The following is a 47,817-nucleotide window of genomic DNA, read 5'->3' as shown; positions in this document are numbered from 1 at the left end:
AATGGACAATGCCGCTCCAGAACTGGAATTTGACTTTGTCGCAGTTAGCCATTTATTTTGAGGGACGGCTGAATAACGTGATTACGCTATAACGATTTTATCGTGACACGGAATTCTGAACGCTCTCTATTTGCCATTTTGATTATCCCTGATTGCCTTTATTTGGTTCCCGGCCTCAGATGTAGCGGCTTCAGAGCTAAAAGCACCGACTACTGTTCCTACAGACTCCGCAGCTCTATCCGAAACAATAGGATTTAACTTGTTACCGTAAGTGATTGCCTTACCACCACCGGCACCAACCGCCGTACCGACCCCCGCAGCTATAGAAGCCGTCAACGGATCTTTATTCTGCAATTTAGCGCCAGCATACGCACCGGCAACACTCGCCGCTTCCGTAAACCAGAAGCCGCGACCTTGCGTCATCGCCCCCAATCCTGTCGCTATCAGTGCATCCGTTGTACTAAATGGCCCGTCGCCCATTAATTGATTACTGACATTCGCCGCGCCGCTGATTGCACCGCCGCCAATAATCGTTCCTGCACTCAGCATACTGGGCAAAAATACCGGTGCGGCTACCACCGACATTCCCGCGCCCCACGCCGTTAGCAGCCCCCGTACCGGATCCTGCCCTTCCGGCATCGTTCCCGTCACCAGCTTATGCATCGCATACCGCCGTTCTTCTTCCGTTATAGGATTCAACACGTTGCCGTCTTCATCCGTCAGGTTGGTGTTGGTATACAACGATGTCATTGATAACCCTATCCTTCAACCCTTTTGGTATGTCATTCGGGCTGAAGAAGTTATTCTCCACGTAAAATCCCGCCAACAAGGACGAGATTTGTTAGCTAGTTATTCGGGGGCAGAAGGTGGCCTTTTTCGAGCTTTGTATTTATCTATCAGATTGAAAGCTATTGCCGCTAATGTAATAGCGCCCCCTGCAATCAGACTTTTAACCAAATTTCTCATAACTCCTTCATATGAAAGATAGAATTTGTTTAGATGGATAAAACCAAGAACGATTCGTACAAGTAACCCAAGTAAAAAAAAGGCTAATGAAAAATAAAAGAAAACGTATATGTACTTAAAAATATTTTTCATCATTTTTTGCTCTCTTTTATTTTAAGAGCATCTTTACTTACATCGCTCACTGTTTCTGAAACGAATGCCCCCCCAACATCATAGACAAATCCCGGTAAATCTTTGCCTGTTACCGAATTTATAATATCAGGTGCATATTGCCCAAATTTTGCACCAAACCAAGCACCAGTCGCAGCGCCACCCATTGCTCCAACATTCGGTCCATCCGTGAACACCGCTCCCCCCGCTGCGATCCCCACGTTCTGCCAGATATTACGCCCCGGAGCCAACCCGCCTGTAACTAATGCTGACGTGGAGCTCCAGTAATCATGGGTTTTGTTTTCATTACCCGGCTGGCTCAGGTCATACCATTGATATGCGGCATTCGCGCCGCCACCCACCGCAGAACCGACAGCCACTTTACCTATTGAGGCCGCCGGGCCAAGATACCATGCACCCGCGATCAGTACGCCATTCGTATACCCATCAACTATCGCTTTGGAGATATCTTGCCCTTCCGGCATCGTCCCCGTCACCAGCTTATGCATCGCATACTGCCGTTCTTCTTCCGTTATAGGATTCAACACGTTGCCGTCTTTATCCGTCAGGTTGGTGTTGGTATACAACGACATCACCGACTGACTATAATCCTGCAATCCTTTACCCAGGTTGAAGTAGTAGTTATTCTCAACCTCATTCTTCGCCGTATTCGCTCCGCTTCCGGCGCCTGTAAGATTACCACCGACAAGTCCGCCCGCGCCAGCGCCCGCTAGGGTGATCAGATTCGCTATCAGCTCTTTCTGCTCACCCGTCAGTTCTTCCGCTTTTACCCCCGGATAGAGGAGCGTTGTCAGCGCCTGCGCGCCGGCGGACGACACCAGCCCGCCCGCCGCGCCTCCCGCGGCGCTGCCGCCCTGCGCCTGGGCCAGAAATGCGCCCAGTACCGTATGCAACGCGATGCGGGCTGACTCATTGTCCTGCCCTACCTCCTTCACCAGCCCCGCCAGATACGGCGCCGCCGCTCCCGTCACCACGCCGGTTGCGTTGCCGCCAAGTCCTCCCGCCAGCACCGCCGTCAGGGCCGTTCCCGCCGTCCAGAATTCACTGCCTGCGCCATACTCACGCTCGACCGTCTGCACTTCTTCGCTGCTTTGTATCCGCGCCTCTATCTCGTCGGCGCTCACGCCTTCCTGCGTCAGGCGCGTCCTGGCCTGCTCCACGGCCTCGCTTTTCTTATACGTCTTGTAAGCGTCCAGCGCCTGTGCGCCCAGCGCCGTCGCTTCTTTCTGAATCGCCAGTTTGTCTTCAACCTTCTGCCGGTCAAAGCCGTCATTTACGCTGTCGTTCGCCCCGGCCGTATCGCGGCTAAGCTGCGCGATATCCTGCCGCTGTGCGCTGCCGTCGCGTATCTCAATCACCGCAGGCGCCACCGCCGATTGCGTGATGCCGCTCTGTCGGTCTTTATTCTGCGCCAGACTGCTGACCGGCATACTGTCGGTCGATACGCCGATACTGAAACCGCTACCCTGGTAGTCGGAGATATTGGCGATATCCCGCCAGCCCAGCGTTGCGGTGCTGAGGCGGTTTTTATCCGCGTCCGCCTCAGAGGCCAGTACCGCGCCGTCCAGCTGCGTATGGTTGCCGACCCGGATATCGAACCCGCCGTCGCCCGCCCGAATGCCGCTCTGTTCGCGCACCGACGCATAGTTATTATTCAGTATCTGCTGACTCAGATTGGCGTTCCCGGCCACCGTCTGACCGGCGCAAATCGGCGGCACGCAAATACTGACGTTCAGCCCCGCGCTGCTATTCTTGCTGTCGTAGGTCGCTTTATCCTGCGTGCTGCTGATAAGCAGATCCCCACCAACGTCCGCCGCTACGCGCTGACCGGAAACCACCGCGCCGTTAAGCAGCGTATCGGCGCCGCTGACCAGCTTCACCTGCTCCGTCGCATACACCTGGGTTAACTGATGCGTCAGATTATTACCGCTCTCTTTACCTTGTTGAGCGCTGGCGGATAATTCCACCGTAAAGCCGTTTTGTTGCCCCCCAAGGCCGAAACCGACCCCGACGCCCGCCCGGCTGCCGCCGCTGCTTCCCGTTATGGATTCTTCATTTTGCGCAGCAACCAGATTCAGACTGTCGCCGGCGTTCAATTCGATATTGCGGGCTCGAATATCCGCGCCGACGGCGGTGATATCCCGCTCCGCCGCCAGACGGATCTCTTCTCCGGCATACAGGGTGCTACCTTCCTGCGTCACCGCCTCTTTCCGCTGACTGCTGCGACTTGAGCCGCCGCCCACGCTCACGGTTACCTTGACGGCGGCGCTGTTCATATCGGTTACGGTGGTCTGCGTCGCCAGGGTGAGCGCCGACTGCGCGGCATAAATCGCGCTCAGCCGCGGATCGCGTTTATCTTCCACCGATTGCGATAACTTCTCCACCGCCTGTACGGCGCTTACCACGTAACCCGAAAGCGCGGTGGTAACGCCATACTGGCTGCTTTGCTGCTCGCGCAGGCGGAGTTCGGTATCCACCGCCGGATCCAGCGTGATATTGCGGCCGGTCAGAGATAGCGACCCACCGGCGCGCAGATCGGTTCCCGCTATGGTCACATCCTCTTTTGCGACCACGCTGACGTTGCCTTCATTGCTTTGTAGATGGCTGCGTACCGCACTTTGCTGATTCACTTCATCCAGCGCATGGTATTTGGTCGACTGCCAGCCCACCGTTCCGCTGTAGCCATCCCCGCCCAGGTCGCCAATGGTTTTGCTGCTGCCGGTGGTTTCGTTACGGGCGTTGTTTTGTCCGGCATTAACCACCACATTACCGTTGCCGGCCTGCAGCAGGACATCGTTGACGCCGTTTACGGCGCTCCCCGCCACAAGAATGTCCCCGTCCTGGCTGTTCAGCGTCACCGTCCGCCCGCTGACGGTGCTGACCGTCTGAGCCAGGGTGTCGGCCTGCTGCGTTTCCCGCGTTTGCTCGCTGGCAAGCGGGATCATCCCGGCACCGTGATTCGGCCCGCCGCCGATATGGCGGATAGACGTACCTATACCCGCAATGGCGTCGCTAAAGGACCAACCGCTGCTGGAGTTATGCTGAGTGGTATGCTCGGTGTTGCTGACGCTTTGCAGAGCGATGCCGCGCGTCGCATTGAGCAGAACGTCTTCACCGCCATCAACCGCGCTGCCGGCGACGAGAATGTCGCCGGAGCGGGCTTTCCCATGCTGATCGAGCTGACCGTCGCCGGTGGCCTGCAGCTGAATGTTTCCCGCCGCCGTCAAGGCGCTGCCGATTTGATAAACGCCCTGCGTGTGCTGCGAGCTTTTGCTGGACGAGCTGCCCACCGACACCGCAATTTGCGGCGCATCGAAGATCATCGCCGCCGTTTCGCCGATCAACAGTCGGACGCGCGACGTCGCCCCTTCCGTTTGGGCGATATCGCGCATATTCTGATAGCTGTCATACGGCGTGCCTTTCAGGGCGATACTGATACCGCTGCTTTTGCTTTCAAAACGGGTGGTGATATCGAGGGTATCCTGGCCTGAGGCAATAGCGATATTTTCGGCGAGAATAGCGATATTTCCGCGCTCGCTATCGTCGCTCTGGGTGGTGCGCGCGGCGATAACGTCGCTGCCGGTAACGGAGACGTTTTTCCCGGCCTGGATAACCACATTGCCATCCTCCGCGCCAATCAGGCTGCGGGCCTCGCTCTGGCGCGTTTCAACGCCGTTGTATTCCGCCGTGCTGGATTGCTTGCCGATAGTAAAACCCAGCCCGCCGCCGCTCATCAGGCCGGATTTTTTCCTGGTCTGTTTCTCATAGTCCCGCCGCTCTTCGATACTCGCCGTGGCGTCGATATCATTACCGGCCTTAAGCGCAACAAGTTCATTGCCGGCGATGGCGGAGCCTTTTACATTGATGTCATGATCGGCCTGCAACACCACGCTGCCGCCCAACAGCAGGCTGCCTTTTTCCTCGGTACTGAAATTATCCCGAATGGTATGCGTCACCGTTTTCGAAAAGGTTTTCTTCTTGATTTTGGTTTCTTCAAAGAAGGTGTGCTGCGTTTCCGCGGCGGACAGCAGATTGATATCGTTGCCCGCCTGCGCCGTCAGTGCGCCGTCGGCAATGCCCTGCGCCGCCTGCAGATTGATATCATTTCCGGCCTGCAGGGTCAGCCCCTCGCCGGCGGTGATTTCGCTGCTTTGCTGGGTGATGCTTTGCTGCCAGTCGGCATGACGCTTCCACCAGTTGCCGCTGTAGCTTTCCTCGGTCTCCGCCAACAGGTCGAGATCCCGGCCGGCGGTGAGCGCGGCATTACCTGTGGCGGTCAGGCTGGCGGCTTCGGAGAGGATATCCCGGCCGGCGCTCAGGCTGAGATCGCCGCCGCTGAGTAACTGAGTGGCGGCGATCTCCTGGGTACGGCGTTGGGCCGTGCCGCCGCCGTTGCTGCTCAGCGTCTCCTCAAGGGTTTGCTGTGCCGTCAGCTGAATATCATTACCCGCCGCCAGCGATAATCCCGTTTCCCCGCTGAGATCGCCGGCGTCAATGCGGATATCGTTGCCGGCGTTGGCCTGCAAGGCGCCACCCGCATTCACGCTGCCGCCCTGAACCGCCGTATTGAGCGACGACTGATTTATCCGGCCCTGATCCAGCCGGTTATTGGTTAACGTCAGCGCTTCAATAGCGATATTGTTGCCGGCATTCAGCGTCATATCCTGCCCGGCGCTCAGCGTGGCCGCCAGGTTGCGCACATTGTTGCCGGCGCTGATGGTCAGGCTATCGCCCGCGACGATCGCCGCCGTGACGCCCAGTTCGCTATAGGTAATGGATCCCGTACCGCCGTGGGACAAGCCATCCGAAGCGCTCTGCCACTGGCGCGATTCGGTTTTATTGATCACATCGCCGTTAATGCTGGCCAGCTGCAACGTGCCGCCTTCAATACGGCTGCCGCTGTTGGTGATATTGTTTAAGGCAATCAGATTCAGACTGCCGTCCGCCTTGAGCAGCCCTCCTTCCTGGTTATCGATGTTGTCGCCGCTGGCGATGGCCAGTAATTCCACCGCGTTAATCGTACCGCTATTGGTGACGCTGCCGCCCGCGCTCAACTGCACCTGATTGGCGACGATGGCGCTGCCCTGCAGGTTGTTCTGGTCGGCCTGCGCCAGATACAGCTTCGGCGCCAGCACGGTTTGCCCGTTAACCTCGATATTTTCCCACCAGACGATGCTCTGGCTGAGGTTGGCCACCTGATCCGCCGTCAGGCTGACGCCCAATTGCAGATCCAGCCCCTTTTGCGCCGCGGCGGCGTTATCCAGCAGCATCTGCATTTGCGACAAATCGGAGCCCGTGCCCTCAAGATAGCGCTTTCCACTCTGGCTCAATACCGCGTTGCTGATGTAGCGGGTATCGAATGCGGCGTCCCCCAGAAAACGATAATCGTGGTCGGCATCCAGATTCAGCTTGTCCAGCAGATAGGCGGAACCCAGCACCTGGTCCGCCTGCGTCCACTGGGCGCTGGTTTCAATCTGCGCCGCGGTGGACGGCCGTTGACCCAGCATGTTTTGCAGGTCGCTGAACAGCGCGTTATCCACCTGCCCCAGCTGTTCCAACTGCGGATTACTGTGAATCAGATAGCGGCTGTCGCTGGCCGGATCGACCACCAGCAGCCCGTTGTTGCCCGTAGGCAGCGGATAGTCCGCCAGCGGGTTGGAGCTTAACGCTTGCAGACCGTTACCGATCGAGCTTAACAGCTCCGCCGCCGAGAGCTGGCTAAACGGCGCCGACGACTCAACGCTGATGGGCGTCTCCGCGGCATCCGCGGCGAGCTGCGGTTTTTCCGGGGCTGCCACAGTACCGACGGCGGCATCCAGCGGATTTAACGCGACCGCCTGAGGCTGCTCGATATTTGTTGCCGGTCGATCAATCGACAGACCGGGCTGTTGCGGCGAAATCTGACCATTGTTGCTTAACGCGATTTCCGTGGCAGCGGGATTAGTCTGTCCCGGCTGTTGCAACACCAGGGCATCATTTTTGGTTAGCGCCTGCCGTTCGGCGTTTTCCAACGTTGTCGTTCCCGACGTCACCTGGCTTAAGGATACGTTTTTAGCCGTCTCGCCCACGGCGTTGTCCGCCGCCTCCAGGGCGTTACTTAGATCAACGAGCGACGCATCGTTACCCGCCAGCGCGGTTTGCTGCTGCAATGGCGATAGCGCCGATGTGGCAGCCAGTACCGGCGTTACCGTACCGGGAATAAACCCGCCGCTGCCCGGTTGCAGCGTGGTATTGCTGATATCTTCTTTAAAATCGGCAGTAATAGTGCCGCCCGCCTGAATCAGGGCGTTATAGCTTTCGCCGACGGTTTGTTCGTAGGTTGGGGTGCCTGATAGTTTATAAGTTAGATAGTTAATATTTTCATTCAAACGACTCGCTCTTTGGCTATCAGTAACATACTCATAGGTAAGATATTCATTTATTTTTCCCTCTTGATAGGTTTGATTCTTAAACCTATCACCGACTAATAAGATATTATCTTGCGCCAATACATTGGATGCATCGTTATTGAGTATTTGTGCCAATATTGCAATCGAACGCCCTGATATAATGCTTGCTGTATCACCTTGAGTTACGATCTTGATGTCTTTACTAGCGAGCATGACCTGATGCTCTTTCGGACCATAAACTTTGTAAGTCGTGTAACATGTTTCACCACGCCCATTCTCACCGCCGCCGCCACGGCATACAACATCGGAAATTACTCCATAACTACCTGTATCAAAATGATCAATCGGGATATTAGCCGTAGTCGCCCCAACCCAATCCGGCACAGACTCCGCCGCCAATGCCGTCTCCGTCACCACCAGCCCCTCACGCTGATTGGTCAGCGTTCCGGTAACAATATTAATATCCCCGGACTGCGTTTCGATGGTGCCGGAACTATTTAACACCGAGGCGCTGGCATTGCCCTGCGCGTCGCGCTGAATCCACAGGTTATTACCCGCCAGAATATTACCGAATATATTGCTTAGCGAATCAGAAAACAGCCGCATATTGCCGCCGGCATACAGCAGACTGGTATTATTCAATGCTGAACCCGCCTGCATCAATAAATCACCGGCGGCGCCAATCAACCCCTGATTATCAATATTTTTTTCACTTGCCAGGGATAAGTTGCCGACCGCCTGAATACTGCCCGCTTCCTGCTGAATAATATTTTTCGCGCTAATCGTGGAATCGCCGTCGCCGGCCAGAATAGCGCCCTGATTGGTCAGCGAACCGGTGCTGGTAAGCGCCACCGATTGCCCCTGAAGCGTACCGCGCTGATCGAGATCGCCGGCGACATTTAGCGTTAATTTTTTCCCGGCCGCCAATATCTGGGTAAACGCCAGCGGTCCGCTGATATCGGCGGTCAGATTGCCCAATGCCAGCAGTTGCCCGTCCTGTTGCAGTTCGGCGGTTTTAAGGCTTAAATCCTGCGCGCTGTAGATCTTGCCGCCAACCTGATTAATCAGCCGCTGGGTTTGCAGCGCTAGCTGGGTTAAACCGAGCAAGGTTCCCTGATTTTCCAGCACATCGGCGATAATTTCCGCCCGTTGCGCCTGAATCAGGCCGCGATTCACCCACTGCGGAATACGCAACGTCAGCTTATCCTGGGCAATCAGGCTGCCCTGCTGGCTGAACCGCTGCGCTTGCACGTCCAGATTCCGTCCCTGCAACCAGCCCGCATTATCCAGCGCGGCCGCTTGCAGCGTCGCCGTGCCGTCGGACAAAATCTGCCCGGCCTGTTGGTTGCTCAGTTGCCCGGCGCTCTCAAGCTTTAATGATGTCGATCCCTGCAGTACGCCGTTATTATTTAGTCCGTTAGCGCCGCGCAACGTCAGGTCGGCGGCATTGATGGCGCCCTGATTATCGATATCCTCCGCCTGAACGCTTAACGCGCCGCCGCTCAATAAACGGCCCGACGATAGGTTAAGCAGGGAATCGGTGAATTGCAGGTCAAGACCGCCGATACCGGTGACGGTTCCGCCGTTATCAAAGGCCGCGCCGCTTAAGACTGCCGTTCCCTGAGAGAAAATCTCGCCCTGATTTTCTACCCGTTCGGCGCTAAGCAGCAGATCGTCGGCCAGCAGCGCGCCGCCGTTGCTGAACCGGGCGCTGTTAATCACCGCGTCGCCATTGGTGAGTATTTCCCCGCCCTCCCGGTTGGTCAGCGTTTCCCGGCTGGTTATCTGCAGGTGATTCAACCCCACCAGCGTGCCGTGGTTAAGCAAGGCGTCGGCGGTCAACGCCAGCAGTTTTCCCTGCCAGAACCCCTGATTGCTGACGTTTGCCGCCTGGGCCAGCAATTCGCCGTTGGTCAGCAGTTGTCCATCGGCGCCGACGGTGAGATCCCCGCTTAGATCCAGCTCTAGGCTCTGTTCGCCGATAATCGTGCCCTGATTGTCCAACGACCCTGCGGTCAGTTGCAGGGCGCGGCTTTCCCAACGACCGGTGTTGGTCAACCGGTTGCCGCGCAGCGCCAACAGCCCCGTGGTATACAGCAGGCCGTCGCCCTGATATTCGCCGTTTAGCGACAGTCCGGCGCTGGCGATGATATTGCCGTTATTGGTGAGCAGAGCGGCAGCGGCATCGATGGTATCCGCCAGCCACACGCCAAGGTTCTCCACCCGCTCCGCCGTCAGGGTGCTGTCGCCCTGGCTTAGCCATTTCCCCTGATTGCGGGCGTTGCCGCTGATTGCCAGCGTCAGCGCATCCACGCCCAGCATTTTTCCCTGATTATCCAGCTCATCCGCCTGTATATGCAGCGTGCGGCCCTCCAGCGTGTCGCGCTGGTTAACTCGCCCGGCCGCGACGTTTAGCGTATTGTTGCCGCTAATCAAGCCGTTATTATCCAGATCGCCGCTAAACGAAAGCGATAAGCCGTTAACGCCGATGATTTGCCCGTCATTCGTCCCTTGCGCCGCTTCCGCCGTCAGAAGATTACTGTTCAACGACCCGATATTGTTCAGCGACTGCGCAAGATTCAGTTTCAGGCTGTCGATCCCGGTGATAGCGCCGCGGTTGACCAGATCGCGGGCGGCAATCGTCAACGACGCGCCATATAAGGCGCCCTGATTATCCAGACCGTCGTTGACGGCCAGCGTCAGCCCGTCGACGGCGTTTATCTCTCCTTTATTGCTTAATCGATTGGCGCTTACCTCCAGCAGCGTGCCGTTCAGCGCGCCCTGATTGCTTAACGAATTCTCAAGCGTGAATGTCAGTTTGTTGACTGCGGTAATCTCGCCGTCGTTGATGACATCCTTGGCGATAATGTCGGCAACAGTGCCGACGATGGTTCCCTGATTGGCGATGGTATCGCCGGCCAATGCCAACGCCCGGCTTTCCCAGTAACCGGCGTTACGCAGATAACCGCCGCGCAGCGTTAGCGCGCCGTCGGTATGCAACGACCCCTGGCCTTGATAGTCGCCGTATAGCGACAGGGATTGCGCCGCCAAAATATCGCCGTCGTTACGCGTTTCACCGCTGATCAGCACCGTCGCGCCATTGCCGGAAATGATGCCCTGATTGTCGATTTGCGAGGCGGAAAGCCGCGTGTCGCCGCCGGAAAGCAGCATGCCCTGATTCAGTAACCGCCCGCCATCGGCGGCATCCAGGGTCACCGTCAGCGCGTCCACGCCCAGCATCCTGCCTTGATTGTCCAGATTGGCCGCCCGCATAGTCAGGGTTCGGCCTTCCAGCGTCCCTCTTTGATCGATGTTTTTCGCCGTCAACTCCAGCGCCTGGCTGCCGCTAATCAGCCCGTCGTTGTGCAGATCGTTTTGTAACGCCAGCCGGAGGTCATTCACCCCTTGCATATTGCCCCGGTTGGTCAGATTGTCGGCCTCAACGGACAGCAATCGGCTGGCGATATCGCCCTGATTGACCAGATCCCCGGCAAGATTGACCGACAGCCCCTCAACGCCGGTCAGCGTGCCATCATTCGCAGCTTGAGCGGCGTTGATCGCCAGCAGATTGCCGTAGATATCACCGCCGTTCACCATCTTATTGGCGCTGACGTCGATGGTATTGCCGAGCAGCGTTCCCTGATTCTCCAGCGTCAGCCCCTGTAGCCGGAGGGTATCGCCTTGCCAATCCCCGCCGTTACGCAGGCTGTCGCCGCGCAGCGTTAGCGTGCCGTCGGTCTGTAATCGCCCCGCGCCCTGATAATTCCCGGCTACCGACAGCGAGTCCGCCGCCAGCAGATCGCCGTCATTACGAATATCCTCGCCCACCAGCAGCGTAGCGCCTCTGCCGGACAACACTCCCTGATTATTAATCTGGCGGGCGCTCAACTGGGTGTCGCCCGCGGAAATAATTGTGCCTTGGTTGGCGAAACCATCGGCCGCCAGCAGCAGACTCCCCGCCTGCCACTCTCCCTGATTAAGGGCATCCGCCGCCCGTAGCGTGGCGACGCCCTGCGTCAGCAATTTGCCGCTTTGCAGATTGCGCAGTGACCGGTTGGCCGTCAGCGTCAGCGCCGCAATACCGACAATTTGCCCGGCATTGCTGACCTCATCGGCGGTCAGGGCGATATTTCCGGCCTGCCACTGACCGTGGTTGTCGACGGTTTGCGCCGTTACCGTGCTGTCGCCCTGGCTTAGTAAGGCGCCGCTATTGTGCAGGGCGTCGCCGATCGCCAGCGTCAGGGCGTCCACGCCCAGCGTTTTGCCCTGATTGTCGAGCGTTTCGGCGTGCACATCCAGCCGTTGCCCTTCCAGAAGACCGTTCTGGCGGATGTTTTGCGCCGTCAGGTCCAACGCCTTGCCGCTTAGCGTACCGGCATTATCCAGATCGCCCCGCAGCCTCAGTTGCAGATCGCTGACGCCGAACAGCCCGCCCCGGTTGTTCACCCCGGCGGCGTCAATCCGCAGCCGATCGCTATGCAGATCCCCGCTGTTGTCCAGACTCTGCTCCAGCGCCAGCGTCAGACTATCCGCGCCGCTTATCTTGCCCGCGTTATTCAGGCTATCGACGGCAATGGTAATATTGTTACCCTGTAACGCTCCCTGATTGTCCATCTGACGCGCCGACAGCAGGCTATCGCCGCCCGAAATAAGCGCTCCGTCATTGCTCAGCCTCCCAGATCCATCGGCGCCATCAAGCGCCACCGTCAGCGCCTGAGCGCCCTGAATCCGGCCGCTATTGCTCAGATTTCCCGCCTCCAGCGTCAGGCTGGACGCCTGCCAGTCTCCCGCATTCACGGCATCCGCCGCGGTTAACGCCGCCACGCCCTGAGAAAGTAATTTACCGGACGGGTGATTAACCAGCGCGTCTTGTGCCGTCAGCGTTAGCGCCGCAATGCCGAGGATTTTACCGGCATTGGATACCCGGTCCGCATGCAGCGTTATCGTCTGCGCCTGCCACTCGCCCCGGTTATCAATCAGCCGCGCCGTGGACGTACTGTCGCCCTGACTAAGCAGTTCCCCCTGATTATGCAGCCTGTCGCCAATCGCCAATGTCAGCGCATCGACGCCCACTATCGTTCCCTGGTTATCCAGTTCGCCGGCGTCCACCCGCAATGAGCGTCCTTCCAGCGTGCCCTGCTGGTTTACCTCTCCCGCGCTGAGGGCCAACCGATCGGCGTACAGCGTTCCCTGATTGTTCAGGCGATCGGCAATCGTTAAATCGAGACGGTCGATGGCGCTGATCTGTCCGCTGTTGTTTACGCGATCGCTCTGCGCCCGTATGGTCAGCGCCCGCAGGCTGCCTGAGTTATCCATATCCGCGGATGTCAGCTGCAAGGCATCGCCGCTGAGCCACTCACCGCTATTGTTCAGGCTGCTATCCCCTTGCAACACGCTGGACCCGAGCGATTGCGCTCGGCCGCTATTGACGATGTTATTGGCGCGCAGCTCCAGCCGCTCGCCCTGCAATATCCCCTGATTGACCAGATCCTGGCCCGACAGCAGCCAGTTCCCTTGCGCCAGCAGGCTGCCGGTATTCTCCAGAGAGTATGCCGTCGCCTGCGCATCGCCGCTGATGCTGGTTTTGCCCTGGTTAAGCCAGCGCTGCGCATTGAGTAAAAACTGTTTCGCCTGCAGCTCGCCGTCCGTTTCCACATCGGCGGCGGTGAGCGTCAGCGCTTCCCCCGCCAGCAACTTGCCGTCCGCACGCTGTACCAGCCGTTGCCCGGCGTCTATGGTCAGCGAGTTATCGGCCTGAATTATCCCCGGGTTGTCGAGGGAAGCGCTTTGCAGCTGTAAATCCGGCGCGGTCAGCGTACCGCTATTGATGACGTCCGCGGCGCGGATATCCAGCGCCTTTCCGGCCAGCAGCATTCCGCTGTTATCAAGATGCGTATCCAGACTGGCGGCCAGCGTTCCTCCCGCGCTAAGCGTGCCGCCGTTAAGCGCGGCGCCGCCGTGCAGATCGATCCGCTGTCCGGCATTAATGGCGCCCTGGTTATCGATCGTCCCGCCGTACAGATCGATGCTCTGCTGCGCCGTGATAGTCCCCTGATTGGCGATATCGGCGCCGTGCAACGCCAGACTTTCCGCCTGCACGACGCCATGATTGCTCACGCCGTCGGCCAGCATAAACAGATGATTTTCGGTGAGGATTTTTCCCTGATTATTCAGCAAGGCTTGCAGTTCGAGACGCAACTCGCCGCGGGCGCTGAGCAACCCGGCGTTGTCAAGACGGTTCGCCTTGAGCGTCAGCTGCTGCGCCGCCGCCAGCGAACCGCCGTTAATAAGCTGGTCGCCGACAAATGACAGTCCCTGCAATGCGGCGATATCGCCCTGATTATCCAGCGAATCCAGCTTCAGATTCAGCGTCTTCCCGGCCAGGGTGCCACGCTGCACGATTTGCCCGCCCTCCAGCGTCAGGTCTTCTCCCGCGGTCAGATTGCCCTGCCAGTCGCCTTGCCCGGCGGCGCGGACCACGGCGCTATCTTTAGCCTGCAACCGGGCGCTGCCGGCGGCGGTCAGCGTTTGCGCCTCGAGCCGGATATGCCGCGCGTCCGCCGCGCCGGACAGCGCAATATCCTTGCCGTGCAGGGTTAATTCGTTATCGGCTTTGATGGCGCTTTGCTCATCCTGGCGTAATGCGTTGGCGGCCTTGACCGCCACCTTATCCGCGGCCAATTGGCTGTTATTTATCGTTACAATGTCACCTTTTAGCGACAGCTGGTAGCCGGAAGTCACCGCCCCTTGCGCATCGACGCCGGCGCTGATGCGCGAGCCGGTGGCGTTCAATTCGCCCTCGGCGGCCAGGGCGACGGATTGCCCCGCCCGTAACGCGGCGTCCGTTAGCTCAATCCCGCCGGTCGCGCCCAGCGCGATTTCACCGCCGGCCTGCTGCTTGCCCTGCAACGCCAGCGATTCCCCCTGGGCGCGGATATCGCCCGCGGCGATCGCGTCGCCGACGCTCAGTTTGCCGTTCGCCGACAGGGTGATATCGCCGCTGCGGGCGCTCAGATTACCGACGTTGACGCCGACCCCTTTGTCGCTGGATACCAGCCTGATGCGGTTGCTGTACATGCCGCCCAGCGCCCCGGTATCCAGCGCCACCCTGGTTGCGCCGGCGGCGTCTTCTCTGGCGGTAACGCCGCCCTCCTCGCTGACGTTATTCGCCCCCAGCACAATGCGGGTATCGTTGGCGTTTAATCCGGCGTTTATCTGCGCCGTGCGGGAAATCAGGCTTAAATAGTCGCTCTGGCTGGCGTCCAGACCTTTGCCGCTCAGGGTGATATCGCCGCCTTTAACCTCAAGCGCCTGCAAACGGCCCTGGGCGTCAAATTGGGGCGTACCCGTGGTCAGCGTCACCTGCGGCGTGTTGATAAATCCGCAGCCGTCACAGGTGATGCCGTAAGGATTGGCCACCATCACGCTGGCCTGTTTTCCCCCGACCTCAAGGTAACCGGCGAGCGTGCTGCGATTGGGGGACACCACTTCATTGATGATGGCGTCCGCCGCTTTTCCCGTCAGATTGGGGTTATTCTGGATCAACCCGCCCAACTGGGTGGGATTAAGCTGGGCGGTGCCGTTGTTGAGGATCAGCCCCTGTTTGTCGACGTTGAAATCGTGATATTGGTTATGGGAGATCCCGGCGCCGTTCGGCGTGGCGATATTCACCACCGGCACGCCGTTCCCGGCGTTATCCAGCGCGGTATTGCTCGCGGCGACCTTGACGCCGGCCGCCATCGCCGGCAGTACGGGCTGAAAGGCAATCAGGTTAATCAACGTATAGGCCATTAACCGCTGCGTTGTTTTAATCGGTTTCATCCCTAACCTCCGCTTTCCACGCTTAAAAAGACAGGCCGATGCGGTAATAGACCGACAGCGCATCGGGTTTCAGCCAGCGCGGATAGTCCAGCGGCCGACCGACCGTTACCTGCTGCGACAGATGCCGGTTGGCAATCGCCGCCCCGACCGCCGCGCCCCACAGCGTGCCGACCGATTTCGAGTCATGCCGATGAGCCGATAAACGGCCGCCGTCCAACGCCGCGGTGAAAGTCACATCGCCCAGCACCGGGAGCCGCAGCGCCTGCCAGTTGACTTCGTTGCGCCAGTAACCGCCCCGGTTGCCGGAAATATATTGCTCTTTGAAACCGCGCACCGAGCTTTCCCCGCCCAGCGTCAGCTGCTCGCTGCCGTATAACGCCTGCGGCGAATATTGCCCGTACAGGCTGGTGAGGTAGCCGACGCCGGCGGCGAGCGGGTAGTAATAGCTCGCCGACAGCGTCAATTTGTTAAATTCGGCCCGCGGCGCGTCGGCGGATTTGCCGCTATCGCTTTCCGCGCCGAACCAGCGCGTGCCCCGGCTGTAGGCCGGGTTAAAGGTGGCCAGCCCGCCCCACAATTTCTGACTGTGGCTGATGCCGATAATGGCGCTGCTGAGTTTTCGGCTGCTGGATTGCAGCAACACGTCATTCAGGTAGTTATGGCCGATGCGATGGGTCATGCCCGCCGACAGGCTGGTTTTCATCTCGCCGTTGCGAAAGATCACCCGGGACAGGGACAGGCGATGCGTCTGGCTGTCGCCGGTTGAGCGCCAGAGGAAATCCCGGTTGAGGAAATCGTTGCGGTAATCGCTTCTGGCGTAGTCGTAACTGAGATTCCAGTAGCCGTAGGGCAACGACACGCCCGTTTGCAAATTTTCCGCATTGCGGCCGGAAGAGAATTTGCTGCTGCGCCCGCCGCTGATAAACCATTGATCGGCGATACCCAACGGATTGTCGGCCCACAGGCTGCCGTTTAGCTGCCGCTCTCCGGTGCTTTTCTGTCCGCTGTTGTCAAAACCGAGGCTGACGCTTAGCGGCAGCCGTTTTTGGCGCGTCAGGTTGACGATGGAATACCCCGGCCGGCTTCCCGGCAGAATTTCAATGCTCACCTGCTGGGTGGGCATGCGGTTGATCTGCTCCATGCCCTGCTCGATGTCCCGCAGATTGAGAATCTCCCCTTCAAGGCCGGGAAATACCTGGTTTAGCATGCGGGCGGATTGATTATTTATGCGGATATATTCCAGCCGCCCCTCCATGATATCGATCCGCAGCACGCCGTCTGATAAATCCTGCTCGCTGATAAAAGCCCGGCTGGTAATATATCCCCGCGCTATATACCAATTACTGACGTCGTGAATAAGTTCATTTATTTTATTAACATTAATACAACGATTAATATAATTTTCATTTAATATTTTTTTATCTTTAGCCTGCAGCAGAGAGGTATGCCGATATTGAATCTCATTGATGGGAAAGCAGTTTACGCTGCCGACATCATCATAAGACGTTTTGCGCGCCGGCGTTTGATTTAACTGCAATAATGATTCCCGCTGCTGTTTCGCCCGCTCAATCACTTCCGCCTGCCGTTGCTGTATTTCATTTCTGTCCGCCGGGTTAAGCGGGGCCGAAAATACGCCGCAAGAAAATAACAACGGCGATATAAACAGCAGTCTGGAAAAATTACGCATGGCGTTCATCCCTGAGGAACAATATATTTTCTCAGGCATAGTAGAGGCGTTACTTACCAAGCTCAATATTTTAAATAATATATGATTCCACAATTATCAATTTTATTTAATTCAATATAAAATAGCGTAATAAATAATAATTTCAGTCTAACTATTTATGGAAAGCACCGGCATTAAGGCGGTACGGGCCTTGCGTCAATGAGAAAAAAGCAAACTACCTTCCTGTTTTCCAGCAACAGTCCGGTAATTTGCTTTTCATTGTGTGAGGGGGGATAAGCGATGCGGCGCCGGGTTAATGCCCGGCCCGCAGGCGCTCCGAGCGGCGGCGTAAAATTTCCATCACAATCAGCAGGATCAGCGCGGTTCCCACCATCATGGACGCCGCGGCGGCGATGGTCGGATCGAGGTTTTCGCGGATGCCGGCAAACATCTGCAACGGCAGCGTCCGTTGGCGCGGGCTGGCGAGAAACAGCGTGACGATCACCTCGTCAAAGGAGGTGGCGAAAGCAAACAGCGCCCCGGAAAAAACGCCGGGCGCAATCAGCGGAAAGGTCACCTTGCGAAACACCAGCAGCGGCGGCGCCCCCAGGCTGGCGGCGGCCCGCGACAGATTCTGATCGTAATTCTTCAGCACCGCGGTGACGGTAATCACCACGAACGGCACCCCCAGCATGGCGTGCGCCAGCACCAACCCGAGGTAACTGTTGAGCAAAGAGAGCTTGGCGAAGAAGAAAAACATTCCGACGGCCACAATCACCACCGGCGCGATCATCGGCGAAATCAGCACCGCCATCACCAGCGATTTACCGCGAAACTCGCCGCGCACCAGCCCGACCGACGCCAGCACGCCCAGCACCGTCGCCAGCAGGGTGGCCAGCGGGGCTATCAGCAGGCTGTTGCCCAGCGCCCCCAGCCAGGCGTTGGAGTTGAAGAACTCATGATACCAGCGCAGCGAAAAGCCGCTCAGCGGATAGCTCAAAAAGGAGCCGGCGTTGAATGAAAGCGGCACGATCACCAGCACCGGCACGATCAGAAACAGCAGCATGGCCGCGCCGTAAAAATTAAACAGCATATTCCACAAGCGGATAGTTAATTCACCCTGTTGTCTCATCTTTGTTTCCCCCGGAGATTAATGCGCCGCGATTTCAGCGTTGGTTTTTGTCACGCGGATATAGACCACATACAGCAGCGTGACGATGACCAGCAGCTGCGTCCCTAATGCCGCCGCCATACCCCAGTTCATGGTGGTATTGGTGAAGAAGGCGACGAAGTAGCTCAGCATCTGGTCGCTTGGCCCGCCCAGCAGCGCCGGCGTAATGTAGTAGCCAATCGCCATCATAAAGACCAGCAGCGCCCCCGCGGTGACGCCGGCGTACGTCTGCGGCACATATACCCGCCAGAAGGCGATAAACGGATGCGCCCCCAGCGATATCGCCGCCCGCACGTAATTGGGCGAAATGCCTTTCATCACCGCGTACAGCGGCAGGATAAAAAACGGCAGCAGGATATGCGTCATGGAGATGTAAACCCCGATGCGGTTGAACACCAGCACCAAAGGCTGATCGATGATGCCGAAATTAATCAGCGTGCGGTTAATCAACCCGCCGGACTGCAACAGCACAATCCAGCTGGCGGTGCGCACGATCAGCGACGTCCAGAAAGGCAGCAGCACCAGGATCAGCAGCAGGTTGGCGCGGTTGGACGGCTGTTTCGCCAGCCAGTACGCCAGGGGATATCCCAGACCGACGCACAGCAGCGTCACCACCGCGGCCATCAGCAGCGTTCTGAGCAGCACGCCGACGTACAGCGCCTGATCGGCGGGCTGCGCGACGATTTCCTGCGTTTTGGTATCCACTTTGTGGTCGAAAACCGCCAGCAGGTAATAGCTGGTAAACGGCCGCGACGCGCGCTCCAGCGTCTGCCAGGTGGACACCTCGCCCCACAACGGCTGTTCTCCGATCAGCTGACCGCGGATATCGGCGCTGCCCTCGGCCGGCATTTTTCGCAGCGTGCGGGTAATCAGCGTGCGGTATTCCGCGCCTTCATATCCCAGCCGTTTGGTTATCGCCGCGAGCTTCCCGCCGCCGCGAGCGGCGCGCAGGTCGCTGACCACCGCCTGAAATACCGCCTCATCCGGCACCACGTCGCCGGACCATGACCGCATCGCGGCGATGGTGGCCGGCATATTTTCCCGCAGTTCCGGATTGGCGACGCTTTTACCCAGAATCGACGCGATGGGGAAGAGAAAACTCACCACGATAAACAGAAACAGCGGCGCAATCAGCAACAGGGAGCGCTTTTTATACACCGCCTGCGCCTGTCGCAGCTGTTGTTTCAGTTCGGCATGCCCTTCTTTCTCGCCGGATGCCGGCCCGCCGGCCGCCAATTCGCTCTGGGTCATAGGCTTTATCTCCATTTTATGACTATTTGTTGTTATTGCGCGGCCCATGAGTTAAAGCGCTGCTCCAGCTCTTCGCCGTGATCGATCCAGAATTCGGTATCAACCTGCAGCGACTGCGCCAGGTTTTTCGGGTCGGTGGGCAGATTGCTGGCAAGCTCAGGGGCGATCAGATCGGTGGCTTTGATATTGGTCGGGCCGTAGGGAATATTTTCAGCGAAGACTTTCTGGTTTTCCGGCTGGTTGGCAAAGGCGATAAACTCCTCGGCCAGCGCTTTGTTTTTAGTGCCTTTGACGATCGCCCAGCTATCCAGATCGTAAATGCTGTCGGCCCAGATAATGCGGAAGTCATGGCCCTCTTTTTGCGCCGAGGCGACCCGGCCGTTATAGGCGGAGCTCATCACCACGTCGCCGGAAACCAGCCATTGCAAAGGTTGCGCGCCGGATTCCCACCACTGGATATTGGATTTAAGCTGATCCAGCTTCTTGAAGGCGCGGTCTACGCCGGCCGGCGTCGCCAGCTCTTTATACAGATCTTCGCGTTTCACCCCATCCGCCAGCAGGGCGATTTCCAGCGTAAATTTGGCGCTTTTGCGCAGCGCGCGTTTCCCAGGGTAGTTTTTCACGTCCCAGAAATCCGCCCAGTTCTTTGGCGCCTGCTGCAGTTTTTGCGCGTTATAGGTCAGCACGGTCGACCACAGGAAAATCCCGGCGCCGCATTCAGATACCGAACCTTTGACGAACTGGGACTCATCCCCCAGCTTTTTCCAGTCCAGCGGTTCAAACAGCCCTTCGTTGCAGCCGCGCAGCAGTTCCGGCCCTTCCACTTCCACCACGTCCCAGCCAATCTGGCCGGTTTCCACCATGGCGCGGATGCGCGCCATTTCGCCGTTGTACTCGCCGGCCTGAACCGTACCTTTGCCCGCCGCGGCGAAGGGTTTGTAAAATGCTTTGTCCTGTGCGTCCTTATTGGTGCCGCCAAAGGAGATTACGGTGATGGATTCCGCCTGCGCCTGACAGGCCATTGCGACGAGAAACGCGGATACGGCAATTTTCTTCAACATAGCTTGGCTCCTGGAGTGTGTAGTCGTAGTCAACGTAAAAAAAACAGTCCGCATCAGGCAATGATGCATCATGTATCATAATTAAGCATAATTCATGCCAGTTCGAAGATTTTCATGAACGTTCGGCGCAGAAGCCGGCAAGAAGGGTCGAATGCGGACGGTAAGAAGCAACTCATCGGCGGCATACTTTTTTCTTTTGCCTGCGTTGCCTTTTGGTGGTGCGCGCCGGCAAATCGTCTGCACCATTCAGGCGCATGGGGCGGCGGCGAAACGGGTGCGGAAACCTCCATGGCGCACCCGTTTTCCCTCATGCTTTGTTGTCGAAAAAACTAGCGTGAAATATCGACGCAGAGGTATTTCATTTCCAGATACTCTTCGATACCGAAACGCGATCCCTCGCGTCCCAGCCCCGACTGCTTCACCCCGCCGAACGGCGCGACTTCATTGGAAATGAGCCCGGTATTAATCCCGACCATGCCGTAATCCAGCGCTTCGGGAACCGTCCATTGACGCACCGCGTCACGGGTGTAGACATAGGCCGCCAGACCGAACTCGGTATCGTTGGCCAGCTCAATGGCCTCCGCCTCGTCGCTGAACTGAAACAGCGGCGCCACCGGGCCGAACGTCTCCTCGCGGGCGAAACGCATCTCGCGGGTCACATTCCCGACAATCGTCGGAGTAAAGAAGGTTCCCCCCAGCTCATGGGGCTCTCCGCCCAGCAGCAGCGAGGCGCCGTGCGCCAGCGCATCGGCGATATGCTGCTGCACTTTGTCGACCGCATCCGCGTCAATCAGCGGACCTTGCGTTACGCCGGGTTGGCTGCCGTCTCCCACCTTGAGTTTTTTCACCTCGGCGACCAGCTTCTCCACCAGCAGCGGATAGATGCCTTTTTGCACGTAAATCCGGTTGGCGCAGACGCAGGTTTGCCCGCTGTTGCGGAATTTTGACGCCAGAATGCCTTTTACCGCCTGATCCGGGTCGGCGTCGTCAAACACGATAAAGGGCGCGTTGCCGCCCAGTTCCAGCGACAGTTTTTTCACCGTCGGCGCGCTCTGCGCCATCAAAATGCGCCCGACTTCCGTCGAACCGGTAAAGCTCAGTTTGCGCACCACCGGGCTGTCGCACAGAATTTTCCCCACCGACTGCGCATCGCCGGTGATCACCTGCAGCACGCCGCGCGGGATCCCGGCCTGCTGCGCCAGCTCCGCCAGCGCCAGCGCGGTGAACGGCGTATGCTCCGCCGGTTTGACAATCATGGTGCAGCCGGCAGCCAGCGCGGGCGCCGCTTTGCGGGTGATCATCGCCGCCGGGAAGTTCCACGGCGTGATGGCCGCGCAAACGCCGATCGGCTGCTTGATAACCAGCAGCCGCTGCTGGCCCTGGGGCGATTGCAGCACGCTGCCCTCAACCCGTTTGGCTTCCTCGGCGAACCAGTCGATAAACGACGCGGCATAGGCGATTTCACCGCTCGCTTCCGCCAGCGGTTTGCCCTGTTCGGCGGTGAGCAAGGCCGCCAGATCGTCCTGATTTTCCATAATCAGGCGCGACCAGCCCTGCAGCGCGGCCGCACGCTCTTTCCCGGTACGCCGGCGCCAGCCCGTCAGCGCCCGTTCGGCGGCGGCGATCGCCTGCGCCGTTTGTGACGCTGTCACCAGCGGCACCGTACCCAGCACCTCGCCGTTGGCCGGATTGGTGACGTTCAGTTTCTCGCCGTTCCGGCTGTCGTGCCATTCACCGTCAATCAGACAGCGTTGGCGAAATAATACTTTTTGTTTCAGTTGCATAGCATTCCTTTTACTTCGTAAGCACACGAGTGATAATAGTCAGCGCCTTGCTGAACTGATCGTCGGGAATGGTCAGCGGATGCAGGAAACGAATCACGTTGCCGTGCACGCCGCAGGTCAGCAGCAGCAGCCCCTGCTGCAACGCTTCCTGCTGGAAGCGCCGGGTGATGTCCGCCGAGTGTTTACCGGTCTGCGGATCGTTAAATTCCGCCGCCACCATTGAACCCTGAGCGCGAATGGCCGCCAGCGCCGGACAGCGCGGCTTCGCGTTTTCCAGCGTTTCCACCAGCGCCGCTCCCAGGCGCTGAGCCCGCTGACACAGTTTCTCTTCGTCGATCACATCCAGCACCGCCAGCGCGGACGCCACCGCCAGCGGATTGCCGGCATAGGTGCCCCCCAGACCGCCGGGCGCGGGCGCGTCCATCACCTCGGCGCGGCCGACCACGCCGGAGATGGGGAAGCCGCCGCCCAGGCTTTTCGCCATGGTGATCAGGTCGGCCTGTTCAGTATAGTATTCCATGGCAAACAGCTTGCCGGTGCGGGCGAAACCGGTTTGTACCTCATCGGCGATCAGCAGAATGCCGTGCTCGTCACACAGCTTGCGCAAGGCGCTGATAAATTCCGGCGGCGCGATGTTGAATCCGCCTTCTCCCTGAATCGGCTCCAGCAGAATGGCCGCCACCTGATCGGCGGCGATATCGGTATGCAGCAGACGATCGATGCTTTCCAGCGATTGTTCAACGCTGATGCCCTGCTGCGCGTTGGGATAGAGCGCGTGGAAAATGGAACCGGGGAACGGACCGAAACCGGTGGAATACGGCGCCACTTTCCCGGTCAGCGTCAGGGTTAACAGCGTGCGGCCGTGGAAGGCGGCGCCAAAGGCAATCACGCCGGGGCGTTTGGTGTAGGCGCGGGCGATTTTCACCGCGTTTTCCACCGCTTCGGCCCCGGTGGTGAAAAAGGTGGTTTTCGCCGGTCCGTCGATGGGCGCCAGCGCATTAATTCGCTCGGCCAGCGTAACGTAGCTGCCGTAAGGCACAATCTGATAAGCGGTGTGGGTAAAGCGCTCCAACTGCTCGCGCACCGCCGCCAGGATTTTCGGATGGCGGTGGCCGGTATTCAGCACGGCGATCCCGGCGGCGAAGTCGATAAACTCACGGTCTTCAACGTCCCACAGCGTGGCATTTTCCGCGCGGGCGGCATAGAAATCGCACATCACACCCACGCCACGAGGGGTGGCGGCCAGACGACGTTGATTTAATTCTTTATTACTCATTTTCTGCTCCGATTCTGAAAACACGCCCACATGCATTGATGACCGGGTTTCGGTCGTGATGTACGCCGCGGCCCACATCTTTTCTGTTGCTATTTATGCGCCGGATGGTTCTATAATCCAGAGCCAGTTTTTAATATTTAAGGGATCCACTTTTGCGCTCGCTATTAACCGACCTGCTGCTGCAGCGTTTGAACAATCATCGGGAAGGCACGCTGAACAAGCGTCTGTATGACACTATCCGGCTGGCCATCCTCGACGGCGCCCTGGCCGCCGGCTGCCGGCTGCCCTCTTCGCGCGATCTGGCCGGCGAGCTGTCGCTGTCGCGCAATACCGTGCTGGCGGCCTATGAACAGCTGCTGGCGGAAGGTTTTATTGAAGCGCGCACCGGCAGCGGTACTTTCGTCACGCAACAGCTGCCGGACGGCAATATGCCCCCGGTGCGCGATGAAAGCGAGAACCTGTCCCGGCTGCCGGCGCAGGAGCTCTCCCGCCGCGGAGGACAGCTGCTGGGCTATGCGGGCGCCTCCGCCCGCCAGTGGGGAGCCTTTATGCCCGGCATTCCCGATATCGCCGGTTTTCCCCACGATCTGTGGCGCAGAATACAAACCCGGCTAAGCCGCCGGGTCAAACCCGAACAGCTCTCTTATTCCCCCATCGGCGGCTGTGCGGAACTGCAACTGGCGCTGGTGGACTACCTGCGCGTGGCGCGCTCGGTGGAGTGCGCGCCGGAGCAGATCCTGATCACCGAAGGCACCCACCAGGCGATGGATTTGCTGGCGAAAATGATCTGTAATCCCGGTGACGTCGCCTGGATTGAAGATCCCTGCTATTGGGGAACGCGCAACCTGTTGACGATTAACGGGCTGCGCGTGGTTCCCATCGAGGTGGATGAACAGGGAATGGCGCCGCCGGACGCCGTTGCGGCGCAGGCGATACCGCGGCTTATCTGCGTGACGCCGTCGCATCAGTATCCGTTGGGCGCGGTGATGAGTCTGGCGCGGCGCCAGCGTCTGCTGGCGCTGGCGCAGGAACACGGCTGCTGGGTGGTTGAAGACGACTATGACAGCGAATTCCGCTTCTCCGGCAACCCGATCCCCGCGCTGCAAGGGCTGCAAACCCAGTCGCCGGTGATTTACATCGGCACCTTCAGCAAAACGCTCTATCCGGGGCTGCGCGTCAGCTATATGGTGCTGCCGCCGCAGCTGGCGCGGGAGCTGAAAATCGCCCATGCCGAGCTCTATCGCGGCGGCCACTGGCTGACCCAGGCGACGCTCGGCCAGTTTATCCGCGAAGGGCACTACGCCGCCCATATCCGCCGTATGCGGCTGCTCTATGCCAGACGGCGCGCCATGCTGACCGAACTGATCGAACGGCATCTGGGGGCGGAGTACATCGGCGACAACAGCAACGCCGGGCTGCATATGCTGCTCAAGCTCCCGGCCGACGTCGATGATGTGCTGCTGAGCGCCCGCATCCTGCGCCGCGGGGTGATGGTCAAACCGCTTTCCAGCTACTACCTGCGGTCGACCACGCAGCGCGGGTTGCTGCTGGGTTATGCCTGCGTGGAAGAGAGTAAAATGGCGCAGGCTTTCGCCGTTATCGCCGAGAGTATCCGGGAGCAAAAACCCGGTGATTTTCCCGTCTGACGCCGGCTATTTTTTCGCCCTATTATGGTGCCTGCCCGGCCGCGCCCTTCCCCATAATGGGGCAAGCCGCGCGGCCGCTTTTTAATGCGGCGGTTTCAACCGCCTTGCCACGCTCGGTTTTAGTTAAACAGGCATGATTTATGCATGAGAGGGAAATAAGACAGGTCACCGAGAGATAATGGAATTAATGATGAGAACCTATGTCAGCTTCAAAAACATCCAGAAAACCTACGATGGCGATCGCCTGGTGGTAAAAAACCTTAATCTGGATATCCAGGAGGGCGAGTTTCTTACCCTGCTCGGTCCTTCCGGCTCAGGAAAAACCACCAGCCTGATGATGCTGGCCGGGTTCGAGACCCCGACGCAGGGCGAGATCCTGCTGCGCGATACCCCGCTGCATCACCTGCCGCCGCACCAGCGCGGCATCGGGATGGTATTTCAGAACTATGCGCTGTTTCCACATATGACGGTGGCCGAAAACCTGGCGTTTCCGCTCTCCATCCGCCGCCTGAGCCGGGTGGACATCAAGGAAAAGGTCGACCGCGTGCTGGATCGCGTCAAGCTGACCAATCTGGCCGATCGCTATCCGGCCCAAATGTCCGGCGGGCAACAGCAGCGCGTGGCGCTGGCGCGGGCGCTGGTTTTTGAACCCAAGCTGGTGCTGATGGATGAACCGCTGGGGGCATTGGACAAACAGCTGCGCGAACATATGCAGTTGGAGATCAAAGAACTGCACGAGGCGCTGGAGCTGACCGTCGTCTATGTCACCCACGATCAGAGCGAGGCGATGACCATGTCCAATCGCGTAGCGGTATTCAACGACGGCATTATTCAGCAGATGGATAACCCCAACGATATTTATGAAAAACCGCAAAACACCTTTGTGGCGCAGTTTATCGGCGAAAACAATACCCTGATCGCCACTCAGGCCGGTACGGAAGGAAACTTTTACCGCGCCACGCTGGACGACGGTACGCAGTTGCAGGCGCTCAAGGTACGCCCCAGTTCGCCGGGCAGAAAAATCGCGCTCTGTATCCGGCCGGAACGCATCCGCATCAATGTGGAAAATCCCGCCGCCGGCGTGCAGCAGGTCAAAGCGCGGATCCAACAGTTTATTTATCTGGGCGATCACGTGCGCATGATGACGGAAGTGGCCGGTCAGCCGCAGTTTATGGTGAAGCTGCCCGCCAGCGAAGTTCAGCCGCAGTGGAAGCCGGGCTCGGAAGTGACCCTCTCCTGGCATCCGGAACACCTGCGCGCGCTGGATGTGGTCACCACGCATTAATGAATGCAAGACATAAAAAAGCCGCATGTTATCGGCGATAGCATGCGGCTTGAATTGCTATAAGCTGGCTTAGCTGCGAACCTTACGGTAAATCCACAGCACCACAATGGCGCCAATCACCGCGACGACGAAGCTGCCGAAGTTAAAACCGTCCACCCGGCCAAAGCCAAAGAAGGTACTGATATATCCCCCGACAACCGCACCGACAATCCCGAGGATTATCGTCAGGAAAAAACCACCTCCGTCTCTGCCTGGCATTAACCATTTAGCCAAAATACCGGCAATCAACCCAAAAATAACCCAAGACAAAATTCCCATAACAACCTCACTTTTCCTAATTCCATGATGGGTTTATCTACAGAATTACCCATGCAGACAAGACGCGATACTAAGTATAGACAAGGATTATCAATCAGGGAGTAATTTCCGATATTTAGCTAACTGTTTGATTATATAAACGCCATTAGCAGCGTCTGGCCGCTAAGGCAACTTGTTAAACCAATCCTAAACAAACCCTAAACGAAGCCGGTATTTATAGCCATTATCCTAATTAACGCCGTTTTGCTCTCGTCTAAACTTGATCATTACAGTATTTTCCTGCTGTTTACACGGCGGTTGACTGAGGAACAACATGAAGAAAGTCAGTAAAGAGCGATTTATCGGGCTGGAATGGCTGCGATTTTTGCTCGGTTGTTATGTGATGATTTATCATACGGCGCACGTTTACCCGCAGCGTGAATTTATCCCGTTCCTGAGCGAATTGACCAGTATGGGATTTTTCGCCACCAGTACGTTCTTTGTCCTATCCGGATTTCTGCTGGCCCATGTCTATATCAAAGACGGCCGCCTGCGTGAGCCCGCCCGCCATTTCTGGGCCAAACGGCTATTCAATATTTATCCCATCCATATTATCGCGCTGGCGTCGTCCATTGCCGTGGTGATGCTGATGCAGTGGCTGGCTGTGCCGCCGGAGGGCCAGGTCGCCAGCGCCCGTTTCGTGATTTACGATACCAACGATCCCGCCGCCGACCCGGCCACGCTGCGCCACTATATGACCAATGCGCAGCTGGCCTTTAACAGCCTGCTGCAGCTGTTGATGCTGCAGGCGTGGAACCCCTATTTCCTGACCTTCAATGCGCCGCTGTGGTCGCTTTCCACCCTGTTCTTTTTCTATCTGACCTTCCCGCTGCTGGGACCCCGTCTGCTTAACAGCCGCCACCCCTGGCTGTGGATGGGCATCATCTGCCTGCTCTACCTGCTGCCGCCGGTCTGGGTGATCTGGCAGCAACAGTACGGCATGCCCTACACCGGCCTGCTGCAGCGCGGACCCATCTTCCGCTTGCCGGAGTTTCTGGCCGGTATTCTGGGCTACGCCCTTTTCCGGCACTATCGCCAGAAAGGACGCGAACCCCTGACCAGGGGGCAGCGCTATGGCGTGGTGCTGTTTATCATCGCCAACTTTATTGTCGCCACCTGGCTTTTCACCAGGGGCGAAGCGTACTGGTACTTCCTGCTGCATAACGGATTGCTGTTGCCGGCGCAGGTGGCGTTGGTGTGCATCAGCGCTTTGGCGCGCGAGCCGAACAGCGAATGGCTGCGCCACTGGTCGCCGCGGCTGGGCGCCGCCTCGCTGTCGATATTCGCCCTGCACGTGCCGCTGTTTAATTTATTCCGTACCGTTGAACAGCTGGTGCGCGGCAATCCTCTGGCCTGCTTCAGCAACTGGGATCAGTGCATCGCCGCCGCCGGGCAGGTTCAGCTGTCCGTAACCGGCTATGTTTTTTTCCTGCTGTCCACCGTGGCGCTGTGCGTATTGTTCCAGGAACGGATTGTTTCCCGGGTGCGGAAATTCCTTACGGCGCGTTTTCTGGAGCGCAAGCCGTCATCCTGCTCGCAGGGCGCCGCCTAAGCCTGCAACAGCTATAGCTCGAAATGTGATCAACATCGCGTTATAGCTGTTAATCATCAATCGTATCTTTTATAACTATTTACATTCTAATCAATGATATTTTTTGTCTAGAGCATCCCCGCAAATCCTGTTAATGTTTGCCGTTCCGGGCTGAACCGGTTCGTTTTTTTTCATCGGCCGGACGCTGCTGTAAACGGCGTCTTTCGAAACTTGTCACTACTGTTTATCTGGCAAAATGACACTATCCAAATATGCAATATCTTCCCTGAGTCTGGTTATCGCCCTCGCTTCCGCCGGCATTACGCCAAGCCGCGCCGATACCGTTTGGCTAACCAACGGCGACCAGTTCACGGGAAAAATCACCCTGCTTGACAGCGGCAAATTATTTATCACCACCGATTACGCCGGGGAAATTTCCGTTTCCTGGGACAAGGTGAAAACCTTTGAAACCGACCATGGCCTGGTGATTCAGGGAGAGCGCTATCGCGAAGGCGAACTCTATCCGGTTATTAAAGCCGGGGAAAACCGCGCCATTGTCGCCACGCCGTCCATTTCCAGCGACGCGACCGGACCGCAGACGCTGCAGCTTTCAGAGATCACCTCAATCGTCGCCCAGAAGCCGCTGGTGAAAGACTTCGCCTGGAAAGGCAATATCGACGCCGGGATGTCGCACAAGAAAAGCTCCACCGAAACCGATAACTACGATGCGACCCTCAGCACCCAGGCGCGGCACGGAACCTGGCGTCATAACATTGACGGCAGCTACCACCTGGCAAAAGAAAATAATGTGGAAAGTACCAAGAATGCGTCCGGCGAATACGCGCTGGATAAATTTCTTGATGAGCACTGGTTCTGGCAGGGGCGCTATCAGTACAAACGCGACTGGATCGAAAGCATTAAAATCAACCGTTCATTCGGTCTCGGTCCCGGTTATCAGTTCTGGGATAACGACCTTGGCGCTTTCTCGCTGACCTCGCTGGTCAGCGCCCAGACCTATGTCTATCAGGATGAAGCGGAAGGTGAAGATAACTTCTACTCAGGCGGCATCAAATGGGACTATAACCGCTTTCTGTTCAGTAAATCGGTGGAAGCCTTCACCAGCGGCGAACTGGGACGCTCCTTCGACGCCACCGCGCCGTTTTATCTGAAAGCGGACGCCGGCCTGCGCTTCAAGCTGACCAACTGGTCGTCCATGAGCATGAAAGTGTCACGCACCCGCATCGAAAGCGATCAGGGTAATGTCGACGATACGCTGTATACCATGGGCGTGGGCGTCGGCTGGTAATTCCCGTTGTTTGCAGACGGTCGGCGAATACTGTCGCCGCCGTCTTTTCAGCCGCCATGCTCCTGGCTATCGGCCGCGGGCTGCTGCTGTAGCAGACGCACCAGACGGGCCAGCTCACTTAGCTCGTCATCCGCCATTCCGTGGTTTTGCAACTCTTGTTCCAGCGCAAACAGATACTGCGCGTTGGTTCCCAGCGGCCCGCTGGCCTGGGCGATAAGCGGCGCAATCCGCTGAATACAGGTATCCTCTTCAATCAGCGGATGTCCGGACTCGGAAACAAACACCAGGGCGGTGACAGTGTCACCATTTTGCCGCTGCAGTTCGCACCACTCCGGGCGATAACACCCGGTCAGCATTTCACGCTTCCACAACAGCTCTAAATCCTCACGCAGCGAAGCTTCCGCCAGACGAAAGGCCAGACCGGTGGTTTGCCCGCCAGGCTGCAGCGCCAGCATGCGCCCGGGGCAGCCAACCGTGCCCCGTCCGGCCGTCAGCCGCAGGCAAAAAGCCCGATGCCAGTCGTGAAGCGTCGCCAGACAGGCTTCTTCGGCGTCAAAAACCGGATTCCACATCAGTGAACCATAACCAAATACCCACACCGGGCTTTCATCCGGGCGCCGGTCCAGCGTCTGCGCCAATGAATCGGCTCGCTGCTGCGGCGTAAGTAATAAGGTTTCCTCAATACGGCCAAAAGACGTTCTACAATCTGCTTTCTGCAAAAAATCACGTGTTAGCACGACTTCCCCACTCCCGGACCACATACCGTTTTCTGCCAATCAAGGCCTGTTGTCGTTCCATCCTTAAGCCCAACACTGTCGCCTGGTTAATTTTACGGCAGTAATGCCTTGAGGTTATTCATTTTCCGCCCGGCAAGCAAGTCAGATAACGACGCACCGCGGATATTGTCGATTTTGTCCAAAGCGCGATAAATTAATCTACACTGGATGGTGGAAAGAACCGATATGGCGGAAGCGCCGGTTAATCGTTTCCGCGCGTTGCCTTTCCGGCAAACGCCGGTCGGGTTGGCAGGAAAAGATCCCAGGGCGTCGCCATCCATGATATGAGCGGAATAAGCTTTATGCCGTTTATTGATGGCGAGAAGGGTTAAATAAAGAGGATTATCACCGCAAACGCCGCGATATCGTCAATAACCCTGAAAATCAGTCATAAAAAATGTATTTAATATTATTATGATAGGGAGAAGATTATTATATTCTCCCCTTTGGGTTTACTTTCCGTTTCAAGCGTAAAAATCCGTAAAAAAGCCGCGAATCACCCTGAAATCTGGTAATCTACATCATCTTTTTACGCCATAAACACTTTTTGGTAACGTTTTTATCATAATTCCGCTGGATAAGGAGAACCACCGTAATGAAGTCTTACTCTGAGGTTGTCAAAACCCGTCACCAGGAATATTCACTTATCCTGCCGATAGTCTCTCTGATCGTTCTGTTCCTCTGGGGAGACACACAAGACTTCCTCTCCATTTTGGGTATTAATTTACTGGCCTTGGTCGGTATCCTTTTTAGCGCCTTCAGCGTTGTCCGTCACGCCGATGTGCTGGCCCACCGCTTAGGCGAACCCTATGGTTCGCTGATCCTCAGCCTGTCGGTGGTTATTCTCGAAGTCAGTCTGATTTCGGCCTTGATGGCCACCGGCGACGCCGGCCCGGATCTGATGCGCGACACACTCTATTCCATTATCGTGATCGTCACCGGCGGCTTGGTCGGTTTCGCGCTGTTGCTGGGCGGCCGCAAGTTTGCCACGCAGTACGTCAATCTGAGCGGCATCAAGCAATATTTAATGGCCATTTTCCCGCTGTCGGTGATTGTGCTGGTTTTCCCCAGCGCCCTGCCCGAAGGTAATTTCAGCGTGGGGCAATCCCTGCTTGTCGCGCTGATCTCCGCCGCGATGTACGGCGTATTCCTGCTGATCCAGACCCGCACCCATCAGAGCCTGTTTGTCTACGAACATGAAGACGAAGGCGACGATCCGCATCACGGCAAGCCCTCGGCCTACAGTTCGTTGTGGCACACGGTATGGCTGCTGATCCACCTGATTGCGGTTATCAGCGTCACTAAAATGGACTCGCAGCCGCTGGAGGCGCTGCTGACGGAAATGAATGCGCCAGCGCAGTTTACCGGCTTCCTGGTCGCCCTGCTGATCCTGTCGCCGGAAGGGCTGGGCGCCATTCGCGCGGTGCTGAGAAATCAGGTGCAGCGGGCGATGAATCTGTTTTTCGGCTCGGTGCTGGCCACCATTTCACTGACGGTGCCCGCCGTAACCATTATCGCCATGCTCACCGGCCAGACGCTGAACTTCGGCCTGGATATGCCGCATATCGTGGTGATGCTGGCCGTGCTGGTGTTGTGCCATATTACGTTTTCAACCGGCAGAACCAACGTGCTCAGCGGCAGCGCCCATCTGGCGCTGTTCGCCGCCTACCTGATGACCATCATGCTCTAACCCTTTCCTTTTTTCCGGCGACGCGCAGCGGCGTCGCCGGATTGCACAATCCGTATTTTCTCTTGATGTATATCTGGATCTTCTAAGAACAACCGGCGTATCGTATATAACGCATATCTACGACGGACCCAGCCGGCCCGCCATTTGTTTTTCTTTTTATTGGTTCTTTCTTAGATGAAAACGCATGGAATTAACGGCATCAAACCGTTTAGCGCGCTTATTGAAGCGTGCTGGCGAGAAAAATATACATTACAACGACTTATCCAGGATATTATAGCCGGCATCACGGTTGGTATTATCGCTATCCCTCTAGCCATGGCGCTGGCAATCGCCAGCGGGGTTCCTCCTCAATACGGGTTATATACGGCGGCCATCGCCGGGATCGTCATTGCGGTCAGCGGCGGCTCCCGCTATAGCGTTTCCGGTCCCACGGCGGCCTTTGTGGTGATTTTGTATCCGGTATCCCAACAGTACGGGCTGTCGGGCCTGCTGGTCGCCACCCTGCTCTCCGGCGTATTTCTGCTGCTGATGGGTATATGCCGTCTGGGACGGCTGATCGAATATATCCCGCTGTCGGTCACGCTGGGTTTTACCTCCGGGATCGCCATTACCATCGGCACCATGCAGATCAAGGATTTCTTTGGTCTGCAGATGGCCGTGGTGCCGGAACACTACGTTGAAAAAATCGGGGCGCTGGCGCAATCAATGCCCACCCTGCAACTGGGCGATACCCTGATTGGCGTCGCCTCGCTGGCGGTGTTGATCGGCTGGCCTAAATTGGGCATCCGTTTGCCGGGACATCTGCCCGCGTTATTGGCGGGCGTTGCGGTGATGGGGATCCTGTCGCTGTTTGGCGTCGAGGTGGCGACCATCGGCTCCCGCTTCAGCTATCTGCTGGCCGACGGCACTCAGGGCCAGGGCATTCCCCCTATTCTGCCGCAGCTGGTTCTGCCCTGGGACGTCACGACGCCGGGCGGCCCGGCCATGACGCTCGACTGGCAAAGTATCTCCGCCCTGCTGCCCGCCGCGTTTTCCATGGCCATGCTGGGGGCGATTGAGTCCCTGCTGTGCGCCGTGGTGCTGGACGGCATGACCGGCAGAAAACACAATTCCAACGCCGAACTGATGGGACAGGGCTTCGGCAATATTATCGCCCCGTTCTTCGGCGGCATTACCGCCACCGCCGCCATCGCCCGTTCGGCCGCCAACGTGCGCGCCGGCGCGACGTCGCCGGTGTCGGCCATCATCCATTCGCTATTGGTGCTGCTGGCGCTGCTGGTGCTGGCGCCGTGGCTCTCCTATCTGCCGCTGGCGGCGATGGCCTCGCTGCTGCTGCTCGTCGCCTGGAATATGAGCGAAGCCCACAAGGTTATCGATCTGCTGCGCCACGGACCGAAAGACGACATTATCGTTATGCTGCTGTGCATGTCGCTGACCGTGTTGTTTGATATGGTTATCGCCATTACGGTGGGGATTGTGCTGGCGTCGCTGCTGTTTATGCGGCGCATCGCCCGGATGACCAAACTGAGCGAACTGCCGGAAACCCGCGCGCCGCATCAGCTGGTGCTGCGCGTCAACGGTCCGCTGTTCTTTGCCGCCGCCGAACGCCTGTTCAGCGACCTGCTGGAGCGCAGCCAGGATTATCAAACCATTATCCTGCAGTGGGATGCCGTACCGGTGCTGGATGCGGGAGGGCTGAACGCCCTGTTGCGTTTCAGCGACACATTGCCGGCAGGCAAGCATCTGATTATTACCGATATTCCCTTCCAGCCGTTGAAAACGCTGGCGCGGGCCAACGTCCATCCGATAGCGGGACGCCTTAGTTTTTACGGTTCCCTGGCTCAGGCGCTTGAGGTTACCGCCGAAGAGAGCAAGGCGGCGGAATAAGCGGGCAGATAACTCCTCCCTTGAGGCGCGACAACGCTCTTTGTTGCGCCCCTCCCAGCCCCCCCTTGTCAGCTGTCTCTTAGTCACATATTTACTGTTAACGGTATATGTGAGTTCAGCGCTATTTCGTGCGCTAGAAGGCCGTCATTTCTCTGCTATGTCGCAGCACGCGCCCGACGCAGGGTGGTTCAAGCGCCACCACCCTCCGGACCCGGGCTTGTGGCTGAAATCACGTCGCTGGCGCGATGCCTTCGGCGGTCGCCCCCTTTCCCGAACCGCCAGTGACGCGTTCCCGACGCGGCACTGGCTTGCGCCGCTTCCCTGCGGCGCATTCGCGGGGTCGTCCACCTCAGCGTGATTTCTTACGCCGACGAAAACCAAAAAAACAAAGAACCAAGAACGAACCCAAGACCAGAATACACATGGCCTCTAGAGGTTCCTTGGATTTGTGTATAAGAGACAGCCTTGTCAGGGGGAGGTGCTCACGAGACTAACCGACAGACGCTCATCCCGTTGGGTTAACGCCAGCGGGGCGCTGCTCTCCTCGCCGATTACGCTCAGTTGCTCATTGGTCAGCGAATAAGGCAACTGAATATCCAAAGCCCTCAGCCCCAGCCGCCGGGCCAGGGCGATAAGTCTGACGATATTGGTTTCATCGCTTACCTGGGTGGAGAGCACCTGCATCGCCAGCGTTTTAAGCCGTTCTTTGGGGGCCGCTATCCGCCGGGATAGCGTGGTTTTGGTTACCATGCCGAAAATCGGCAGCACGCCGTACATGGCGTCGATGAAACGCCAGCGTTTATTACACAACGCCGCCAGATAATCGGCGTAATCGATACAGATTTTTTCACTGGAACATACCGATTCGGAGTGACATTTTTCCATCCCCCGCTCTCCTTTTCGCCAGTGGATTCAACGCACGTTTTTGCTGCAAAACCCTATCATGCAAGATAGGTTATTCAGGTATATTGTCACGGTTTACCGTGGATTTTCCAGCCTGTTCAGGAGCATTGATTGTGGCAACTTTTCCTTCCGCCCCCGTATTGATTACCGGCGGCGCCCGGCGCATCGGCCTGGCCTTGGCCCGTTCGTTTCTGGCGCAGGGTATTCCGGTTATCATCAGCAGACGTACGGCTTATCCCGAGCTTGAGACATTGACGCAGCAGGGCGCCATCTGCCTGCCCGCCGATTTCTCCACCACCGAGCAGATTTACGCCTTTGCCGCCCAGGTCAAGACGTTGACGCCGCGCCTGCGGGCGATTATCCACAACGCCAGCAGCTGGCAGGCGGAAAGCGCGGCTATTCCACCGGAAAAGACGCTGGCGGAAATGTTGCAAATCCACGTTTACACCCCCTATTTACTTAACCAGCTGCTGGAGCCCTGCCTGCGCGGTCAGGGCGTCGCCGGGGCCGATATCATTCATCTGACCGACTATGTGGTGGAAAAAGGCAGCGATAAGCATATCGCTTATGCCGCCAGTAAAGCCGCGCTGGATAATATGACCCGCTCGTTCGCCCGCCGGCTGGCGCCGGAAGTCAAAGTCAACGCCATCGCCCCCGCGCTGATCATGTTTCACCAGCATGACGACGAGCAGTATCGCCGGCAGGCGCTGGATAAATCCCTGATGAAAATAGCGCCGGGGGAAGAGGAGATCGTCCGGCTCGTCGACTATCTGCTCGCCAGCCGTTATATCACCGGAAAAACGCTGGGGCTTGACGGCGGCAGATCGCTGCGCTGAGAGCCGCGCTTTAACACTCGTTTACGCTTCATATATGGTAGCGGATTTGCCGACGGACTATGCTGGCGCAAGCAATTTTCGTCATGACGCGGCTACTATGCATAAGATTGTTTTTGTAGAAGACGATGCGGAAGTCGGCAAGCTGATCGCCGCTTATCTCGGCAAATATGATATTGACGTCCGGGTGGAGCCGCGGGGCGATCGCGCGCTGGCGTTTATCGAGCGGCAGCGCCCCGATCTGGTATTGCTGGATATTATGCTGCCGGGGAAAGACGGTATGACCCTCTGCCGCGAGCTGCGGCCGCAGTATAACGGGCCGCTGGTTCTGCTGACCTCCCTCGACAGCGATATGAATCATATTCTGGCCCTGGAAATGGGGGCCGACGACTATATTCTGAAAACCACGCCGCCCGCCGTTCTGCTCGCCCGCCTGCGCCTTCATTTGCGGCAATACGCGGCCGCGGCGCCCGACGCGGCGGAAAAATCCGCGCCTTCGTTGCAGATCCACCGGCCGCTGCATTTTGGCCTGCTGTGCATCGACCCGGTCAACCGCGACGTTACGCTGGGCGACGAGCATATCCTGTTATCCACCGCCGATTTCGATCTGCTCTGGCAACTGGCGACCCATGCCGGGCAGATTATGGACCGTGACGCGCTGCTGAAAAATCTGCGCGGCGTGAGTTACGACGGCATGGATCGCAGTATTGACGTCGCCATCTCCCGGCTGCGCAAAAAGCTCTACGATAACCCGCTGGCGCCGTTTCGCGTCAAAACGGTGCGCAACAAAGGCTATCTGTTCGCGCCCCACGCCTGGCAGTACGCCGCGCCATGAAAAAGCTGTTTATCCAGTTTTTTCTGTTACTGTTCGCCTGTTTTGTGGTGATGACGCTATTGGTCGGGCTGGTGTATAAAGTCACCGCCGAGCGCGCCGGACGGCAATCCATGGACGACCTGATGAAAAGCTCGCTCTATCTGATCCGCAACGAGCTGCGCGCCATTCCCCCGCGCGACTGGCATCGGACCATCAACCGGCTCGATTTAAATCTGTCGTTTAAGCTGCATATCGAGCCGCTGAGTAAATACCGGCTTAATCCCCATGCGCAGCGGCGTTTAACTCAGGGGGAGATTGTCGCCCTCGACGATGAATATACTTTTATCCAGCGCATTCCCCGCAGCCGTTATGTGCTGGCCGTCGGCCCTATCCCCTACCTTTTTTTTCTGCATGAAATCCGCTTGCTGGACCTGATGCTGGTGCTGCTTATCGGTCTGTCGCTGGCGCTGCCGGTATTTCTGTGGATGCGGCCGCACTGGCAGGCGATGTTGAAACTGGAAAGCGCCGCGCAGCGGCTGGGGGACGGGCACCTTGAAGCGCGTACCCACTTCGACAACGCCTCCAGCCTGTTTCGGCTCGGCATCGCCTTTAACCAGATGGCGGATAATCTGAATCAGCTTATCGCCAGTAAAAAACAGCTGATCGATAATATCGCCCATGAATTACGCACGCCGCTGGTGCGTCTGCGCTATCGACTGGCCATCAGCGAACAGTTGACCGACGGGGAACAGCAGGCATTAAATCGGGATATCGGCCAGCTTGAAGCGCTGATCGACGAACTGCTTGCCTATGCCCGGCTGGACCGGCCGCAGGTCGAGCTGCATCTCGCCGGCATCGATTTTCCCGCCTGGCTGCGCGCCAAAGTCGACGATCTCAGACTGCTGCACCCGGATAAGCTCATCACGCTGGATAACGCGCCGGCGGCGGATTTCGGCCTGCTCGATCGGCGCCTGATGGAGCGGGCGCTGGATAATCTGGTCAATAACGGGCTGCGTTTCTGCCGCACGCGCCTGCATATCAGCCTGCGGCGGGACGGCGACAATATGGCCTGTTTAGAGGTTGAGGACGACGGCCCCGGCATTGCGCCGGACGAGCGGGAACATATTTTCGCCCCCTTTATCCGTCTGGACGCGGGAATGGAAAACAGCGGCGGATGCGGGCTGGGACTGGCCATCGTCCAGGCCATCGCCCGCGCGCATGCGGGAACCATCGCCGCGCACGGCAGCACGCTTGGCGGCGCCCGTTTTCGCTTTTGCTGGCCGGTGAAAGTCGCCGCCCCGCCGGCGCGCTGAATTATCGCCGCGGCGGGCAGTCGGTCTCCCCGCGGCCGATCTCCGGCTGCCATAAAACCTGCAGGCGCTGAGGGTCGGCGCCCTGCAGTAGCTCATGGATCATGGCGGCAATCTGTTTACCGACGCTGGTGCGGGTATTCTGCACGATCGGCGTCACGGCGATATCGAGCAGCGTGTCATCCGGCAGGCCGTCATAGGAGATCAGCGATATTCCCCGTTGCCCCAGCAGGCCCGCCTGCTGCAGCGCGCTGGCCGCACCGTCGCCCAGCATATTGCAGTCGGTGATAATCGCCGTTGGCGGCTCCGCAAGCGCCAGCAGGCGACGAGTCGCCTGATAGCCGCCGGGACGGTCGGGTTCCACCTGCTGGATATAATCCGCCGGTTGCGGCAGCGAACGCCCGGCCAGCGCGTCGATATAGCCTTGCCGGCGCTGCTCCACATAAGAAAGCCGGGCGTCGGTGCCCAGAAAGGCGATGCGCCGATGCCCCAACGCCGCCAGTCGCGTTACCGCCATGGCGGAGCCCGCATGGTTATCAAAATCAAACCAGGCGTAGGGTTGGGATAAATTGCTGCGTCCCAGGGCCAGAAAAGGGAATTTCTGCTGCTGCAGATAGTTCAGACGGTGATCTTCCGGCTGGGTATGGGCGACGAGCAGCGCATCCACCCGGCGCGTTTCCACCAGGCGGGTAAGCGAATGGTGAGTATTGTCGGGCTCGTCCGGAATAAGCAGTAAATCGATGCAGAATTTCGCCAGTTCGATGCCGATCCAGCTAATCATCTCGAGAAATGTCGAATTGTTGAGTACCTGCGGCCGCGAAGGATACGCCAGCGCCACCGCGTCGGTTTTCCCCATTTTCAGGCGCCGGGCCAGCGAATTAGGCTGATAGCCCAGGCGCCTGGCGGCTTCCACAATCCGCTCGCGCGTCGCCGCTGCGACATCGTCATAGCCATTCAACGCGCGACTGACCGTGGTGGAGGAAAGCCCCAGTTCGTTAGCGATCTTTTTTAATGACATAGTCAACCCGGCAGCTGATGTGATAAGAACCTGTTCACGATTTTCGAAGCAACAGTTAAAGGAAAGCCAGATCGGCTACCGCTTATCGAGACAGGATTTCACCTTGCTTAAATAGCTTCTCCATGTTTCTCCCCAGGGTTCCGGGCGAAACTGGTTCTCAGCAAGCTCTGACATGATGGCTTCAAGATCTTTATCATCAGGGATACTCAGTAGAGCATCAACTTGTTCGCTAAGCATTTCACAGGAAATATCGTTCACCGTAGCGAAATAGCTTTCCATGATATCTTCGACGCTATCTCCAAAGATCTCAAAATCTTGCCCAAAGAAAACACTCATTAATGTTTTTACCGAAGAGTAATTTTCTTTGTCCTTTTTAGCCCATGAAGGGATAAGCCGTGAGAACATAATAAGGTTTCCCGTTATAAGTTTTTTTCAACAAGACCACTCGCACTCTGGTAATCATTTCTTTGGTTGTACTACCTTGACGAAATCCGTAACCGATAGCGGAACCGGCATTGTATGTCAGTTCCAGCGGATCGGCAGCTTTATTGAAATTCGCCCAGTGGATGATTTTCAGGCGATTGGCTTTTAGGGCCGAACTGAGCACTTTCTCAGCGTCTTGCATGCTATGAAAGGAGGATGAGGATTTAGGTCGCAGTCCGGGTATCCCTACCGGTTATCACCTGATCCGCCGCCGCGTTGATGCTATCTATGCTGTGCGCGCCCACAACAACACAACCGGCTTTTGTCAGCGTGGTGGGTTCTGGTGCCAGACAAAGCGCTCCGGCACCAATAAGCTCAACCGCGCCGAGTGCAACACCTAATCCGCCCAGTAGCCGATTACTAACGGTTTCCGCCTCGGTCACCGTTTTATCCGATAGTACCGCCGCCAGTTGCACTGGCGACATCACGATCTGCAAGCCCTCTTCCATCGCACTTCTCCTTATGCCGCTGAAAAATCATTCAGCCTGATGATAAAAAAATTGCGGCGTTTACGGTACATCATATGTCGTTTATCAAGGTTATTTACCGCCTGATTTTTTAACTCCATCACAGATCCGAAACGTTTAGATTTTAATCCGAAACGTTTCGGATGTATGTTGAGTGAAAGCGTTTCCACACGGCGAAAAGTCCTCCCCGGACCTTGGCGCCATCAGTTACAGTAGAGGTGTTTATGAGCGACGCAAGCGAAGAAAAATCCTATTGGGGAAACCGTAATTTCTGGTTGTTCGGGCTCTTTTTCTTCTTCTATTTTTTTATCATGGCTTCCTACTACCCATTCTTTCCCATCTGGCTGCATGACGTTAATAATTTAAGCAAAACCGACACCGGCATCGTCTTTGGCAGTATTTCGCTGTTTGCCCTGGCTTTCCAGCCGATCATGGGACCGCTATCCGACAAACTCGGCTTAAAAAAGAATCTGATGTGGATTATCGTCGGGCTATTGGTGCTGTTTGCCCCCTTCTTTATTTATATTTTCAGCCCGCTGTTAAAATACAATATTTTTATCGGCGCCCTGATCGGCGGCTGCTATCTGGGCTTTGTCTTTACCGGCGGCTCTCATGCGATTGAAGCCTATATTGAAAAGGTCAGCCGCCACAGTAATTTTGAATACGGCCGCACCCGCATGTTCGGCTGCATTGGCTGGGCGTTGTGCGCCAGCGTGGTGGGCCTGCTGTATAGCGTCAATAATGAATTAATATTCTGGATGGCCTCCGGCTGCGCGCTGGTGCTGGCCGTTTTGCTGTTTTTCGCCCGCCCGGATCAGGAATCCACCGCTTATGTCGTCGATAAACTGGGCGCCAACAAGCCGCCGTTCAATCTGAAAAATGCCGTTGAACTGCTAAAGAAACCGGCCTTGTGGTTCTTTATTCTGTATATCGTCGGCGTGGCCTGTATTTACGATGTGTTCGACCAGCAATTCGCCAATTTTTTCACCACCTTCTTCGCCACCAAACAACAGGGAACGGAGATATTTGGCTTTGTCACCACCGGCGGTGAATTACTCAACGCCACGGTGATGTTTTTCGCCCCGGTGATTATTTCCCGTATCGGCAGTAAGAACGCGTTACTGCTTGCCGGCGCCATTATGTCGGTGCGCATTCTCGGCTCCGCGTTTGCCACCACGGCGGTGGAAGTGGTGGTCCTGAAAATATTGCATATGTTTGAAGTGCCGTTCCTGCTGGTCGGTTCGTTTAAATATATTACCCAGGTATTTGAAGTGCGCTTTTCCGCCACCGTATATCTGATTGGTTTCTGTTTCAGTAAACAGCTGTCGATGATTTTTATGTCCGTCTTCGCCGGACGCATGTACGACAGCATGGGTTTTCAAAATACCTATCTGGTGCTGGGCAGCATCGTCCTGGCGTTCACCATCATTTCAGCCTTCACCCTTTCCGGCCGCGGTGTTGTCGAAAGTATTCGTTCTTATTTCAAAAGCGATAAGCAAATCGCCTAGTTTTCTTTGGAGTCGTTATGAATAATACCTTTGTCAGGTTAGTCAGCCGTCACTCGGATATTGTTTTACGTTGCTATCCCTATGCGGAAATCATTTATTGGGGCCAACACCTGCAAGCCTATCAGCCGGAGGAGATCGCGGCGTTAAACCGCCCGATCGCCAACAGCCGTCTGGATAACGATGCGCCATTGACCCTTTGCCCTGAAAACGGCCGCGGACTGTTCAGCGTGCCGGGCATGGAGGGTAACCGTAACGGTCGGGACTGGTCGCCGGTGTTTACCACCCGCAGCCACCAGCTTGACGACAACGCGCTGACGATTGTCGGCGAGGATGCCGCCGCCGGTCTGCGGCTGGTCAGCGAGCTGCGGCTTTGCCCGGACAGCGGCGTATTGCAAACCCGCAATACGCTGACCAATCTCCGTAGCGGCCTCTACCGGGTCGATCGGTTGGCGGTGACGCTCCCGCTGCCCGAGCGCGCCAATGAAATTATGGCGTTCAACGGCCGCTGGATCAAAGAGTTCCAGCGCCACTCGCTTAAGCTGGAGCACGGCGGCTATATTCAGGAAAACCGGCGCGGCAGAACCTCCCATGAGTATTTCCCCGCGCTGATTGCCGGCAAGGCGGGGTTCAGCGAACAGCAGGGAGAAGTCTGGGGATTGCATCTGGCATGGAGCGGCAATCATCGCCTGCGCGCCGATTGTAAAAGCGACGGCCGTCGCCAGCTGCAGGCCGAAGCGCTCTATTTTTCCGGTGAAATCGCGCTGGACGCCGATCAAAGCGTGACCACGCCCTGGGTGTACGCCAGCTATTCCGCCCGCGGTCTGAACGGCATGAGCGACAACTTTCACCGCTACGTGCGCCGGCACATTATTCCGGCGCTGGCGAACAAGCCGCGCCCCGTTCATCTCAATACCTGGGAGGGGATCTACTTTAACCACGATCCCGGCTACCTCATCCGCATGGTGGAAAACGCGGCTAAAATCGGCATCGAGCGTTTTATTATCGATGACGGCTGGTTTAAAGGGCGCAACAACGACCTCAGTTCGCTGGGGGACTGGTATATCGACGCCGAAAAATACCCTCAGGGGCTGCAGCCGGTGATTGACGCGGTTAGAGATCAGGGTATGGAGTTCGGCATCTGGGTCGAGCCGGAGATGGTCAATCCGGACTCCGATCTATACCGCAATCACCCGGACTGGGTGTTGAAGCTGGACGGCTACCCGCTGCTGGCGGGACGGAATCAGCTGTTGCTCGACCTGTCGAACCCGGCGGTCTATGACTATTTGCTGGAGCGTCTGAGCTGGCTGCTGGGGGAACATAACATCGACTACGTAAAATGGGACTTCAACCGCGAAATGGTACAGCCCGGTCACCAAGGGCATCCCTCGCAGACGCGGCAAACCGAGCGGTTGTATCATCTATTCGACCAGCTCAACGCGCGCTTTCCGGCGGTGGAGTTTGAATCCTGCGCGTCGGGAGGCGGGCGGGTGGATTATGAAATTCTGCAACGCTGCCATCGTTTCTGGCCGTCGGACAGCAATGATGCGCTCGACCGCCTGCAGATCCAGCGCGGAATGAGCTACTTTTTCCCGCCGGAGGTCATGGGCGCGCATATCGGCGGTAATCCCTGCCATACCACGTCCCGCACGCACAGCATCAATTTCCGCGGGCTTACCGCGCTGTTCGGCCATATGGGGGTTGAACTGGACCCGGTGACCGAACCCCAGTCGGCGCAGCAGGCGTTCGCCCGCTATATCGCCCTGTATAAGCAACTGCGCCCCCTGTTGCACAGCGGCACGCTGTTACGCCTCGACCATCCCGACAAGGCCATGCTGGTCAATGCGGTTATCTCCCAGGACCAACGGCAGGCGGTGGTGCTGCTCAGCCAACTGGCCCTGCCGGAATACGCCCTGTGCGGCAGCGTGCAAATTCCCGGCCTGCAGCCCCAGACGCAGTACAAGCTTGAGGTGCTGGACATGCCCGACAGCCTGCGCAAAGAGAGGAATCACACCATGAAGCAATACCCGGCGTGGCTTAAACGGCCGATGACGCTGAGCGGCGACTGGCTGGAGAAGGCCGGCATCGCTCTGCCGATCCTCGATCCCGAGTCGGCCCTGCTGCTGCGGCTTACCGCGCTGAGCTGACGGACGAAGGGGCGGCATCACTCAATCCGGCGCGATAAATTGCGCCGTTTGGGTGATACATAGCCCCGGTTGTACATTCGGTTACACGCCGATACCAATCACTTACGGAACGGCGCGCCCTTTTTCTCTATGCTCTTTTCACCGGCCCGACGCAGGGTCACGAAACCTGAACAAGCCATGAGGAAATGATGATGAATAAAGTATTAGTGATGATTGCGGGTGCGGCTCTGGGTCTCTCTTCCGTCGCCTTTGCCGCCGACACCGCCAGCGGCGCGCCGGCCCCGGCGGCGACATCGTCTGCCCCGGCGAAAACCATCCACCATAAAAAACAGGTGAAAAAAGCCAATACCGCGGAGCAAAAAGCGCAGGCGGCCAAAAAGCAGGTCAAGAAAGCCAAACCGGCGCAACCGTCCACCACCACGCCGGCGGCCTGATAAAGGTTGCATAGGTCCAGCGCCGGGCTATGGCGGTGAAAACCATCTCCGTCGTCCCCGCGGCCCTAGGCGGGGACCTGCAGGCAGATTACCCCCTCCCGGCCTCCCCCTTGTCAGGGGGAGGAGCCAAACTCCCTCCCCTGCTAAGGGGAGGGTTGGGGTGGGGTAAATCACCGCTCCGGCGACGCCTGCTGCTACCCTCCCAGCCTCCCCTTGTCAGGGAGACGCTAACAGATGGTCGGCAAACTCAAACACCCGCGCATCCGGGTGTTTATTTTATGGGATATCGGACGATGCCGCGACGTTACGCCTTTGAAATCATGCTGTCCCTGGTGCTGCTCTGCGGGGTCGTCGCCCTGCTCTTCTTTCTATAGATCATCAGGTTAATCAATCAAAAAAAGTCGTTCCCCCGCCAAATACATCTATAGTTATTTCACGGTTTGTGTGATTACTGACTTTTACTCCAAGGCACAATTTTACATGCGCATATCAGCCTGGTTGCTATGTTCATTATCTCTTGTCCCCCTCTTCAGTTGGGCCGAAGGCGGCGATGTCGACGCGGCGCAACAGCAGCGGATCTTATTTTTCAACCATGACGATCGGGATAGCGTGCCTGACGTCACCCAGTGGCCGTGGCAGGCTATCGGCCAGCTTGAAACCGCCAGTGGAAATCTGTGCACCGCTACGCTTATTTCGCCGCATCTGGCGCTTACCGCCGGACATTGCGTGCTGACCCCGCCCGACGGCAGGCCGGACCGGCCGGTCGCGCTGCGTTTCCTGGCGACGGATAGCGGCTGGCGCTATGAAACCACAGTTCTCGAAGCCCTGGTGAATAAAAAACTGAGTGACCTGCTGGAAGCGGATGGCGATGGCTGGGTGGTTACCCCCGCCGCGGCGCCGTGGGATTATGCTCTCATCCGGCTGGCGCAGACGCCCCCGGATATTACGCCGCTCCCCATGTGGCAAGGGAACCGTCGGGCGTTGATACAAGCCTTGGCGCAAAATAAACATCGCGTTACCCAGGCGGGCTATCCGGAAGATCATCAGAATACGCTGTATCGCCACCAGGACTGCCTTATTACCGGCTGGATTCAGTCTGCTGTGGTATCGCACCGCTGCGATACCCTGCCAGGCGACAGCGGTTCGCCGCTAATATTGCATACGGCCTCGGGATGGGTATTGATGGGGATTCAAAGTTCGGCGCCCGCCGCCGTCGATCGCGATAAGGCGGATAATCGCGCCGTCGCCGTTACGGCAATCCGCCAGGCGCTGGAAACGCTGGCCCAAAAATCGGGGCTCCCCTGAGTAAATATCCGGGGGCCGTTATAAATACCGCGCTGCGAATTAATCATCCGATTGATTAAAATATGGCGCGATGCTTTATTACACCCGGTGAATTAAATCCTATTATCGCGCTTTGATTTATCACTGTTTTCACATAATTTACAAATTCTAAAGATAATTACTCAAGGTGGCGAACGAAAAACTTGACTTGCGTTTTGGTCATGCCAACCATTTCCAGTAACGGCCATTGCTGATTAATTACTATATACATTAATCGGTTATCATCCTCAGAATAGACTATCCTCTTTTTAGCGCCCCATGTTAATGTGTTAATGCAAATTTTATTCTTTATATCGTTATTATTGCGCGGGGAAGGAGGAGCCAGCATGTTGAGCCATTTAAATAATGATGAAAAAAAACGCATGCAGACTCTGGATGCAGTACAGGATCTTGATGCCTCTCAGGATAACATTCTCAACAAGATCACGGCGATGGCCTGCCAGTTACTGCAAATGCCGACGTCATTAGTGACGCTCAGCGGCTCACAGAAGCAACACGTCAAGGCAAAAACCAATTTCGCCTTGAACGAAATGGAAAAAATAGGATCCTTTGATCAATTCGCCGTGCAGACCGGCTGTTTTCTTATCTGTCAGGATGCCTTGCACGATGACAGGTTTAAAAATAGCCCCTACGTTTCAGGGCCGCCCTATATTCGCTTTTATGCCGGAATACCGCTCTTTACCGAAGAAGGTTACGCCATCGGCACCCTGTGCGTTATTGATTATACGCCCCGCACTTTCAGCATGCACCAGCTGCATGCGCTGAAAGATTTAGCCACCATCGCCATGTCGCTGATTAAATACCGTAATGCAATCGGCCTGGTTGATGCGGTCACCATGCTGCCGAACCGCCAGCGGTTGATTGAGGATATTAATCACATAACCGATATCCATGAAAACTACCTGCTAATACTGATCGACAGCATTGATATTTCCTACGCTTACGAAATGGGGCGTGCGCTCGGTATGCCGACGGTGGAAAGCATACTGAAAGATATCGGCATGTTTCTGCGCCTGGCATTCCACTCGCGCGAAAATGTTTACTGCGTCGCCATCGGCCGCTTCGCCCTGTTGGTAAAATCCGACCGAAAAGATCAGGTGCTGGCCAAGCTCGCCACCTGCGCCGACCGCATCCAGGACAGCATTACCAGTCACGTACCCTTGAAACTGGAATTGTTCGTCGGCTATACCGAATTCCGCATCCCGGTCATCGACCCGCAGCGTATCCTGCGTGAGGCCATGAGCGCGCTGCATGACGCCATCGATAATAATATCCGCCAGTGCGCCTACCACGAAGGCAGCGATAAGGCTCAGCAAACCGCGTTTGCCCTGCTCAACGAACTTTCCGACGTATTGCAGCATAACAAGCCCGGTCTGTATCTGGTTTATCAGCCGAAACTGAATATCAAGACCGGCAAAGTCATCGGGGTTGAGGCGCTGATCCGCTGGCACCACCCCGATTTGGGTGAAATATATCCCGACAGTTTTATTCCCCTGGCCGAGGGAACGACGCTGATGCGCCCGCTGACGGAATGGGTGATGAAACAGGCCGCTCAGCAGGTGAATATCTGGCGTCAGGCCGGCGTATTATTTCCCATATCAATTAATGTCGCCGCCAGTAATTTCGCGGAAGACAATTTTATTTCGCGGCTAATTAATATCCTCAATAACCAACAGCTGACCACGGCGGATATTGAAATCGAGTGTGTGGAAACGCAAAAAATAGTGGAAAGCTCCGAGACGCTCGCCACTATTCGGGAGCTGAAACAGCGGGGCTTCACGATTTCACTGGATGACTTCGGCGCCGGTTACAGCAATTTGAGCTACCTGAAAAATATTCCGGCGACCATAATAAAGCTGGATAAATCGCTGATCCAGGATATTAAAACCGATCAGGATAGCCGGACCATCGTTGAGTCAATCATCAGCATGCTGCACAAGCTTAATTATGATGTTCTGGCCGAGGGCGTTGAAAATAAAGAAACGCTGGACTACCTCGCCGAGTTTGGTTGCGATGAGGTTCAGGGCTATTATTTCTCGCGCCCGCTGCCGCCAAAAGATTTTATTTTGTGGCTGAATAGTCGCCAGGTCAGATAGCGCGCCGCCGCTATCTGGTTTTCATCACATCGCGAGATTTCTATGACCATTTTTGATGACCGGCAAGATATAAACGATATCAGACAGGCCATAACCTTGCTGGAAGCCCCCTCCTTAGCCATACAGCTGGCGAATCTGGTTGGCGGCCCCATTGAGTGGAGCATCTCCAAACTGCCTAACTGGGTAAAAAACAAGGTACAGAACGCGGTTCACGCCGCGCTGTATAAATCCGTCGACGCCGCGCTCTATACTCTGGACGACGATCCGCAGCGGGCGTCGTCGCCCAAAACCCATAGGCTGGCCGCCGCCACGTCCGGCGCCGTCAGCGGCTTTTTCGGCGCGGCCGGCTTACTTGTCGAGCTGCCCATCAGCACCACGATTATGATGCGTTCGGTGGCCGATATCGCCCGCAGCGAAGGCTTTTCGCTG

30 protein-coding genes and 1 pseudogene (1 of these 31 cut by a window edge) are annotated in these 47,817 nt (G+C 57.1%); 16 read left to right on the top strand and 15 right to left on the bottom strand.

The window, feature by feature from the left end; genetic code table 11:
* Nucleotides 1–126: 126 nt before the first annotated feature.
* The 8 genes from MFP24_RS05400 to MFP24_RS05365 all read right to left on the bottom strand — a co-directional run bounded on the left by MFP24_RS05400 (nucleotide 127) and on the right by MFP24_RS05365 (nucleotide 23,556).
* Nucleotides 127–750 (bottom strand): UbiA prenyltransferase family protein, encoded by a 624-nt coding sequence (locus tag MFP24_RS05400; protein ID WP_249229417.1) that lies wholly within the window; start codon nucleotides 748–750, stop codon nucleotides 127–129.
* Between the two features lie 347 nt (nucleotides 751–1,097).
* Nucleotides 1,098–15,347, bottom strand: a complete 14,250-nt coding sequence (locus MFP24_RS05395) for a hemagglutinin repeat-containing protein (protein WP_249229418.1) — start codon at nucleotides 15,345–15,347, stop codon at nucleotides 1,098–1,100.
* Between the two features lie 22 nt (nucleotides 15,348–15,369).
* Complete coding sequence (locus MFP24_RS05390; protein WP_249229419.1) at nucleotides 15,370–17,034, bottom strand: ShlB/FhaC/HecB family hemolysin secretion/activation protein; 1,665 nt, start codon at nucleotides 17,032–17,034, stop codon at nucleotides 15,370–15,372.
* Nucleotides 17,035–17,326: 292 nt separating this feature from the next.
* Nucleotides 17,327–18,145, bottom strand: a complete 819-nt coding sequence (locus MFP24_RS05385) for an ABC transporter permease (RefSeq protein ID WP_249229420.1) — start codon at nucleotides 18,143–18,145, stop codon at nucleotides 17,327–17,329.
* 18 nt (nucleotides 18,146–18,163) lie between these two features.
* A complete protein-coding gene (locus MFP24_RS05380; RefSeq protein WP_249229421.1) occupies nucleotides 18,164–19,435 on the bottom strand; it encodes an ABC transporter permease in 1,272 nt (423 codons plus the stop codon).
* 32 nt (nucleotides 19,436–19,467) lie between these two features.
* Nucleotides 19,468–20,496 carry an ABC transporter substrate-binding protein gene (locus MFP24_RS05375; RefSeq protein ID WP_249229423.1) on the bottom strand — a complete coding sequence of 343 codons (1,029 nt, stop codon included), beginning with the start codon at nucleotides 20,494–20,496 and terminating at the stop codon, nucleotides 19,468–19,470.
* 329 nt (nucleotides 20,497–20,825) lie between these two features.
* Nucleotides 20,826–22,280: an NAD-dependent succinate-semialdehyde dehydrogenase gene (locus MFP24_RS05370; protein ID WP_249229425.1), complete on the bottom strand. Its 1,455-nt coding sequence runs from the start codon at nucleotides 22,278–22,280 to the stop codon at nucleotides 20,826–20,828.
* 10 nt (nucleotides 22,281–22,290) lie between these two features.
* The gene (locus MFP24_RS05365; RefSeq protein ID WP_249229427.1) at nucleotides 22,291–23,556 is read right to left on the bottom strand and encodes a 4-aminobutyrate--2-oxoglutarate transaminase; all 1,266 of its coding nucleotides are present in this window, start codon (nucleotides 23,554–23,556) and stop codon (nucleotides 22,291–22,293) included.
* 152 nt (nucleotides 23,557–23,708) lie between these two features.
* On the opposite strand from MFP24_RS05365, the gene pdxR reads away from it, so the two are divergent.
* Both pdxR and MFP24_RS05355 read left to right on the top strand, forming a co-directional pair.
* Complete coding sequence (gene pdxR, locus MFP24_RS05360; RefSeq protein WP_249229429.1) at nucleotides 23,709–25,202, top strand: MocR-like pyridoxine biosynthesis transcription factor PdxR; 1,494 nt, start codon at nucleotides 23,709–23,711, stop codon at nucleotides 25,200–25,202.
* Nucleotides 25,203–25,392: 190 nt separating this feature from the next.
* The gene (locus tag MFP24_RS05355) at nucleotides 25,393–26,487 is read left to right on the top strand and encodes an ABC transporter ATP-binding protein (RefSeq protein WP_249229431.1); all 1,095 of its coding nucleotides are present in this window, start codon (nucleotides 25,393–25,395) and stop codon (nucleotides 26,485–26,487) included.
* A 69-nt stretch (nucleotides 26,488–26,556) separates the two neighbouring features.
* Here MFP24_RS05355 and MFP24_RS05350 read toward each other — a convergent pair whose 3' ends face one another.
* Nucleotides 26,557–26,805 (bottom strand): GlsB/YeaQ/YmgE family stress response membrane protein, encoded by a 249-nt coding sequence (locus tag MFP24_RS05350; RefSeq protein WP_249229433.1) that lies wholly within the window; start codon nucleotides 26,803–26,805, stop codon nucleotides 26,557–26,559.
* A gap of 313 nt (nucleotides 26,806–27,118) precedes the next feature.
* On the opposite strand from MFP24_RS05350, the gene MFP24_RS05345 reads away from it, so the two are divergent.
* Nucleotides 27,119–28,396 carry an acyltransferase family protein gene (locus MFP24_RS05345; RefSeq protein ID WP_249229436.1) on the top strand — a complete coding sequence of 426 codons (1,278 nt, stop codon included), beginning with the start codon at nucleotides 27,119–27,121 and terminating at the stop codon, nucleotides 28,394–28,396.
* Between the two features lie 235 nt (nucleotides 28,397–28,631).
* Entirely contained in the window at nucleotides 28,632–29,681 is a 1,050-nt protein-coding gene (locus tag MFP24_RS05340) for a DUF481 domain-containing protein (RefSeq protein WP_249229438.1), read from the top strand.
* A 47-nt stretch (nucleotides 29,682–29,728) separates the two neighbouring features.
* Here MFP24_RS05340 and MFP24_RS05335 read toward each other — a convergent pair whose 3' ends face one another.
* Nucleotides 29,729–30,418: a gamma-glutamylcyclotransferase gene (locus tag MFP24_RS05335; protein WP_249229440.1), complete on the bottom strand. Its 690-nt coding sequence runs from the start codon at nucleotides 30,416–30,418 to the stop codon at nucleotides 29,729–29,731.
* Between the two features lie 634 nt (nucleotides 30,419–31,052).
* Here MFP24_RS05335 and chaA point away from each other — a divergent pair.
* Together chaA and dauA are read left to right on the top strand one after the other, a co-directional pair.
* Complete coding sequence (gene chaA / locus MFP24_RS05330) at nucleotides 31,053–32,147, top strand: sodium-potassium/proton antiporter ChaA (RefSeq protein WP_249229441.1); 1,095 nt, start codon at nucleotides 31,053–31,055, stop codon at nucleotides 32,145–32,147.
* A 174-nt stretch (nucleotides 32,148–32,321) separates the two neighbouring features.
* Nucleotides 32,322–34,034 carry a C4-dicarboxylic acid transporter DauA gene (gene dauA, locus MFP24_RS05325; RefSeq protein WP_249229443.1) on the top strand — a complete coding sequence of 571 codons (1,713 nt, stop codon included), beginning with the start codon at nucleotides 32,322–32,324 and terminating at the stop codon, nucleotides 34,032–34,034.
* 468 nt (nucleotides 34,035–34,502) lie between these two features.
* Here the strand turns inward: dauA and MFP24_RS05320 are convergent, their stop codons facing one another.
* Complete coding sequence (locus tag MFP24_RS05320; RefSeq protein WP_249229445.1) at nucleotides 34,503–34,919, bottom strand: hypothetical protein; 417 nt, start codon at nucleotides 34,917–34,919, stop codon at nucleotides 34,503–34,505.
* A 131-nt stretch (nucleotides 34,920–35,050) separates the two neighbouring features.
* Between MFP24_RS05320 and folM the strand changes: the two genes are divergently transcribed.
* The 3 genes from folM (at nucleotide 35,051) to rstB (ending at nucleotide 37,897) form a co-directional block, all read left to right on the top strand.
* Nucleotides 35,051–35,773, top strand: a complete 723-nt coding sequence (gene folM / locus MFP24_RS05315; RefSeq protein WP_249229447.1) for a dihydromonapterin reductase — start codon at nucleotides 35,051–35,053, stop codon at nucleotides 35,771–35,773.
* Nucleotides 35,774–35,870: 97 nt separating this feature from the next.
* The gene (gene rstA, locus MFP24_RS05310) at nucleotides 35,871–36,605 is read left to right on the top strand and encodes a two-component system response regulator RstA (RefSeq protein WP_249229449.1); all 735 of its coding nucleotides are present in this window, start codon (nucleotides 35,871–35,873) and stop codon (nucleotides 36,603–36,605) included.
* On the top strand, nucleotides 36,602–37,897 hold the full coding sequence (rstB, locus tag MFP24_RS05305) for a two-component system sensor histidine kinase RstB (protein ID WP_249229451.1): 1,296 nt from the start codon (nucleotides 36,602–36,604) through the stop codon (nucleotides 37,895–37,897). Before rstA ends, rstB begins: the two co-directional genes overlap by 4 nt.
* Before the next feature lies 1 nt (nucleotide 37,898).
* Here the strand turns inward: rstB and MFP24_RS05300 are convergent, their stop codons facing one another.
* The 4 genes from MFP24_RS05300 to MFP24_RS24070 form a co-directional block, all read right to left on the bottom strand.
* Complete coding sequence (locus tag MFP24_RS05300; protein ID WP_249229453.1) at nucleotides 37,899–38,912, bottom strand: LacI family DNA-binding transcriptional regulator; 1,014 nt, start codon at nucleotides 38,910–38,912, stop codon at nucleotides 37,899–37,901.
* Nucleotides 38,913–38,987: 75 nt separating this feature from the next.
* Nucleotides 38,988–39,317: a contact-dependent growth inhibition system immunity protein gene (locus MFP24_RS05295; protein ID WP_249229454.1), complete on the bottom strand. Its 330-nt coding sequence runs from the start codon at nucleotides 39,315–39,317 to the stop codon at nucleotides 38,988–38,990.
* Complete coding sequence (locus MFP24_RS24075; RefSeq protein WP_318011316.1) at nucleotides 39,286–39,537, bottom strand: RNase A-like domain-containing protein; 252 nt, start codon at nucleotides 39,535–39,537, stop codon at nucleotides 39,286–39,288. Before MFP24_RS24075 ends, MFP24_RS05295 begins: the two co-directional genes overlap by 32 nt.
* 22 nt (nucleotides 39,538–39,559) lie before the next feature.
* On the bottom strand, nucleotides 39,560–39,844 hold the full coding sequence (locus MFP24_RS24070) for a hypothetical protein (protein ID WP_318011315.1): 285 nt from the start codon (nucleotides 39,842–39,844) through the stop codon (nucleotides 39,560–39,562).
* Nucleotides 39,845–40,086: 242 nt separating this feature from the next.
* Between MFP24_RS24070 and MFP24_RS05285 the strand changes: the two genes are divergently transcribed.
* The 7 genes and pseudogenes from MFP24_RS05285 to MFP24_RS05260 all read left to right on the top strand — a co-directional run.
* Nucleotides 40,087–41,370: an MFS transporter gene (locus MFP24_RS05285; protein ID WP_249229455.1), complete on the top strand. Its 1,284-nt coding sequence runs from the start codon at nucleotides 40,087–40,089 to the stop codon at nucleotides 41,368–41,370.
* Nucleotides 41,371–41,387: 17 nt separating this feature from the next.
* The gene (locus MFP24_RS05280) at nucleotides 41,388–43,514 is read left to right on the top strand and encodes an alpha-galactosidase (RefSeq protein WP_249229456.1); all 2,127 of its coding nucleotides are present in this window, start codon (nucleotides 41,388–41,390) and stop codon (nucleotides 43,512–43,514) included.
* Nucleotides 43,515–43,705: 191 nt separating this feature from the next.
* Nucleotides 43,706–43,918 (top strand): annotated as a pseudogene (gene asr / locus MFP24_RS05275) (acid resistance repetitive basic protein Asr); the annotation flags it as partial.
* A gap of 59 nt (nucleotides 43,919–43,977) precedes the next feature.
* Entirely contained in the window at nucleotides 43,978–44,322 is a 345-nt protein-coding gene (locus MFP24_RS24465; RefSeq protein WP_498366392.1) for a hypothetical protein, read from the top strand.
* Nucleotides 44,323–44,428: 106 nt separating this feature from the next.
* Nucleotides 44,429–45,253, top strand: a complete 825-nt coding sequence (locus tag MFP24_RS05270) for a trypsin-like serine peptidase (RefSeq protein ID WP_249229458.1) — start codon at nucleotides 44,429–44,431, stop codon at nucleotides 45,251–45,253.
* Nucleotides 45,254–45,618: 365 nt separating this feature from the next.
* Nucleotides 45,619–47,388 carry a sensor domain-containing phosphodiesterase gene (locus MFP24_RS05265; protein ID WP_249229459.1) on the top strand — a complete coding sequence of 590 codons (1,770 nt, stop codon included), beginning with the start codon at nucleotides 45,619–45,621 and terminating at the stop codon, nucleotides 47,386–47,388.
* Between the two features lie 42 nt (nucleotides 47,389–47,430).
* A protein-coding gene (locus MFP24_RS05260; protein WP_249229460.1) for an EcsC family protein crosses the window boundary here: on the top strand, nucleotides 47,431–47,817 show its start. It continues 456 nt past the right edge of the window; 387 of the gene's 843 nt are visible here — the first part of the coding sequence; the start codon lies at nucleotides 47,431–47,433; its stop codon lies beyond the right edge, outside the window.

Origin of the sequence: Brenneria tiliae (assembly GCF_023347575.1) — a bacterium.
GTDB classification, from domain to species: Bacteria; Pseudomonadota; Gammaproteobacteria; order Enterobacterales; family Enterobacteriaceae; genus Brenneria; species Brenneria corticis.
The sequence above is the reverse complement of the archived record's forward strand: the minus strand, read 5'-3'. Positions and strand labels throughout refer to the sequence as shown.

Coding starts and splice junctions, on each gene's coding strand:
- MFP24_RS05400 (WP_249229417.1), bottom strand. CDS start 750: ATGACATCGTTGTATACCAACACCAACCTGACGGATGAAGACGGCAAC.
- MFP24_RS05395 (WP_249229418.1), bottom strand. CDS start 15,347: ATGAAACCGATTAAAACAACGCAGCGGTTAATGGCCTATACGTTGATT.
- MFP24_RS05390 (WP_249229419.1), bottom strand. CDS start 17,034: ATGCGTAATTTTTCCAGACTGCTGTTTATATCGCCGTTGTTATTTTCT.
- MFP24_RS05385 (WP_249229420.1), bottom strand. CDS start 18,145: ATGAGACAACAGGGTGAATTAACTATCCGCTTGTGGAATATGCTGTTT.
- MFP24_RS05380 (WP_249229421.1), bottom strand. CDS start 19,435: ATGACCCAGAGCGAATTGGCGGCCGGCGGGCCGGCATCCGGCGAGAAA.
- MFP24_RS05375 (WP_249229423.1), bottom strand. CDS start 20,496: ATGTTGAAGAAAATTGCCGTATCCGCGTTTCTCGTCGCAATGGCCTGT.
- MFP24_RS05370 (WP_249229425.1), bottom strand. CDS start 22,280: ATGCAACTGAAACAAAAAGTATTATTTCGCCAACGCTGTCTGATTGAC.
- MFP24_RS05365 (WP_249229427.1), bottom strand. CDS start 23,556: ATGAGTAATAAAGAATTAAATCAACGTCGTCTGGCCGCCACCCCTCGT.
- MFP24_RS05355 (WP_249229431.1), top strand. CDS start 25,393: ATGAGAACCTATGTCAGCTTCAAAAACATCCAGAAAACCTACGATGGC.
- MFP24_RS05350 (WP_249229433.1), bottom strand. CDS start 26,805: ATGGGAATTTTGTCTTGGGTTATTTTTGGGTTGATTGCCGGTATTTTG.
- MFP24_RS05345 (WP_249229436.1), top strand. CDS start 27,119: ATGAAGAAAGTCAGTAAAGAGCGATTTATCGGGCTGGAATGGCTGCGA.
- MFP24_RS05340 (WP_249229438.1), top strand. CDS start 28,632: ATGACACTATCCAAATATGCAATATCTTCCCTGAGTCTGGTTATCGCC.
- chaA (WP_249229441.1), top strand. CDS start 31,053: ATGAAGTCTTACTCTGAGGTTGTCAAAACCCGTCACCAGGAATATTCA.
- dauA (WP_249229443.1), top strand. CDS start 32,322: ATGAAAACGCATGGAATTAACGGCATCAAACCGTTTAGCGCGCTTATT.
- MFP24_RS05320 (WP_249229445.1), bottom strand. CDS start 34,919: ATGGAAAAATGTCACTCCGAATCGGTATGTTCCAGTGAAAAAATCTGT.
- rstA (WP_249229449.1), top strand. CDS start 35,871: ATGCATAAGATTGTTTTTGTAGAAGACGATGCGGAAGTCGGCAAGCTG.
- rstB (WP_249229451.1), top strand. CDS start 36,602: ATGAAAAAGCTGTTTATCCAGTTTTTTCTGTTACTGTTCGCCTGTTTT.
- MFP24_RS05300 (WP_249229453.1), bottom strand. CDS start 38,912: ATGTCATTAAAAAAGATCGCTAACGAACTGGGGCTTTCCTCCACCACG.
- MFP24_RS05295 (WP_249229454.1), bottom strand. CDS start 39,317: ATGTTCTCACGGCTTATCCCTTCATGGGCTAAAAAGGACAAAGAAAAT.
- MFP24_RS24075 (WP_318011316.1), bottom strand. CDS start 39,537: ATGCAAGACGCTGAGAAAGTGCTCAGTTCGGCCCTAAAAGCCAATCGC.
- MFP24_RS24070 (WP_318011315.1), bottom strand. CDS start 39,844: ATGGAAGAGGGCTTGCAGATCGTGATGTCGCCAGTGCAACTGGCGGCG.
- MFP24_RS05285 (WP_249229455.1), top strand. CDS start 40,087: ATGAGCGACGCAAGCGAAGAAAAATCCTATTGGGGAAACCGTAATTTC.
- MFP24_RS05280 (WP_249229456.1), top strand. CDS start 41,388: ATGAATAATACCTTTGTCAGGTTAGTCAGCCGTCACTCGGATATTGTT.
- MFP24_RS24465 (WP_498366392.1), top strand. CDS start 43,978: ATGGCGGTGAAAACCATCTCCGTCGTCCCCGCGGCCCTAGGCGGGGAC.
- MFP24_RS05270 (WP_249229458.1), top strand. CDS start 44,429: ATGCGCATATCAGCCTGGTTGCTATGTTCATTATCTCTTGTCCCCCTC.
- MFP24_RS05265 (WP_249229459.1), top strand. CDS start 45,619: ATGTTGAGCCATTTAAATAATGATGAAAAAAAACGCATGCAGACTCTG.